The organism is Adhaeribacter terreus, assembly GCF_042657365.1.
Taxonomy (GTDB): domain Bacteria; phylum Bacteroidota; class Bacteroidia; order Cytophagales; family Hymenobacteraceae; genus Adhaeribacter_A; species Adhaeribacter_A terreus.
Genome location: NZ_JBHSKT010000007.1, coordinates 115,343 through 173,013 on the forward strand (window position 1 = coordinate 115,343; position 57,671 = coordinate 173,013).

At 45.8% G+C, this 57,671-nt stretch carries 41 protein-coding genes and 1 tRNA gene (2 of these 42 running past the window's edge); 14 read left to right on the plus strand and 28 right to left on the minus strand.

Annotated elements, in window-relative coordinates:
• The 5 genes from ACFPIB_RS12590 to ACFPIB_RS12610 all read right to left on the minus strand — a co-directional run.
• Nucleotides 1–93: the start of a ribose-phosphate pyrophosphokinase gene (locus ACFPIB_RS12590; RefSeq protein WP_378017815.1), read on the minus strand. Its footprint begins 837 nt before the window's first position; the window shows 93 of its 930 coding nt (coding positions 1–93); it begins with the start codon at nucleotides 91–93; its stop codon lies off the left edge, out of view.
• A gap of 166 nt (nucleotides 94–259) precedes the next feature.
• Nucleotides 260–332: transfer RNA gene (locus ACFPIB_RS12595), tRNA-Gln, on the minus strand.
• Nucleotides 333–870: 538 nt separating this feature from the next.
• Nucleotides 871–3,099 (minus strand): phosphoribosylformylglycinamidine synthase subunit PurL, encoded by a 2,229-nt coding sequence (purL, locus tag ACFPIB_RS12600; RefSeq protein ID WP_378017816.1) that lies wholly within the window; start codon nucleotides 3,097–3,099, stop codon nucleotides 871–873.
• A 421-nt stretch (nucleotides 3,100–3,520) separates the two neighbouring features.
• Complete coding sequence (locus tag ACFPIB_RS12605; RefSeq protein WP_378017817.1) at nucleotides 3,521–8,749, minus strand: T9SS type A sorting domain-containing protein; 5,229 nt, start codon at nucleotides 8,747–8,749, stop codon at nucleotides 3,521–3,523.
• A 687-nt stretch (nucleotides 8,750–9,436) separates the two neighbouring features.
• Nucleotides 9,437–13,924, minus strand: a complete 4,488-nt coding sequence (locus tag ACFPIB_RS12610) for a T9SS type A sorting domain-containing protein (protein ID WP_378017818.1) — start codon at nucleotides 13,922–13,924, stop codon at nucleotides 9,437–9,439.
• A gap of 278 nt (nucleotides 13,925–14,202) precedes the next feature.
• Here ACFPIB_RS12610 and ACFPIB_RS12615 point away from each other — a divergent pair, with 278 nt between their 5' ends.
• Nucleotides 14,203–15,138 (plus strand): helix-turn-helix domain-containing protein, encoded by a 936-nt coding sequence (locus ACFPIB_RS12615; RefSeq protein WP_378017819.1) that lies wholly within the window; start codon nucleotides 14,203–14,205, stop codon nucleotides 15,136–15,138.
• Between the two features lie 202 nt (nucleotides 15,139–15,340).
• Here ACFPIB_RS12615 and ACFPIB_RS12620 read toward each other — a convergent pair whose 3' ends face one another.
• From ACFPIB_RS12620 to ACFPIB_RS12635, 4 genes are all read right to left on the minus strand, one after another.
• Entirely contained in the window at nucleotides 15,341–18,052 is a 2,712-nt protein-coding gene (locus tag ACFPIB_RS12620) for a T9SS type A sorting domain-containing protein (RefSeq protein ID WP_378017820.1), read from the minus strand.
• Between the two features lie 650 nt (nucleotides 18,053–18,702).
• On the minus strand, nucleotides 18,703–21,423 hold the full coding sequence (locus tag ACFPIB_RS12625; RefSeq protein WP_378017821.1) for a T9SS type A sorting domain-containing protein: 2,721 nt from the start codon (nucleotides 21,421–21,423) through the stop codon (nucleotides 18,703–18,705).
• Between the two features lie 706 nt (nucleotides 21,424–22,129).
• Nucleotides 22,130–24,817 (minus strand): T9SS type A sorting domain-containing protein, encoded by a 2,688-nt coding sequence (locus ACFPIB_RS12630; RefSeq protein ID WP_378017822.1) that lies wholly within the window; start codon nucleotides 24,815–24,817, stop codon nucleotides 22,130–22,132.
• A 673-nt stretch (nucleotides 24,818–25,490) separates the two neighbouring features.
• Nucleotides 25,491–27,326, minus strand: a complete 1,836-nt coding sequence (locus ACFPIB_RS12635; protein WP_378017823.1) for a T9SS type A sorting domain-containing protein — start codon at nucleotides 27,324–27,326, stop codon at nucleotides 25,491–25,493.
• A gap of 637 nt (nucleotides 27,327–27,963) precedes the next feature.
• On the opposite strand from ACFPIB_RS12635, the gene atpD reads away from it, so the two are divergent.
• Together atpD and atpC are read left to right on the plus strand one after the other, a co-directional pair.
• A complete protein-coding gene (gene atpD, locus ACFPIB_RS12640; protein WP_378017824.1) occupies nucleotides 27,964–29,469 on the plus strand; it encodes a F0F1 ATP synthase subunit beta in 1,506 nt (501 codons plus the stop codon).
• 91 nt (nucleotides 29,470–29,560) lie between these two features.
• Entirely contained in the window at nucleotides 29,561–29,806 is a 246-nt protein-coding gene (atpC, locus tag ACFPIB_RS12645; RefSeq protein WP_378017825.1) for an ATP synthase F1 subunit epsilon, read from the plus strand.
• A 110-nt stretch (nucleotides 29,807–29,916) separates the two neighbouring features.
• Here the strand turns inward: atpC and ACFPIB_RS12650 are convergent, their stop codons facing one another.
• The 4 genes from ACFPIB_RS12650 to ACFPIB_RS12665 are packed head-to-tail and all read right to left on the minus strand — an operon-like array spanning nucleotide 29,917 to nucleotide 32,743.
• Nucleotides 29,917–30,297, minus strand: coding sequence for a hypothetical protein (locus ACFPIB_RS12650; protein ID WP_378017826.1), 381 nt, complete (start codon nucleotides 30,295–30,297; stop codon nucleotides 29,917–29,919).
• Nucleotides 30,298–30,318: 21 nt separating this feature from the next.
• Nucleotides 30,319–31,449: a DegT/DnrJ/EryC1/StrS family aminotransferase gene (locus ACFPIB_RS12655; RefSeq protein WP_378017827.1), complete on the minus strand. Its 1,131-nt coding sequence runs from the start codon at nucleotides 31,447–31,449 to the stop codon at nucleotides 30,319–30,321.
• Nucleotides 31,433–32,086 (minus strand): acetyltransferase, encoded by a 654-nt coding sequence (locus ACFPIB_RS12660; RefSeq protein ID WP_378017828.1) that lies wholly within the window; start codon nucleotides 32,084–32,086, stop codon nucleotides 31,433–31,435. The genes ACFPIB_RS12655 and ACFPIB_RS12660 overlap by 17 nt, the downstream gene beginning before the upstream one ends.
• 33 nt (nucleotides 32,087–32,119) lie before the next feature.
• Nucleotides 32,120–32,743, minus strand: coding sequence for a sugar transferase (locus ACFPIB_RS12665; protein WP_378017829.1), 624 nt, complete (start codon nucleotides 32,741–32,743; stop codon nucleotides 32,120–32,122).
• A 391-nt stretch (nucleotides 32,744–33,134) separates the two neighbouring features.
• On the opposite strand from ACFPIB_RS12665, the gene ispE reads away from it, so the two are divergent.
• The gene (ispE, locus tag ACFPIB_RS12670) at nucleotides 33,135–33,944 is read left to right on the plus strand and encodes a 4-(cytidine 5'-diphospho)-2-C-methyl-D-erythritol kinase (RefSeq protein WP_378017830.1); all 810 of its coding nucleotides are present in this window, start codon (nucleotides 33,135–33,137) and stop codon (nucleotides 33,942–33,944) included.
• Here ispE and ACFPIB_RS12675 read toward each other — a convergent pair.
• The 3 genes from ACFPIB_RS12675 to tgt form a co-directional block, all read right to left on the minus strand.
• On the minus strand, nucleotides 33,900–34,835 hold the full coding sequence (locus ACFPIB_RS12675) for a DMT family transporter (protein ID WP_378017831.1): 936 nt from the start codon (nucleotides 34,833–34,835) through the stop codon (nucleotides 33,900–33,902). The genes ispE and ACFPIB_RS12675 overlap by 45 nt on opposite strands.
• Before the next feature lie 90 nt (nucleotides 34,836–34,925).
• A complete protein-coding gene (locus tag ACFPIB_RS12680; protein WP_378017832.1) occupies nucleotides 34,926–36,002 on the minus strand; it encodes an LptF/LptG family permease in 1,077 nt (358 codons plus the stop codon).
• A 138-nt stretch (nucleotides 36,003–36,140) separates the two neighbouring features.
• Nucleotides 36,141–37,271 carry a tRNA guanosine(34) transglycosylase Tgt gene (gene tgt, locus ACFPIB_RS12685; protein WP_378017833.1) on the minus strand — a complete coding sequence of 377 codons (1,131 nt, stop codon included), beginning with the start codon at nucleotides 37,269–37,271 and terminating at the stop codon, nucleotides 36,141–36,143.
• Between the two features lie 537 nt (nucleotides 37,272–37,808).
• On the opposite strand from tgt, the gene ACFPIB_RS12690 reads away from it, so the two are divergent.
• The 3 genes from ACFPIB_RS12690 (at nucleotide 37,809) to rsmG (ending at nucleotide 40,380) form a co-directional block, all read left to right on the plus strand.
• Complete coding sequence (locus ACFPIB_RS12690) at nucleotides 37,809–38,945, plus strand: glycosyltransferase (protein ID WP_378017834.1); 1,137 nt, start codon at nucleotides 37,809–37,811, stop codon at nucleotides 38,943–38,945.
• Nucleotides 38,933–39,544: an RNA polymerase sigma factor gene (locus ACFPIB_RS12695; protein ID WP_200507806.1), complete on the plus strand. Its 612-nt coding sequence runs from the start codon at nucleotides 38,933–38,935 to the stop codon at nucleotides 39,542–39,544. The genes ACFPIB_RS12690 and ACFPIB_RS12695 overlap by 13 nt, the downstream gene beginning before the upstream one ends.
• Nucleotides 39,545–39,759: 215 nt before the next feature.
• Nucleotides 39,760–40,380, plus strand: a complete 621-nt coding sequence (gene rsmG, locus ACFPIB_RS12700) for a 16S rRNA (guanine(527)-N(7))-methyltransferase RsmG (protein ID WP_378017835.1) — start codon at nucleotides 39,760–39,762, stop codon at nucleotides 40,378–40,380.
• Between the two features lie 81 nt (nucleotides 40,381–40,461).
• Here the strand turns inward: rsmG and ACFPIB_RS12705 are convergent, their stop codons facing one another.
• The 6 genes from ACFPIB_RS12705 to ACFPIB_RS12730 are packed head-to-tail and all read right to left on the minus strand — an operon-like array spanning nucleotide 40,462 to nucleotide 45,849.
• Complete coding sequence (locus ACFPIB_RS12705) at nucleotides 40,462–40,941, minus strand: hypothetical protein (protein WP_378017836.1); 480 nt, start codon at nucleotides 40,939–40,941, stop codon at nucleotides 40,462–40,464.
• A 55-nt stretch (nucleotides 40,942–40,996) separates the two neighbouring features.
• Nucleotides 40,997–41,971, minus strand: coding sequence for a YheT family hydrolase (locus ACFPIB_RS12710; RefSeq protein ID WP_378017837.1), 975 nt, complete (start codon nucleotides 41,969–41,971; stop codon nucleotides 40,997–40,999).
• 39 nt (nucleotides 41,972–42,010) lie between these two features.
• Entirely contained in the window at nucleotides 42,011–43,075 is a 1,065-nt protein-coding gene (locus tag ACFPIB_RS12715) for a cytochrome-c peroxidase (RefSeq protein ID WP_378017838.1), read from the minus strand.
• Between the two features lie 14 nt (nucleotides 43,076–43,089).
• The gene (locus ACFPIB_RS12720; protein ID WP_378017839.1) at nucleotides 43,090–43,872 is read right to left on the minus strand and encodes an MbnP family protein; all 783 of its coding nucleotides are present in this window, start codon (nucleotides 43,870–43,872) and stop codon (nucleotides 43,090–43,092) included.
• A gap of 24 nt (nucleotides 43,873–43,896) precedes the next feature.
• Nucleotides 43,897–44,691 (minus strand): MbnP family protein, encoded by a 795-nt coding sequence (locus ACFPIB_RS12725; RefSeq protein ID WP_378017840.1) that lies wholly within the window; start codon nucleotides 44,689–44,691, stop codon nucleotides 43,897–43,899.
• A 42-nt stretch (nucleotides 44,692–44,733) separates the two neighbouring features.
• The gene (locus tag ACFPIB_RS12730; protein WP_378017841.1) at nucleotides 44,734–45,849 is read right to left on the minus strand and encodes a cytochrome-c peroxidase; all 1,116 of its coding nucleotides are present in this window, start codon (nucleotides 45,847–45,849) and stop codon (nucleotides 44,734–44,736) included.
• 195 nt (nucleotides 45,850–46,044) lie between these two features.
• Here ACFPIB_RS12730 and rpsT point away from each other — a divergent pair, with 195 nt between their 5' ends.
• Nucleotides 46,045–46,302 (plus strand): 30S ribosomal protein S20, encoded by a 258-nt coding sequence (gene rpsT / locus ACFPIB_RS12735; protein WP_378017842.1) that lies wholly within the window; start codon nucleotides 46,045–46,047, stop codon nucleotides 46,300–46,302.
• A gap of 278 nt (nucleotides 46,303–46,580) precedes the next feature.
• Here the strand turns inward: rpsT and pyk are convergent, their stop codons facing one another.
• Nucleotides 46,581–48,014, minus strand: a complete 1,434-nt coding sequence (pyk, locus tag ACFPIB_RS12740) for a pyruvate kinase (protein ID WP_378017843.1) — start codon at nucleotides 48,012–48,014, stop codon at nucleotides 46,581–46,583.
• Nucleotides 48,015–48,018: 4 nt separating this feature from the next.
• Nucleotides 48,019–48,447, minus strand: a complete 429-nt coding sequence (locus ACFPIB_RS12745) for an IPExxxVDY family protein (protein WP_378017844.1) — start codon at nucleotides 48,445–48,447, stop codon at nucleotides 48,019–48,021.
• 191 nt (nucleotides 48,448–48,638) lie between these two features.
• Between ACFPIB_RS12745 and ACFPIB_RS12750 the strand changes: the two genes are divergently transcribed.
• The 5 genes from ACFPIB_RS12750 (at nucleotide 48,639) to lgt (ending at nucleotide 54,053) form a co-directional block, all read left to right on the plus strand.
• Complete coding sequence (locus tag ACFPIB_RS12750; RefSeq protein WP_026462992.1) at nucleotides 48,639–48,875, plus strand: acyl carrier protein; 237 nt, start codon at nucleotides 48,639–48,641, stop codon at nucleotides 48,873–48,875.
• Nucleotides 48,876–48,946: 71 nt separating this feature from the next.
• Nucleotides 48,947–50,194, plus strand: a complete 1,248-nt coding sequence (fabF, locus tag ACFPIB_RS12755; protein WP_378017845.1) for a beta-ketoacyl-ACP synthase II — start codon at nucleotides 48,947–48,949, stop codon at nucleotides 50,192–50,194.
• A gap of 2 nt (nucleotides 50,195–50,196) precedes the next feature.
• Nucleotides 50,197–50,928, plus strand: coding sequence for a ribonuclease III (gene rnc, locus ACFPIB_RS12760; RefSeq protein WP_378017846.1), 732 nt, complete (start codon nucleotides 50,197–50,199; stop codon nucleotides 50,926–50,928).
• A 226-nt stretch (nucleotides 50,929–51,154) separates the two neighbouring features.
• A complete protein-coding gene (gene nadE, locus ACFPIB_RS12765) occupies nucleotides 51,155–53,020 on the plus strand; it encodes an NAD(+) synthase (RefSeq protein ID WP_378017847.1) in 1,866 nt (621 codons plus the stop codon).
• Between the two features lie 157 nt (nucleotides 53,021–53,177).
• Nucleotides 53,178–54,053 carry a prolipoprotein diacylglyceryl transferase gene (lgt, locus tag ACFPIB_RS12770; RefSeq protein ID WP_378017848.1) on the plus strand — a complete coding sequence of 292 codons (876 nt, stop codon included), beginning with the start codon at nucleotides 53,178–53,180 and terminating at the stop codon, nucleotides 54,051–54,053.
• Nucleotides 54,054–54,154: 101 nt separating this feature from the next.
• Here lgt and ACFPIB_RS12775 read toward each other — a convergent pair whose 3' ends face one another.
• The 4 genes from ACFPIB_RS12775 to yidD all read right to left on the minus strand — a co-directional run bounded on the left by ACFPIB_RS12775 (nucleotide 54,155) and on the right by yidD (nucleotide 56,013).
• Nucleotides 54,155–54,292 (minus strand): hypothetical protein, encoded by a 138-nt coding sequence (locus tag ACFPIB_RS12775; RefSeq protein WP_378017849.1) that lies wholly within the window; start codon nucleotides 54,290–54,292, stop codon nucleotides 54,155–54,157.
• Nucleotides 54,293–54,339: 47 nt separating this feature from the next.
• On the minus strand, nucleotides 54,340–54,705 hold the full coding sequence (locus ACFPIB_RS12780; RefSeq protein ID WP_378017850.1) for a histidine phosphatase family protein: 366 nt from the start codon (nucleotides 54,703–54,705) through the stop codon (nucleotides 54,340–54,342).
• Between the two features lie 131 nt (nucleotides 54,706–54,836).
• Nucleotides 54,837–55,703: a hypothetical protein gene (locus ACFPIB_RS12785; protein WP_378017851.1), complete on the minus strand. Its 867-nt coding sequence runs from the start codon at nucleotides 55,701–55,703 to the stop codon at nucleotides 54,837–54,839.
• 88 nt (nucleotides 55,704–55,791) lie between these two features.
• Nucleotides 55,792–56,013, minus strand: coding sequence for a membrane protein insertion efficiency factor YidD (gene yidD / locus ACFPIB_RS12790; protein WP_378017852.1), 222 nt, complete (start codon nucleotides 56,011–56,013; stop codon nucleotides 55,792–55,794).
• A 177-nt stretch (nucleotides 56,014–56,190) separates the two neighbouring features.
• On the opposite strand from yidD, the gene ACFPIB_RS12795 reads away from it, so the two are divergent.
• A protein-coding gene (locus tag ACFPIB_RS12795; RefSeq protein ID WP_378017853.1) for a S46 family peptidase crosses the window boundary here: on the plus strand, nucleotides 56,191–57,671 show its 5' portion. 799 nt of this gene lie beyond the right edge of the window; 1,481 of the gene's 2,280 nt are visible here — the first part of the coding sequence; it begins with the start codon at nucleotides 56,191–56,193; its stop codon lies beyond the right edge, outside the window.

A 57,671-nucleotide genomic window follows, 5' to 3' on the forward strand; every position in this document is an offset into this window, starting at 1 on the left:
CGTAGCGTCGCCGAGTTTCGTGCCATAAGCGGCAGCTACTTTTTCAGCGAAATATTTAGAAGCGGTACCGCTAAAAATTTTAACCTGTGACATAACGGGAGAGTGCGTTAAAGACTGGTTTCTAGTTGATTGAGTGAATGAAGCCGCAAAATTAGGGATAATAAGCCGGAATAAAAACCGAAACCGGATATTTATGCGAAATTAGTTTAACAGGGTAGGAAATAAAAAAAGCCTCCCGTTTTGCAGGAGGCTTTTTGTGTTGTCCGACCAGGTTTCGAACCTGGACTCTTCTGAACCAAAATCAGACGTGTTGCCAGTTACACCATCGGACAATCTTCGTTTCAGCGGTCGTTGCCGTGATTCGATGTGCAAATGTAGTAAGGATTTTTAAACCTGCAAAAATATTTTTTAAAAAAGTTGATTAAAAAGTCAGTTTAAGCGCTTTTGCTGCTGATTTTGAGGATTTTAAAACGGTGTATTTTTTTGAAAAAAAAGTCAGAATGGGGAATTTAATGGATTGCGACATCCCGGGCGAAGCCGAGGGAACTTATTAAGCCATATTTATCCCGCAAGTTTGGCGCAGCGCAACTTGTGGGTTTCATCAATAGCCAGTTTGTAACTGGCGGAAGCATTGCGATTTTTTTACTCAAATAACCGGCTCTTCCGGATTTGTAATCCGACTTTTTCCCCTTAAAAGCATAGCGTTTTTATAGCTGCTGAAAGTGCAGGCGGATCGCAGATCCACAGCTCCTTACTTTCGGATTACAAATCCGGAAGAGCAAATTTTACTCTCAGTAAAAAAAATAGCGCAGAACTTTTAAAGCCCTGCGCTATTCCAGATTTTCATTGCCGTCTGCTTTAGCTGATGGATTAATTCGCCATGATCTTGCCTAAAGCATTATCATAAACGTGCTTCAAATCCGAAGTCTGATGCCAGGTTTCGCCGTCAATTTCGCAAACGCCGGAAGTAACTTCGCCTAATTGCGTGAAAGCGGTATTTTTAGACTTCAGCATTTCTTCGAAAGCAGCTTTTTGTTCTGCCTTCACCGAAACTACTACACGGCTCTGGCTTTCGCCGAACAGGTAGGCATCTTTCCGGAAATTGCTGTCAGTTTTGATGGAGAAACCTAAGTGCTTCGGCATGGCCGCTTCCAGCAAGGCAATGTATAAACCTCCGTCAGAAACGTCGTGGGCAGAAGTAATGGCTTTGGTTTTGATCAGCTCTTTAACGGTTTGCTGCACTTTATATTCTTCTTCCAGGTCGAAATGCGGGGCCGGAGATAAAGCAACTTTCTGGTAAGAATATAAATACTCCGAGCTGTTGATGTCGTTTTGTGCTTCGCCAACCAGGTAAATAAGATCACCGGCAGTTTGGAAGGCCAAAGTCATAGCGTTTTTCTTGTCTTCCAGTAAACCCAGCATCCCAATGGTAGGCGTCGGGAAAACCGGACCTTCATCCGAAGACTGGTTGTAGAAGCTCACGTTGCCGCCGGTTACCGGGGTTTCGAATTTCTCGCAGGCTTTTTTCATGCCTTTAATGGCGCCTACAAAATGCCAGTAAACTTCCGGAACGTACGGGTTGCCAAAATTTAAGCAGTTTGTAATAGCCAGCGGTTCGCCACCGGAGCACACAATATTTCGCGCAGCTTCGGCCACCGCAATCGCACATCCTTCTTCCGGATCGGCGTTTACGTAGCGGCTGTTGCAATCTACTTTAATCGCAATAGCTTTGTTCGTGCCTTTGATCTTTACGATCGCCGCATCCGAAGGCATGTTCGTCGTCATCGTAGCCGTTCCAACCATCGAATCGTATTGCTCAGAAACCCAGCGACGGGAACAGATATTCGGGTGCGAAACCAAATGCTCGGCGATCTTTTTAAATTCTTCCAGCGTTTTTGGCTCCTGAATGCTTTCGATCTTGAATTTCTTGGTTTCCTGGAAATAAGCCGGTTCGCGGTATTCTCTATGGTAAACCGGCGCGCCGCCGCCTAAAACTAAGTCATCAGCCGGTACATCGGCAACCAGCTCGCCGTTCTGGAAATAGGTTAAGCGCTTTGTGTCGTTTACCACGCCAATTTGTTCGCAGTACAGGTCCCATTTATCGCAGATCTTTTTAATGGTTGCTTCTTCGCCTTTTTTCACCACGATCAGCATGCGTTCCTGAGACTCAGAAAGCAGGATTTCGAACGGCTTCATGTTTGGCTGACGGGTAGGAACTTTGTCTAACCAGATCTCCATGCCGTGTTCGCCTTTGGCGCTCATCTCGGAAGTGGAGCAGGTAATACCGGCCGCACCCATATCCTGCATACCAATTACGCAGCCGCTTTCAATTACGTCCAGCGTTGCTTCGAGCAATAATTTTTCCTGGAACGGGTCACCCACCTGAACGGAAGGCAGATCATTGGCAGAATCTTCGGTAATATCTTTGGAAGCGAAAGCTGCGCCGTGAATTCCGTCTTTACCGGTAGCAGAACCTACGATGAAAACCGGATTGCCTACGCCGTAAGAAGTTGCCGAAACCGTTTTGCCAGCTTCCACGATACCCGCCGAAAATGCGTTTACCAGCGGGTTGATGTTGTACGAAGGATCAAAGAAAAGCTCACCGCCTACGGTTGGAATACCAAAAGCATTGCCGTAATCGCCGATTCCTTTTACCACGCCTTTTAAAAGGCTGCGGGTTTTGTCTTTGGTAATATCGCCGAAACGCAGGGAATTTAATTGCGCAATTGGCCGCGCACCCATGGTGAAAATATCGCGGTTAATGCCGCCCACGCCGGTTGCGGCGCCCTGGTAAGGCTCAATGGCGGATGGGTGGTTGTGGCTTTCAATTTTAAAGGAACAAGCCAGGCCGTCGCCGATATCTACTAAACCAGCGTTCTCTTCACCGGCTTTGGCCAGCATGCGGGGCGAATCTTTCGGCAGTTTTTTCAGCCACACAATAGAGTTCTTATACGAACAGTGCTCGCTCCACATAACCGAGAAAATGCTCAGCTCAGTAAAATTCGGCGTGCGGCCCAGAATGGATTTGATTTTTTCGAACTCTTCTTCTAACAGGCCAAGTTGCTTGGCGGTTTCTACGGTAGTGAGGGTTTGTTCCACAGGAAATTGGTGAAATGATGATGCCGCAAAAGTACGCTTTTCTGCAGATATGTGCCTAATACAAAAGAGGTTTTCCGCAAAATGTGTGTGTAACTAAAGATGTGTCGTGCAAAAACGCTATGGTTTGGGGCTTAAAAAGTCAGAAAAACGGGTAGAAAGTATTGATGAAATTCAAAAAGTGCCAGCATCTTCTGGTCGAACTTCCTTGGCTAAGTGATAAAAACGCTATGGTTTTCCCCCTGAAATTATAAGGTTGCCAAATGCTATTAGGTCTTAGATTTAAAACTAAATAGTTCATCATTTCCATGAAGCCGTCATTTCTGACTTTTTAGGCCGGAAACCATAGCGTTTTTGTAAAAAAAAAAAGCCCCGGAAAAATTCCGGAGCTTTTCTGATGATGAAAAAACTTTACCTATTTCTATTATTCCACGATCAGTTTGCGGGTGGCTACATTGCCTTCGGAAGTGATCTTCAGAATATAGATGCCTTTGGCCGAGCCGTTCAGGTTCAGTAACGCTGCTCCTGAGTTATTTTTCACTACCTGCTGCTTCACTACTTTACCGGTCAGGTCCATCACTTCAACTTTGTAATTGCGGGTTGAAACAGGAACTTTCAGGTTGAATAAACCGGCAGACGGGTTCGGATAAACAACTACGTTGCTTTGCAGTGTGTTTTCTGATATTCCGGTATTTGGTGCAGCAACGCGCTTCAACTCGATATTATCGATCAGGTTAGCAGTGCCGTTGCCGTTGTCGTATTCCTCTTTTACATTGCTTTCCAGGCCAATTTCGATGGTGGATTGGTTGATGTAAGAAGTAAGGTCCACGCTAATTTTCTGCCAGTTGATTGGAGTGCCGGAGAATGGAGGACGATAGGTTGGGCCTTCCTGCACACCGTTTACCGTTACCCGAAAGTTGGTATTGGCATTTACGCTCTTGTATAATTGTTTCAGATCGAAAGTCAGGATCAGGGAATCTTTTGGAGTTCCGGTGCCTGGCGAAACGCAGAAGTAAGCGCCGGCAAAATTGTCCGGGTTAGCAGTCCAGGGATCGATAATACCGGTAGGGATTGTCCAGTTAAAGCTGTTCACTCCATCCATGATCAGGCCTTTGGTAGAACCCGTACCGTTGCTGGCGCCTGTTCCTTCGGTAATTTTTGCCTGCGTACTTACAATCGTTTTCAGCATTGGTAAACCGGTATTGGTTGTTTCAAAATCAAGGTTTACCGGTAGCGAAGCGAATAAGGCATTTGGGTGACTTAAGGTGTCAGCATCGTTGCTGGTATTGCCATCGTTTGCTAATATGGTTTTCGCAACAACAGCATAAGGGCCCGGAACACTCATATTGGCTTTTGCGGTGAAGGTGTACGTTGCGGTTGCATTACCCAGAATAGAACCGGTGAAAGTTTCGTTGGCAATTGTAGTACCGTTTACCGAGAAGGAAACCGGAATAGTAGTTTGCGTAGCAGAACCAAAGTTTTTAATGGTAATCGTAATAGTTTCGGCATTGCTCAGACCACAACCCGTAGTAGCCGGACCGCCAATGGCAATAACCCCTACGTCGTTCAGGTTCGCGCCAAATTCGTAAGCACCCGGATCAGGCGTTGCAGCATGGCGCGGGGCACCGGTAATATCGTCCGTTACAGCAGCAACAGGCTGGCCGATATTGTTTAGCAGGGCAGAAGTTGGTTGTAAATTTCCGGTTGTCACACTCGCGTAGCTCGGATCATCGGCAACGCTGTTCTGGTCGTAAACATTGTTGTTAACAGTTTTCCAGTCGGCAAGGGTAGCTACTGCAGCAGAGAAGAAGCCAACATTTCCGGCAGGAACATATAATACGTTATTATTGCTGGTAATGCTGGATGTAGTTGTTTGAAAGTACAGGGCAGTTTTTGCGCCGGTACCACCTGTAATCGAAATAATATTGTTAATAAATCTGATGTTGGTAGCTGCAGTTGTCTGATAGAAACCTCGTAACTCACCTGCATTTGTTCCGTGATCCAGATCTACGGAATTGTGATAGTAATAAACCCCATCGCTGCCTGATGTATAAAAAGCGTAAACCGCACCAGTGTTATTAATGTTGTAGATCAGGTTGTTTTTAACAATGTTTTCGGAACCGGTTGCACCATCTGAATTGAAAATAGTTATACCGTAAAAGGCTCCGGTCTTTGTAGCTGCTCCAATATGGGTATTATGGATCTGGTTTTTGCTGATGGTAGTACCTGTGGCATTGTTGTCAAGAAAAATTCCGTAGGAAGGATTATTTACAATGGTGCGATTAGGCCGGGAAATATCGTTTCCTTCAATTAGGGTGCCTTTAGCCGTAACCACTGAAATACCATAGGCATGGAAATCTTTGATGGTATTAGTTAAAATGCGGTTCTGGCTGTTTACAGTTGCAATATTATTAAGCTGAATGCCTTTATAGCCGCCGTTAATGGTGTTGCCGAATATCGCATTGTTGTTGCCGCTATTGCCTGGTAATGTTACCTGGGTATTCGAGTTCGTGAAAACAATGCCAATAGTATTATTTTCGGAAGCGCTGGTAGAAACAATGGTAATGGTGTTGTTGCTGATGGTATTATTATCAGCTCCGTTCAATAAATGAATGCCCCAGCCATAAGTAGGATCAGCAGCTTCTATCTGGAAATTGTTAATGGTAACGAAGTCGGTGCCATCTAAACGAACAACCGAACGGATTGTAGTAGCAGTAGCTGCTGCAAAACTGATCGTATTGCCATTACCTTCAAACTTAACGGTATTCACAGCAGTCGCTCCCGGAATTGTTCCTAAAATTACCTGCTCGTTGTAAGGGCCGGTTCCGGCTACTACGTTGAAAATTACCGGAGCTGAAACGCCGCAGGAAGTAAGATTCTGAACAGCTGCTGCAATTGTCTGGTAATTGGTAGTAGAAGCAGGGCTGTTTTTATCAATTGTATAAGTACCAGCCAGTGGCGTGCAGGAAGTTCCGTTCAGCGTGAAGCAATCGTTTGAAGTATTGCCATCTGTTTGTCCGTTTGGTGTAGCTGTACATACTTCCAAAGCAAATAGTCCGGTAACGAAGGTGTAGTTACCAATGGTTACCGCCGCCGATGCTCCGGGAGCCAGGTTACCGGTCCAGTTATAAGGCGTTTGTGCAACGGAATTTACCGTCCAGTTAATAGAAGCGTTGGTTAAAGCTGCTGTTCCGTAATTTTTAATGACTACTTCCACCGCGCTTGCGCCCGGCGCAACAGCAGCAGCAGGCGTAATTACTGCCACTACACCGGCATCGTTGGTAGTAGGAGAGATGAATTCATAAGCGCCGGCATCCGGCGTTGTAGTACTACGGGTTGCACCGGTAATATCGTCGGTAACTGCCGCAACCGGTTGACCGGTATTGTTAATGGTAGAATTGCCCGGCTGGAAATTACCAGTAGCAATGTTCACAAAATTCGGATTGGCAGATAAACTGTTCTGATCGAAAGCGCCGCCGCTTACAGCTTTCCAGTCGGCCAGAGTTGGTCTGTCTGTGCCCGCGAAGCTGCCAATGTTTCCGGCTGGTGCATATAAAACGTTGTTGTTGCTGGTAATTGCTGAAGCAGGTGCATCGAAATAAAGCGCATGTTTGTTACCGGTTCCGGCTGTAATGCTGATAATATTGTTGATGAACCGTACGTTTACCGCTGTAGTCTGCTGGTGAAAACCACGTAAATTACCGGTGTTGGCGGCGTTATCTAAATTTACGGTATTGTGATAGTAATAGGCTCCGTCGCTGCCGCTGTTATGCAGGGCATAAATTCCGCCCTGGTTATTAATATTATAGAGCAGGTTGTTCTTTACAATATTTTCGGAACCGGCGGGGGCATCTGAACTTGATATGCTAATGCCATAAACATCCGTATTAATAGAAGGTGCGGTGGCTATATCGTGGGTATTGTGGATCCGGTTTTTGCTGATAATGCTTAACTGAGAATTACCGGATAATTGAATGCCATAAAACTCGTTTCCTCCCGAATTGCGGGTTGGGCGGCTCAGGTCGTTTCCTTGTACCAAAGTGCCTTTTGCAACGGCCACTTTTATACCAAAAACATAAAAATCTCTGATCGTATTGTTTTTGATCTGGTTATTTCCGGTGGCAGTAAGTGCGCTGTTCAGGTAAATGCTGGTATAGCCGCCTGAAATGGTGTTGCCTGAAATGATATTATTGCTGCCGGTGTTGCCAGAAGTTATATCATCTATTTTGTTGGAGAAAACAATTCCAAGGTTGGTTGCTTCTGTAATGCCGGCAGCTGCAATAGTAATGGTGTTGTTGCTGATCGTATTGTTGTCGGCGCTGTTCATGAAGTGAACGCCCCAGCCAAAACTGTTATTGCTGGCTTCGATCTCGAAATTATCCAGCTTAATAAAGTCGGCTCCGTTCAGGCTGATCACCGGACGATTGGAAGCCGCGGAATTGAAGCTGATCTTATTACTATTGCCGTTGAATGTAATGGTGTTGGTTGCGCTGGCGCCCGGAATCGGGTTAAAAATTACCTGCTCATTGTAAGGGCCTGTTCCAGCAACCACATTAACCGTTACCGGCCCGGAAACACCTTTACAGGTAATATCAGAAACGAAAGCGGCAAAAGACTGATAGTTGGTAGCTGAAGCCGGGCTGTTTTTATCGATTGTATAAATGCCGGTAAACGGAGCTACCGTAGTTGTAACCTGCACGCTTCCGGAAGCAGCTGTATTGGTGCCGCAGCTTATTTCTGCACGGTAAAAAGTAGTTGCCGTTTGCGATGTTGTTAAACGGTCACTGGTTGCGCCGGTAATATTGGTCCAGCCGGTTGTGCCGTTCGGAGAAGATTGCCACTGATAGGTTAAGCCGCTCGCGAGGGTATTGCCGCTAAGGCTTAGCTCAAAAGGTGCATTAACGCATGCTGTTGGGCTGGAACTAACAGCTGTGCCTGCATTTGGAGTGCCGGAACAGGCCGGATACGGCGTAATATCAATACCGAAGTTTGGCCAGCCATTGGTATCCTGGGTGCCGGAAGTAGCCGCGGCGTTTGCCGTAATTAACTTTTTATGGCCCGGAACAGGACCAGAGCTGGTAGTATATACTTCAATACCGGTATTGAATGACAAGAACTGAACCTCTACGATCAGGGTGCGGGTATTGTCGTAGTTGAAAGGCGTATCCAGATCGATGTAGAACCAACCGCCGACAGTTGCATTGCCGGTAATGGTTTTAGACGGGCTGTTCACTACCTGGGTAAGGCCCGTATAGAAATCGAGGCTTCCGGTACCCGGAAATACAGTTGCTGCCGTTTGCCCCATAAGTACCTTTAAATTGGTAAATGTTCCGGATGCATTTGCTACCGAGTTCCGGAAATAAATACGGGTTATAGTGCCTGGAATAGGCGCTGTTCCGAAATCGGTGGGTAAGTAAAGGAACTGGGTTTTATATGCATTGGCAGAATTGAATAAATTATTGGTTTTAGTGGTTCCGCCCCCTTTGCTGTAGCCTGGCGTTTGTGCCTTGGCTTCGGGTAAACTGGTAGTGAGCAACGCTGCCATAAAAAGGAATAGCAGCGAAAGGTTGCCCAGCTTCTTGGTTAAAGCTGCATGCAAAGCCGGTTTTATCCAGTAAAAGGACGCCGGCTGTAACTGTAATGGGATAATCATTTTGTTGTTGGAAAAAATTGAAGGAATGGAACGGAATTACGGCAACTGTAAAAATTATAGCGTACGTGGGTGTATGTTAGTGATTTACAAGGATTAATGTTAGGAAATTTACTTCCTTTAATCGCAAAAGTGAAACAGGTGTGTATGAACAGGCCTTTTGTATCCATGAACACGGGTTATTTAAAAACACACGTGCGTAATTCTTTGTTTTTGAATATTGTCAGCATTTATTCCGGAAAAATTAAAGCCTGAAAATGACTAAGGATAAGATGTTTATGAGGATGTTACTAAGTTCTTCATGGCTACTTTTCTGAATCGTAATGGTGATTCTTTAGAGAAGTAAGCTGAATCCGAAAGTTCCATTAGAATGAAAACAAGCAGTAGTATAAAAAACGCTATGGTTTTCTGCCTGAAAACTGGTGATACTTAAAAACGCTAGCACTTTTATTTGAAAAACTGCTTACCGCCAACGAGGTCCTTCAGCGCTAAGCGCGCAAGCTTCGCGCTCCCGCGCTCACTTGTGCTCAGGATGACAGAACGTGAAAACGCTATGCTTTCAGGTCTCAAAAGTCAAAAACGGTATGCTTTCAGGCTTCAAAAGTCGGGTGCTGTTAAACAAAAAAAAAGCAGGCCAAAGACCTGCTTTTTAGTAAGCTTCCAGCAATTGCTGGCTCAGACTCTCACCTTTTAATGAATGATCAGTTTGCGGGTAGCGCTGTTGGCAGAACCGGTAATTTTCAGTACATAAATACCTTTGGCCAGATCTGTTAATTGCAGTTGCGCATTGCCTGCTGCTGAAGTTTGTTTCCGGATGGTTTTACCGGTCAGGTCCGTAATTTCAAGCGTGTACTTTTGAGCCGAAGCCGGTAAGTGCAGGTTGAATATTCCGGAAGAAGGGTTTGGATAAACGACCACCAGATCTTGCAGCGAATTTTCTTTCGTGCCGTTGGTAGGGTTGCCCGATACGCGTACGTTGTCTATTAAATTGGCAGTGCCGTTTCCATTATCGTAAGCTTCTTTCACGCTGCTTTCCAGGCCAATTTGCATAATGCCCTGGCTGATGAAAGCGGTAAGCGGAATTTTAACGTGCTGCCATACGGCTGTGCCCCCTCCAAACGGCGGCCGATACGTAGTGCCAGCCTGGTTTCCGTTTACCGTTACCCGGAAGTTGGTATTGGCGTTCGAATCTTTAAACAGTTGTTTCAGGTCAAATTCCAGCCACATAGAATCGGTAGGCAGGTAACCCGTTGGGGTAACGCAGAAGTAAACGGCGGCAAAATTTTCCGGATTCTCGGCCCATGGGTCAAGTGTGCCAGTTGGTACTATCCAGGTAGAATCGGCCAAACCATCCATGATCATGCCTTTGCTGCCCGTGCCAAAACTGGCGCCAGCTCCATCGGTTATAGCCGAAAGGGTTTTGGTGCGCAATTGCATACCGTTTAAACTGCTTGCGGCACTTTCAAAATCTAAATCTAAAGGCAGGTTAGTATAAAGGGCATTGTTCAGGTAATAAACCAGCGTGTCGTTGGAGTGGTCAGGATCGTTGGTTGCTCCGGAAATTACTTTTATCTCGTGGTTTCCAAAGGCTGTTAAATTGGCTCCCACCGGGAAGGTAAAATTGGTTCTGGCACCTGCGGCAATTGGTCCGGCAAACGTAGCTGAAACCGGTGTGCCGCCATTTACCTGAAACTGCATATTCACGTTCGAGACCGGAGTGCTGCCAAGGTTTTCGAGTTCTACTTCTACTTTTTCGTTCGCGCTATAATTGCAGTATGTAGTAAGCGGAATAAATCTGGTTACTGCCAGGTTGTTGGTATTATTTACGATCTGCACATCATCGAAAGCAAAACCCTCGTCCTGGCCCCAGCTGTTAGCTCCAAAGGCGATCCGGATCTTTACAGAAGGTTTGCCAGCCATGCCGTCGAGTTTGTGTTTTACCGTAACCCAGCCGTTGCTGCCTTTATCGGCGATTGTTCCGGTCCAGCCGCGTGCCATATAATTGGTCTGGCCACCCGGTTGCGCATAGATCGAAGAATCGTTGTACCAGTTCAGCGCATCGCCCATTTCGCCTACATTCTGCCAGGTCAGGCCACCGTCTATGGAAGTTTGCAGCACCGCGCCATCTATATTGGTTTGGGCATTCCACCAAACTTTCATTTCTATATCCGGGTCGCCGGTTAAGGCCGAAAAATTGAAGCAAGGACTCATTACATAAGAATCTTCGTTGGCATTATACTCTCCGGTCAGGTTGGTTACCCAGGAACTGGTGCCGGAAGCTGCGGAATTGATAATGGTTTTTGACGGTGTTCCCAAAGCCCAGGAGCTGTTGTTGCCACCCGCTATCCAGCCGCCGCTTCCTATATCGAAATTCTGGTAATATGGCAGCGAAGCAATAATTGGCTGGTTAAAAGTGGTGCTTTGTGCATAATTATTGGTCGTGTCCGGGTCGCCCATCGGCATTGCAGAAACTACCACGTTGTGTGCTCCCGGAATACTGAAATCAGCTTTGGTACTGAAACAGAATTGCGCCGTACCACCGGAAGGAATAAAGCCCATGAACATTTCGGTAACGGCAGGCGCATTATTTACCTGGTAAGTTACCGGGAAGAAGCTTTGCGTTGAGGTACCTACGTTCATCAGGGTTACGCAAACGTCTGAAGTTGGTGATAAGCCGCAGCCCGGGTTCGGTAATTGTACGGCAAGCACTTCCATGTCGGTAGGAGAAAGGTCATAGATCCGCAAGTCATCTAGCGCAATATCGCCGGCCGGGCCGTTTCCGGTTTTCGCCTTGAACTTAAGTTTAATATTGCCGGTATAGCCCTGCAGCCTGATCAGTTTTTTGCGCCAGGCGTCTTTTTCCAGGGTTTGCTGCGGACCGGTTAAAGTAAACAGGTTGGTCCAGGTTGTTCCGTTATTGGTAGAAACCTCTATTTGGAGTTGGTTGATATCAGCGCCCGCCATGTGGTACCAGAAACTGAAGCCCGGGTTTGTTAAACCGGTAAGATCTATACAAGGCGTTATCAGTTCGGTGCTGTCACCTGCCGGACCTTGGATGGGCGCATAAATGTATTTACCGGTTGCATTACCAAGAGTATGGTCTATTTCCGGTCCGCTTCCCTGCCATGGCGTAGGTCCACTGGCAACTTCCCAGCTATACGGGTAGAATAAGGCATTGCTGATGGTTAAAGTCCAGCCGGCTGGTATGGTGCCCGAAGTGCCAACAATGCAGTTTTCAAAATCCTCTACGTGCGGAAATACGGAGATCGGGTTGAATATTGAAATGGTATCGGAGCGGCCGTTATTCGTCAGGAAAGTATCGCCGGGCAAAGCTGTAGTAACGGTGAAAATATAATTGCCGGTTGTGCTCAGGTTTGCAGGCGTTGGGAAAGTGTAGTTTATAGAAGCGCCTGATGCCAGAGAACCAGTAAAATTGCCAGTAACAGGGCTGTTGCTACCGATCTGGTAAGAAACCGGGATATTCGTCTGGGTTGCGCTGCCATAATTTTTGATCGTAACCGTTACGTTTTCCTGAGCGCTGGCTCCGCAGTTACCGGCTACCGGTGCAATAAGCGCGGTAATGCCTACATCGTTGGCCGGATTTTCATAGATCTGCACATCGTCGAAAGCAAAGCCGTTGTCGGTTAAAAAGTTATTGTCGGTTGTAAATGCGATCCGCAGTTTTACGTTAGACTGGCCGCCTAAACCGTCGAGCAGGTGTTTTACAGTTACCCAGCCATTGCTACCGGTGTTTATAAAGTTCATATCAGAACCAGACCAACCCTGCGGCTGACCACCGGGAAAAGAACTTATAGTATCTGCGTTGTACCAGTTATCGGGGTCGCGGAAATTGCCTACCCGTTGCCAGGTTTGCCCGTTATCAAGCGAAGATTGCAAAACCGCTCCGGCTGTGCCATCTACGGCATTCCACCACACTTTCATGGTAAGTAATGGGGAAGTAAGGCTGCTCATGTTGAAACACGGACCTAATACCTGCGAATGTTCTCCGGAATTATAGTTGCCGTTAAGGCTGGTAACCCAGGAATTGGTGCCGGACGCAGCAGAATTGATCGTAGATTTTGCAGGTGTTCCCAGCTCCCACGAACTTTTTACGCCGCTTGCAATCCAGCCGCCGTTGCCGCTCTCAAAATTCTGAAAATATGGGTAGGTGGTAATGGTTGGAATGGCGTTTATAATGGTTTCAACAGTATCGTTCGCGCGGTCGCCATCTGTTGGCAGGTTGGTATAAACCACTAGCTTATAGGTGCCCGGAGTAGCTAAATTCACTTTTGTATTAAAAGTGTAAAGCAAAACATCTTCGGAAGCCATGCTGGAAGTGAGCACTTCGGTTACGGGCGGGTTATTGCCTAAACGGTACGTTATCGGAATTGAATTCTGCGACAACAGGCCAAAGTTCTTTATCATGACCGATACGCTTTCCTGGTTTGTTAATTCGCATTTGGAGCCAGGGCTTGTAACCGATAAAATGCCGGCATCGTGATTCGGGGTTTCGTAGATCTGCACATCGTCGAAGCCAAAGCCATCGTCTTCATAATATAGATCTGAAGCGAATGCAATTCTTAAACGAACGGAAGCCTGCCCGCCTAAACCGTTAAGTTTGTGCTTGGCCGTAACCCAGCCGCCGCTGCCAGTGCCCGGAGTAGAACCAATGCGGCCGGACCAGCCCTGGTTGTTAAAAACAGGTGGCTGACTGCCCGGAACGGAAGCAATGCTGTTGAAATTGTACCAGTTATACGGATCACCATAATCGCCTACGCGTTGCCAGGTTACACCACCGTCTATAGATGATTGCAATACTGTTCCATCGCCGTTGGCCTCACTGTTCCACCAGATCTTCATTTCAATTACGGGTGCAATCATATTCGAGAAGTTGAAGCAGGGGCTGACCACGTACGAATTTTCGCTGGAATTATTCGATCCGGTCAGGCTCGTCATCCAGGAATTGGAATCGGAGGCGGTATAATTCATGTAAAGTTTGCCGGTGGGGTAACCGAGCGCCCAGGAAGAATTTGTGCCCCCGCTGGTCCAGCCGCCGGGGCCGGTTGCAAAATGCTCTACATAGGGGTACGAAGTAATAGAAGTGCTACAAGCCGGAGCCTGGCTCTGCGCGAACCGGGCTCCAAAGAGGAGCAGCAGGAGTAAACAGTACTTTCTCATAAAAACTTATTAGTGAATTGGTTGTTAAGTGGCTGAAATCACCAGAAGAGAACCGGAAAATTAACCCGACTTTTTGATGCGCAAACCATACCGTTTCCGAATCTTTTAACTGGTTAATTTTATATTTATCCTTCTAATAATTTAATCTCAAAACAACAGCTTCTTTTATGGATTGTGCTTGTAGAATCCTGCCTTTTTAGATAATAAAAGTGACCGGATTCACCGGTAGTATATTGATTATTATATATTTTTGCATTGTTATTATTGCGCCTGTATTAATGGAAAATGCCACTTTTTCGAAAATAGGAAAACTCGCTTACGACCGTAGTTGCGACGTATTTCATATGGATACTCAGAACAATAAGAGCGACTTTTCGGATCTTGCGCCCAATAGTCTTATCAGTTCTTGTTTTTCGGCATTTGAAGCCGAGATCCGCCCGATGGTGGGGCTAGGAGTAAAGTATGTTTCGGAAGGAAAGGAAACCTATTGGCTGAAAGGGAAAAAGCATGAAGTTACCCGGGGAAAATATCTACTGGTGAACGAATCGGAACCCCGGTTAGATGTAAATATTAAAGGTGCAGAAACCTGGGGCATGTGTGCCAATATAGAGCCGGAAATACTGAACGATCTGATCTGGCAAGTGCTGCACCCGAATAAGCTGGATGAAATAAAAAATGTACAGCAGTATTTATTATCGCCGGAACTGCTGGTGCGCCAGGCAAACGCAAGCAATGCCCTTCAGCAACTTCTGAACCGGATGATCAGGTTGGTAACTTTGCACCCAAACGAAAACCCGACTATTGAACTGATCTATGAACTGGCGTCTTTGCTGGTGCTTGAAAATCTGGAAATGATAAGCTCTTATTACAAGCTGGAAGTGACTAAACGCAGTACCCGCCAGGAATTATTTCAGCGCTTGCTGCAGGGCAAAGAAATTCTGGACGATAGTGTTTTTAGTGAAGTTAATATCGGGCAGGTGGCAGGTGAGTGTTGCTTGTCCGAGTTCCGGTTTTTCCGCTTATTCAAGCAATGCTTTGGCGTGAGCCCGTATAATTATCTTTACCGGCGGCGCATAGAAAAGGGAATAGCGCTGAAAAACCAAAACCTGAGCTGGAGCGAAATTGCCTACCAGTTGAATTTTACCGATCTGGCTGCTTTCAGCAAAGGTTTTAAAAAAATTACCGGCGTTTCTCCTACCCAATACGTGCTTTGATTTTCGAGTGAGCTGGAAGGTTTTTGCGAGTATAATACTTCGTGACTTTTTATGGGGAAAAGCATAGCGTTTTTGAATTCTTCCTCCCTAAACGGTACGGTTTTGACTTTTTCCTCTCCAAACCATACCGTTTTTTGAACCAGCAAATAATAAAGCCCCGAATTATTTCGGGGCTTTTTTCGGGTTTATGAAAAAACTATGGTTATTCAATTATCAATTTGCGGGTAGCCACATTTCCTTCAGAAGCGATCTTGAGGATGTAGATACCTTTAGCCGTACCATTCAGGTTCAGTTGGGTTGAACCGGAGTTGTTGGTTACGGTTTGCTGTTTTACCAGTTTACCGGTCAAATCCATTACTTCTACAGAGAAGTTACGAGTAGTAGTTGGTACTTTCAGGTTGAACAGGCCGTTAGACGGGTTCGGGAATACCACTACGTTGCTTTGCAGGATGTTCTCTTTTATACCGGTATAATGCGTTCTGATGATTTGAACGTTATCGATCAGGTTTGCGGTGCCGTTTCCATTGTCATAAGCTTCTTTCACGCTGCTTTCCAGGCCAACCTGAATGCCGCCTTTCTGCGCGAAAGGAGTCAGATCTACGGTAATAGTATCCCAGGCAGGTGTGGTGCCCGCTGCGTAACCGCCAAATGGTGGTCTGTAAGTAGGGCCAACCTGTTTCCCGTTTACCGTGATGCGGAAATTGGTGTTTAAGTGGGTTGCCTTGTAAAGTTGTTTCAGGTTCAGGGTCATTTTAATGGAATCGTAACCAATGTTGGTTGGGCCTAAGCAAACATAAACTCCCCCGAAGTTATCTGAATTGTTATTCCATGGGTCAATAATACCTGCCGGAATTACCCATTTCGGATCGTCGATACCGTCCATGATCAGGCCTTTGCCGGTTCCGTTACCTGCGCCGGAAATTTCGGATATGGTAGCTTTAGCATTGGTAATGGTGCGGGCCGCAGTCATGCTGGTTGGTGGCGTTTCAAAATCGAGGGTAACCGGCGTGCCGCTGAATAATGCGTTTGTTACATTATAAACAATGTTGTTGTTCACCATTTCCGGATCTGTTCCTGCGTTATTTACAATGCGCACTTCAATAGAATGCGGGCCGGCAGCTGATAAGTCGGCGCTTTGCGTGAAGGTGAATTTTCTTGGTGAATCTGGCATTAAAGTTGGGCCGGTAGCAGGAGTAGACCAGCCGCCGCCATCTACCCGGAATTGCAGGTGATAATTGCTTACGGCAATGCTGCCCAGGTTCTCGATCATCACTTCCACTTTTTCGTTGGTGCCAAAACCGCAAACCTGGGTTAGAGGAATGAAGGAGTTAATGGAGAGGTTGTTGGTGTTGTCGCCGATTCTTACATCATCGAAAGCAAAGCCGTCGTAAGTGGTATATGGGTCTGAGCCAAACGCCACGCGCAGCATTACGGCCGACTGGCCGGCTAAACCGGTAAGTTTGTGTTTTACTTTTACCCAGCCGTTACTGCCCGGAGGTGTTGTGTTCCAGCCTGCGCCGCCTGACCAGCCTTGTTGCTGACCACCCGGATTTCCGTAAATAGTGCTGGAGTTATACCAGTTATTTGGCTGCCCCATTGCTCCAATAGTTTGCCAGGTAGCGCCGCCGTTTATTGAAGACTGAAGCACCGCTCCATCATAACCCGCTTCAGAAGCCCACCAAACTTTCATTTCGAAATCAGGGTCGCCGCCGGTTAAGCCCGAGAAGTTAAAGCAAGGGCCCATTACATACGAGTTTTCGCTGGTATTATAGGTACCGGTAAGGCTGGTTACCCAGGCATTTACGCCGGAAGAAGCGCCCTGAATAATTTGCTTAGCCGGAGTTCCCAATGCCCAGGAAGAACTTGCACCGCCCGAGCGCCAGCCGCCATTGCCATTTTCGAAATTCTGGCTGTAAGGGAAAGAAGAAATTACCGGTACCGAAGTAACAATAATGGTCTGTGTGTTATTGCTTGGGTCGCCATCGCCGGTTAGCATGGTGCTGGCAGAAAAGTTATAAGAACCAGGTGTTGACAAGTTCGCTTTTTGGGTGAAGCAATACGTGTATGAAGCAAGCGGCGCAATAGTAGCCGTTACAGTTTCTACTACCGGTGCATTAGTTCCAATCTGGTAGCTAACCTGGAAGTTAGATTGCGCGGCAATACCTTTATTGGTAATGGTTACGCAAACATTTTCGGCCGCCGATAAAGCACATCCGGAAGTCGGAGAAGTAACAGTAGTTAACTGCAGGTCAAGCGAAGGCGTTTCTAAAATGGTAACATCATCGAAGGCAAAACCATCGTAATTATTCACGCTGCCATCGGAGCCAAAAGCAATACGCAAACGCACATTTGCCTGGCCTCCTAAACCGGTAAGAGCATGTTTCGCTAACACCCAGCCGCCACTGCCGCCAGGAGGAAACGATGTAGGGCCACCGGCCCAACCTACAGACTGACCGCCAACGCGGTTATCCAGAGAGTTGTCGGTGTACCAGTTATTCGGGTCGCCAAAGGCACCAACTACTTGCCAGGTAGCGCCGTTGTCTATAGAAGACTGCAGTACAGTTCCGTCCCAACTGAATTCAGAGTTCCAGAAAATTTTGGCCTGGAAAATTGGCTGTACCAATGAGGTAAAGTTAAAGCACGGGCTCATTACATACGAATCTTCGCTGTTGTTGTAATTTCCGCTCAGGTTTGTTACCCAGGCATTGGGAATGGAAGCAGCCGCGCTTATGCCCGATTTAGAAGGAACGCCCAAAGCCCAGCTTGAATTTGAGCCGCCAGCGGTCCAGCTACCGGCACCGGAATCGAAGTTCTGAAAGTAGGGGAAAGTGGAAATAGTAGTTGTACAGGTCTGTGCCCAGGCCTGGCCTACCAATATCCACATAAACAGGGAAATTGGTATCAGTTTTTTCATGCGTAATTGGTTTATAAGGTGGGATAAAGTGATGTTAGGTCGCTAAATTTATATATAAATATAGTATTTTCAAATATTAATAAACCCCAGTAATTCAGGAAATTATGTAGCTCAATTTTGAGTGTATTTTAAATTGTATTTTACGAATGGGGTGATTTGTGCAAATTGTTGAAAAACAGTAAAATAATGCTTTGTTGCGCTTTAAATGCATGCATGTTATAAGTCTTTTGAAAGCTGTTTTTGTACTCTAAACTATTAGCTCTTGTTTAAATATTTTTCGGACCTGAAAAAGTGTTGCGGAAAAAATGTTGGGTTTACAGGTAACAGCGTTTTGCTGCGGTTTTCAGGAGAGGTTTTATGGAAAATGTGGCTTTGTAAATTTTGTTAATAGACTGGGTTTGGGCGTGATTTATAAACTTTTTTGCTTGAGCTTCACAGATTGTATCAAGACTTTTAAAGCCTGATTTCCTACCGTTTTCAGTAAGTTATTTCCCTGATATTTTGTTGAAAATGGAGAATTACTTTTTACACCAGAAAGCATAGCGTTTTGACTTTTGAGACCTAAAAACATAGCGTTTTTCAATAGGCTATAAAAAAAAAGTCCCGCCAGATAGCCAGCGGGACTTTTTTAAGCAAAAACGATAGCGTTTTTATTCTACGATCAGTTTACGGGTAGCCACATTTCCTTCAGAAGCAATTTTAAGGATGTAGATACCTTTAGCCGTACCGTTCAGATTTAATTGGGTAGTTCCGGAGTTGTTGGTAACGGTTTGCTGTTTTACCAGTTTACCGGTCAGGTCCGTTACTTCTACTGAGTAGTTACGGGTTGTAGTTGGTACTTTCAGGTTGAACAGGCCGTTAGACGGGTTCGGGAATACTACTACGTTGTTTTGCAGATAGTTTTCGGAGATACCTACGCAAGTGGAGCATGCAACGCGTACGATCTGGATATTGTCGATCACGTTGGCAGTACCGTTGCCGTTAGCATATTCTTCTTTCACGTTGCTTTCCAGGCCAATCTGAATGCTGCCTTTGTTTTTGTAAGGAGTCAGATTAACTTTAATGGTTTTCCAGGGAGCCGTTGTGCCGGTTGGGTAGCCACCAAAAGGAGGCCAGTAATTCTGGCCAACCTGATTACCGTTTACTGTAACGCGGAAGTTTGTGTTGAACATGGAAGCTTTATAAAGCTGTTTCAGGTCGAAAGTAAGGATCAGGGAATCTGAGCCAATATTAGTAGGCGTAAGGCAAATATAAACAGCCGAGAAGTTATCTGCGTTCTTTATCCATGGATCAAGATTGCTCGCCGGAGCTATCCATTTAGAATTGTCTATCCCGTCCATGACCAAGCCTTTGCCGGTTCCGTTACCAGCGCCGGTAATTTCGTTTATGGAAGATTTAGCATTGGTGATAATGCGCGCGGCATTCATACTGGTCGGCGGGGTTTCGAAATCGAGTGTAATCGGTATGGTGTTGAACAAGGTGTTGGTTACATTATATATAACGGTGTTGTTAGCCATTTCCGGATCTATTCCAACATTGGTTACAATGCGAACTTCAATACTATGCGGGCCGGCAGCCGAGAGGTTTGCAGTTTGAGTAAAGGTGAAATTTGTTGGAGTATTCGGCATTAAATTATTGCCGGTAGCAGGAGCTGACCAGGCGCCGCCATCAACTCTGAATTGCAGGTGGAAATTGCTTATGGGAATGGCGCCCAGGTTCTCGATTATTACTTCAACTTTTTCGGTGGCGCCGAAACCGCAAGACTGCATAAGCGGCACAAAAGAATTAATAGCCAGATTATTAGTATTGTCAACAATGCGTACATCGTCGAAGGCAAAACCATCATAAGCTAACCAGTTATTGGAGCCAAAGGCAACGCGCAACAATACGTCCGGCTGTCCGGCTAAACCGGTAAGTCTGTGTTTTACATTCACCCAGCCACCGCTGCCCGGAGGGGTGGCAGTACCGCCTGCTCCGCCAGTCCAGCCTTGCTGCTGACCACCCGGATTACCGGAGATGGTGCTGGAGTTATACCAGTTATTAGGTTGCCCCATGGTACCAATGGTTTGCCAGGTGGCGCCTCCATCTATAGAAGATTGTAGCACCGCACCCGCTAAACCAGCTTCCGAAGCCCACCAAACTTTCATTTCAAAGTCAGGATCGCCGATGGATAAGCCCGCGAAGTTAAAGCAAGGGCCTATTACATAGGAATTTTCGCTGGTATTATAAGTGCCGGTAAGGTTGGTTACCCAGGCATTTACGCCCGATGAAGCGCCCTGAATAATTTGCTTCGCCGGGGTGCCCAATGCCCAGGAAGAGTTTGTGCCGCCAGAGCGCCAGCCGCCATTGCCATTTTCGAAATTCTGGCTGTAAGGGAAAGTAGAAATAATCGGAACGGAAGTAACAGTTCTGGTTGCCGAATTATTGGTTGGGTCGCCATCGCCGGGTAGCAAGGTGGTTGCCGTAATGGTATAAGTGGTAGGCGTAGCTAAGTTCGCTTTTTGCGTGAAGCAATAGGTGTAAGTGCTAAGTGGTGGAATGGTAGCCGTTACAGTTTCGGTAATTACCGGTCCATTGCCGATCTGGTAACTAACCGGGAAGTTGGTTTGCGCGGCTATGCCTTTGTTGGTAATGGTTACGCAAACGTTTTCGGCCGCCGATAAAGCACAGCTGGAAACTGGCGAGGTGAAGGCCGTTAATTCTAAATCTAAAGAAGGAGTTTCCATCACAGAAACGTCGTCAAAAGCAAAGCCTTCGTAGGTAGAACTGACATCGGAACCAAATGCAATGCGCAGTCTAACGTTGGCCTGACCGCCTAAACCCGTAAGGGCATGTTTTGCTAATACCCAGCCACCGCTGCCGGTGGTGCCGCTTCCGCTCCAGCCAATAGACTGGCCACCCGGAGATCCACCGATGTTGCTGGAGTTATACCAGTTATTTGGGGCACCAAAAGTACCAACCACTTGCCAGGTAGCGCCATTGTCGATAGAAGATTGCAGTACGGTGCCATCCCAGCCTGATTCGCTGTTCCACCAGATTTTGGCCAGGAAAATAGGCTGAATCAGGTTGGTAAAGTTGAAACACGGACTTTGCACGTATGAAGCTTCATTGTTATTATAATTTCCGCTCAGGTTGGTAACCCAGGCATTCGGCGGCGATGCAGCCGAATTGATAACAGCACCAATAGGAATACCCATAGCCCAGGAATTTGCTCCTGAAGCTCCCGGAAGTGAGCCACTGACCCAGCCACCTGCATTGGAATCGAAGTTCTGGAAGTAGGGGAAAGTGGAAATAGTAGTTGTACAGGTCTGTGCCCAGGCTTGCCCGATCAGTATACACAAAAGCAGTGAAAGCGGTAATATTTTTTTCATGTGCAATAGGTTTATAAGGTAGGATAAAGTGATGTTAGGCTGTTGAATTTATTTATAAATATAGAATTTTAAAATATTAATAAATCTCAGTTATTCAGGAAATTATGCGATTCAGCATTGGGTGTGTTTTAAATTGTATTTTACGAATGGGGTGATTTGTGTAAATTGTTGAAAAACAGTAAAATAATGCTTTGTTGGACTTTAAATGCACTCATGTTATAAGGCTCTTGAAAGCGGATTTTGTATTGTAAGCTATTGGTTGTTTTTAAAATATTTTTCGACCCTGAAGAAGTGTTGCGAGAAAATTGTTGGGTTTACAGGTAACAGCGTTTTGCTGCGGTTTTCAGGAGAGGTTTTATGGAAAATATTGCTCCGGTAAGTTTTGTTTATAGTTGGGGCTTGGATGCGTTTTGTAAACCTTTTTGCTTGAGCTTCACAGATTGTATCAGGACTTTTAAAGCCTGATTTTCTACCGTTTTTCGTAGGTTATTCCCCTGATATTATATTGGAAAGAGAGATTTACTTTTTACACCAGAAAGCATAGCGTTTTTCACGTCCTGTCATCCAGAGCGCTAGCGAAGGACCTTGATGGCGAACAGCAGTTTTTCAGGCTAAAAGCATACCATTTTTCTTTCGGTTATAAACAAAAAAAAAGTCCCGCCGGATACCCAGCGGGACTTTTTTAAGCAAAAACGATAGCGTTTTGTTATTCTACGATCAGTTTACGGGTAGCCACATTTCCTTCAGAAGCAATTTTAAGGATGTAGATACCTTTAGCCGTACCGTTCAGATTTAATTGCGTTGTGCCGGAGTTGTTGGTTACGGTTTGCTGTTTTACCAGTTTACCGGTCAAATCCGTTACTTCTACAGAGTAGTTACGGGTTGTAGTTGGTACTTTCAGGTTGAACAAGCTATTAGACGGGTTCGGGAATACCACTACGTTGTTTTGCAGGATGTTCTCTTTTATACCTTCTATAAAAGCAATGCGCTGTACTTCAATGTTGTCGATCACGTTGGCAGTACCATTGGTATTATCGAAACCTTCTTTCACGCTGCTTTCCAAACCGATCTGAATACCACCTTTGTTTTTATATGGCGTTAGGTCGATTACGATGGTTTGCCATGAAGCAGGAGTAGTGGCCGAATAACCGCCGAAAGGAGGTCTGAAGGTCTGGCCGATCTGGTTGCCGTTCACCGTTACGCGGAAGTTGGTATTGTAGTGCGTAGTTTTATAGAACTGTTTCAGATCGAAGGTTAAACGCAGGGAATCCTGACCGATATTGGTTGGACCCAAGCAAATGTAAACCGCCGAGAAGTTATCGTTGTTGTTCGCCCAAGGGTCTAAAATACCAACCGGAATTACCCAGCTCGGATCAGCTACACCGTCCATGATCAGGCCTTTACCGGTTCCGTTACCAGTTCCGGCCATTTCCGTAATTGCAGATTTGGTTTTTGTAATGGTGCGGGCTGCAGAAACACTGGTTGACGGGGTTTCGAAATCGAGGGTAACAGGCAGGCCGGTGTAAAGTGCGTTGGTTACATTGTAAACAATGGAATTGTTGGCCGGTTCCGGATCTACACCCTGCGTATTGGCGATCTCCACTTCAATGCTGTGCGGACCTGGCGTAGATAAATCAGCGCCCTGGGTAAACGTATATTTCAGCGGTGAATCTGGTGCTAATTGCGGTGTAGCAGTGCCATTCACCCAAGAGCCGCCATCTACCCGGAATCTCATCTGGTAAGAAGTAATATTTACGCCGCCCAGGTTTTCGATCTCTACCTGTACTTTTTCGTTGGTTCCGAAACCGCAAACCTGAATAAGTGGCGTGAAGGTGTTTATAGATAAGTTATGTGAATTATCCCCTATGCGAATGTCATCGAAAGCAAAACCGTCGTAATCGCCGTAAGAATCGGAGGCAAAAGCTACGCGCAGCAATACTGCAGACTGGCCGGCTAAACCGTTAAGTTTATGTTTCACTTTTACCCAGCCGTTGCTGCTGGTACCTCCGGTGCCGCTCCAGCCAACAGCCTGCCCGCCCGGATTTCCCCAGATATTGCTGTTATTGAACCAGTTATTTGGCTGGCCAACCGCACCTACGTTTTGCCATGTTGTGCCGCCGTTTGTGGAGTATTGCAATACGGCACCATCCCAGCCCTGTTCAGAGCTCCACCAGGCTTTCATTTCAAAATCAGGGTCGCCGGTTAAGCCAGAGAAGTTAAAGCACGGGCTCATTACGTACGAATTTTCGCTGGTATTATAAGTGCCGGTAAGGTTGGTTACCCAGGCATTTACGCCCGATGAAGCTCCCTGAATAACTTGTTTTGCGGGCGTGCCAAAAGCCCAGGAAGAACTTGTACCGCCAGAGCGCCAGCCGCCATTGCCATTTTCGAAATTCTGGCTGTAAGGGAAAGTAGAAATTACCGGAACGGAAGTAACAGTTCTGGTTGCGGAATTATTGGTTGGGTCGCCATCGCCGGGTAGCATAGTGGTTGCCGTAATGGTATAAGTGGCAGGAATAGACAAGTTCGCTTTTTGCGTGAAGCAATAGGTGTAAGTGCCAAGTGGTGGAATGGTAGCGGTTACAGTTTCGGTAACTACCGGTCCACTGCCGATCTGGTAACTAACCGGGAAGTTGGTTTGCGCAGCTATGCCTTTATTGGTAATGGTTACGCAAACGTTTTCAGCAGCGCTTAAAGAGCAACCTGAATTTGGGGCTGTAAAAGTAGTTAATTCCAGATCCAGGGTAGGCGTTTCAATTATAGAAACGTCGTCGAAAGCAAAACCGTCGTAGTTAATAATGCCATCGGCGGCAAAAGCGATCCGGAGTCTAACGTTCGGCTGGCCGCCTAAGCCTGTAAGTACATGTTTGGCTAATACATAGCCGCCGCTGGATGAGGTTGAAGTTCCGGCCCAGCCTTGTTGCTGGCCACCCGGCCCCGGGCTATTGAAAAAGGAGCTGGTATTGTACCAGTTATTCGGATCGCCGAATGCGCCTACAGTTTGCCAAGATGTGCCGTTATTAATGGAAGATTGCAAAACAGCCCCGTCCCAGCCGGTTTCGCTGTTCCACCAGATTTTGGCCTGAAAAATAGGCTGCACCAAAGTAGAAAAGTTAAAACAAGGGCTCGTAACCTGCGAAACTTCATCGCCGTTGTAGGTGCCGGTAAGGCTGGTAACCCAGGCCTTGGTGCCGGAAGCAGCGCCGGTGATCACTGGTTTGGCCGGCGTTCCCCAGGCCCAGGTGGAAAATGAGCCGCCAGCGGTCCAGTTCCCATTGTTGGCTTCAAAGTTTTCGAAATAAGGAAAGGTAGTAATGGGAGTGGTACAGGCTTGCCCCCAGGCCTGCCCTGCAAGCATCCACATAAACAGTGAAAATGGTATTAACTTTTTCATGCGTAGTAGGTTTAAAGTGATGTTATCTGGCTAAATTTATAAATTTAATTGGTGTTGTCAAATTTAAATAACATACTGTTGCAGTGCCTGAGGTTTCCTCCTGGAAACTGTGGGTTTAAAGTTGGGTTTTTGAAATACTGTTACATATTTAAATACCTGAAAAATAAGATAATAATGCTTTGTTTGGCTGGAAATGCCTTTATGTTACACAGTGCCTGGAACTCGTATTTGTACTGTGGTAAAACTGTTGTTAATAAAATTCACACTTCCGGAATAAAAGTGTTGTACTGAACTTGTAAAGTCTGGAGATAACAGTAGTTCGGTAATGTTGTATTAGCGAATTATAAACCTGTTCAGAAATAAGAATGAACCTGAAAATCTCCGAAAATGAAATGCTTGAATAAAGAAGTACGATAAGTTGGTTGAATAGTTACCTTATTATTTCAGGACTTTTGAACCATAATTTCCTGCCGTTTTCGGTAAGCTTTTCCTTTGATATTATATTGGAAACAGAGATTTACTTTTTACGCCTGAAAGCATAGCGTTTTTACTTTTTTAGCCCGAAAGCATAGCGTTTTTCTTTCGGCTTTAATCAAAAAAAAAAGCCCCCGGAATTTTCCGAGGGCATTTGAGTTTTAGTATCTGAAACGATAGCGTTTTAAGCCAAGGTGTTTTATTCTACGATCAGTTTGCGGGTTGCTACATTTCCTTCAGAAGCGATCTTCAGGATATAGATACCTTTAGCCGTACCGTTCAGGTTTAATTGAGTAGTACCTGCGTTGTTGGTTACGGTTTGCAGTTTTACCAGTTTGCCGGTCAAGTCCATCACTTCTACAGAGTAGTTGCGGGTTGTAGTTGGTACTTTCAAGTTAAACAGGCCGTTAGACGGGTTCGGGAATACTACTACGTTGCTTTGCAGGATGTTCTCTTTTACGCCACTTACAAAAGCAACGCGTTCCACTAAAATATTATCCATTACGTTGGCAGTACCGTTTCCATTGGCATAAGCCTCTTTCACGCTGCTTTCCAGACCGATTTGAATGCCGCCTCTGTTTTTGTATGGAGTAAGGTCAACCACAACTTTTTTCCAAGGAACGCCAGCAGCGCCGTAACCAGCGAAAGGAGGGTTTAAGGTATTATCTTTTACGCCATCTACCAGCACATCTACCTGTTTGCCGTTTACCGTAACGCGGAAGTTGGTGTTGTAAGCGGAGGCTTTATAGAATTGTTTCAGATCGAGGGTTAAACGCAGGGAATCCGGGCCGATATTGGTTGGGCCAAGGCAGATGTAAACCGCCGAGAAAAAGTCAGGGTTGTTTTCCCAGGCATTGGTTAAACCAACCGGAACAACCCATTTCGGATTGTCAACACCATCCATGATCAAGCCTTTGGTAGCCGTTGTACCAAAGCCAGTGCCCGAAACTTCAGCAATAGCAGAATTTGGTCTTGTAATGGTGCGGGCAGAAGCAATGCTGGTTGGTGGCGTTTCGAAATCGAGGTTAACCGGGAAGTTAGAGTAAAGGGCGTTGGTAACGTTGTAAACAATGTTGTTGTTCAGCGGTTCCGGATCGGTGCCCTGGTTGTTGGTAACTCTTACTTCAATAGCATATGCACCGGCAGCAGTAAGGTCGGCAGGTTGGTTGGTGAAAATATACGGTACCTGGGTGTCTGGCTGCAGGGTAGGGCCGGCCGGACCAGTGATCCAATTGCCTACGCTTCCGCTAGGGTTGGTAATACGGTATTCTACGGTGTAGTTAGAAACGGCTACGCTGCCTAAGTTTTCCAGAATTACTTCCACTTTTTCGGCTGGGCCAAAACCGCAGATCTGCGTAAGCGGCACAAAAGAAGAAATAGCCAGGTTGTTGGTGTTATCGCCAATGCGGATGTCATCGAAAGCAACGCCGTCATAACTATTTACGCTACCATCGGAACCGAAAGCAATACGTAATCTTACGTTTGCCTGACCGCCTAAATTATTGAGTTTGTGTTTCGCTTTCACCCAGCCGCCGCTGCCATTGGCGCCAGCGCCAGACCAGCCAATTTGCTGTCCGCCAGGGTTTCCGCTAATTGTATTGTCGTTGTACCAGAAATTCGGGTCGCTTAAAGCACCAACATTCTGCCACGATGTACCATTGTTTATAGAAGATTGCAGTACCGCGCCATCCCAGCTGAATTCGGAATTCCACCAGATTTTCATTTCGAAATCCGGGTCGCCGGTTAAAGCAGAAAAGTTAAAGCACGGGCTTAATACAAACGAGTTTTCGCTGTTGTTGTAGTTTCCGGTAGGGTTTGTGATCCAGGCTTGAGTACCGGAAGATGCGCCCTGAATTACCGTTCCGGCCGGAGTACCTAAGGCCCAGGAAGAATTGGTTCCTCCGCTGGTCCAGCCGCCGGCGCCATTTTCAAAATTCTGACTGTAAGGAAATGTGTTGATGGTGGTGGTGCAGGTTTGTGCTTGCGCCAGGCTGCCCATTGCCATCATGCCTAAAAGAAAGTAAAGTTTTTTCATAAAAGTAAAGGTGATAGTGCAATAAATAGATTTCGTAAAATTAAAAAAAATATTCAAATAACCTAAAAAATAGTTATGAATTTACCTGGTTTCAAAACATGAAATCAATCAGATTTTTGCGGGTATAATCTAATTCTAATATCCTTTCTGTAAATTGGGATTCAACACTATTTAGCTTGTAAGTTTTTGTAAGTTAATTGTTTATAGTTTTATGGCTGAAATTATTAAAAAGTTTCGGATATTGAAAAACTAAAATATTAAACTTAGTAAATGTTCCAGAACAGAAGTTTGTTTTCAGGGTGTGAGCAAGCGAATTAAAATTCGGATAGCTTTAAAACCTTTCAGCTTCCACTTTTTTGGTTTAAAACCCTACCGTTTTTTCTGCCTGCGAAGCGGTTTTATGTTGTTCATTTGTAATGCTTTAAACTAATTTATTGCGGAAATGTTCAGGGCCTTTTTTTATTGTTGCAGCTTTTAAGAACGGTCAATTACGCAGAAATTTCTGGTTCGAAGGGCATTTGGTAGAAATGTTCAGAAACTTTTAAAAACTATCGGTTTGAAATTCGGGAAATAAGCATTAGTTTTGCGGCCTGAAAGAATACTGTTCTTACATACTTTATATTATATAGTAAAACACATGGCAAATATTGGCAGGATTACCCAGGTTATCGGTCCGGTAGTGGACGTTAGCTTCTCTGGTGAATCATCAAAGTTACCAAACATCCTCGATGCGCTTGAGGTAATCAAAGAAAACGGCCAGCGGATCATTCTGGAAGTGCAGCAGCACTTGGGCGAAGACCGCGTTCGGACCATTTCCATGGACTCTACCGAAGGTCTGACCCGCGGCACACAGGTGAACGACCTGGAAGGCCCGATCACGATGCCAACCGGCGATGCTATTAAAGGCCGTCTGTTCAACGTAATTGGTGAAGCGATCGATGGTATTGCCCAGCCGGTAGCAACCAAACGTTTGCCAATTCACCGCGCTGCGCCGCGTTTCGAAGACCTGGCAACTTCTTCCGAGATCCTTTATACTGGTATTAAAGTTATCGACTTACTTGCTCCTTATGTAAAAGGTGGTAAAATTGGTCTTTTCGGTGGTGCCGGTGTAGGTAAAACTGTATTGATCATGGAGCTGGTAAACAACATTGCAAAGGCTTACTCAGGTCTTTCAGTGTTTGCCGGTGTAGGTGAGCGTACCCGCGAAGGAAACGACTTACTGCGCGAATTCTTAGAATCTGATATCATCCGTTACGGCGAAGAGTTTAAGCACTCTATGGAAGCCGGTGGCTGGGATCTGACAAAAGTAGATCAGAAAGAACTGGAAAAATCACAAGCAACCCTAGTGTTCGGTCAGATGAACGAGCCTCCTGGGGCACGTGCTCGTGTGGCTTTATCTGGTCTTACCATTGCTGAAAACTTCCGTGATGGCGATGGCGAAGGTGCTGGTCGTGATATCCTTTTCTTCATCGACAACATTTTCCGCTTTACGCAGGCAGGTGCTGAAGTATCGGCTCTTTTAGGTCGTATGCCATCGGCGGTAGGTTACCAGCCAACACTGGCAACAGAAATGGGTGCTATGCAGGAGCGTATTACTTCTACCAAGCGTGGTTCCATTACTTCCGTACAGGCCGTTTACGTACCTGCGGATGACTTGACTGACCCGGCTCCGGCTACAACGTTTGCTCACTTAGATGCAACAACCGTACTTTCCCGTAAAATTGCCGAGTTAGGTATCTATCCTGCAGTAGACCCTCTGGATTCTACTTCCCGCATTCTTTCTGTTGATGTTCTGGGTGCTGATCACTACAACACTGCTCAGCGTGTAAAAGAGATTCTACAACGTTACAAAGAACTTCAGGATATCATCGCCATTCTTGGTATGGACGAACTTTCTGAAGAAGATAAGCTGGTTGTATCGCGTGCCCGTCGTGTGCAGCGTTTCTTATCGCAGCCATTCCACGTTGCGGAGCAGTTCACCGGTTTAGCTGGGGTTCTGGTAGATATCAAAGATACTATCAAAGGCTTCAACGAGATCATGGACGGTAAATACGATCACCTGCCAGAAGTTGCTTTCAACTTAGTAGGTTCTATTGAAGATGCCGTTGCCAAAGGTGAAAAACTGATGGCAGAAGCGAAATAAATTGTTTAGTTGTTGGTTGTTCGTTATTAGTTGTTGGGTTTCCTGATAAATAAAACGAACAACCACCAACCAGCAACTAACAACCATAATTATGCATTTAGAAATAATCACTCCGGATAAAAAGGTTTTCGAAGGCGAAGTTATCGGAGCTAAATTTCCGGGAACCAAAGGCTCTTTCGAAGTTCTGAATAACCACGCGCCACTGATCAGTACGCTGGAAAATGGTGAACTTCGGGTAACGACTACTTCAGGCTACCAATACTTCAACATAGATGGCGGAGTGGTAGAAGTGCTGAACAACAAAATTGTAGTTTTAGCCGAAGCCGTTCTGAGCTAAGCCTGAATATTACTTATATAAAAAAGCCTTTCTCTTAATCGGGAAAGGCTTTTTTGTGTTTAAAACAGTAGGGTTTTGGAGGGGAAAAGTAATAAAGGTGAATTATGTATCTAGTCTTCTTGCCAACAAGAAATGCAAAGTTTAATACAGCTATCAGCTAATTTCTTTAAACGTACGGGTTCAAACTCTAAATTACATTGATCTTTATAAGCATATAGAAACCAAATAGAGATTGCGTCTCTATTAATTTCTAATTTAAAGAGCTCTTCAGATTTTGAAATAATAATATCAGTGTAATAGGTTATAAAATCGAAGTAGGGATCGGTAATTTTTTCTTCCACTTCGTGTTGCCACAAATTAGGCCCATTTTTAAGCTCAACTTCAGAAAAGGGTATTCTTTCAGAAGGAGAAAGTGCTAAGATCTCAGAAATAGATTGATAAGTTTCAAAACTAGGTTCAAATATAATCTGAAGATTATAAAAATTCGCCATTACCTAACTTTTAGAAACACCTTAAATAAAAACCTTCTTCACTTCCTTTACAATTCTGGCCAGATCTTCTTCCTGTAAATCGCTACCCGAAGGCAGGCATAAACCATTCTGGAATAAATTCTCACTCACTTTTTCGCCATAAAAGGGTAGCGTTTTAAAGACCGGCTGCAAATGCAAAGGCTTCCAGAGTGGCCGACTTTCTATATTGCAGGTCTCTAAATGCAGGCGAATTTTTTCCGGCGAAACGCTACTGTTTTTAAGCGTAAAAGTGCTGAGCCAACGGTTACTGAAATGTCCGGTTGGTTCTTTTAGAAACTGTATTTCCTCTATCTGCTGAAACGCTTCCTGGTAAAAACTGAAATTCTCGCGGCGCTGTTTCACCCGTTTTTCCAACACCTCCAATTGTCCGCGGCCAATTCCAGCCGAAATGTTGCTGAGCCGGTAATTGTAGCCGATCTGCGAATGCTCGTAATGCGGCGCCGGATCTTTGGCCTGCATGGCTAAAAAACGCGCTTTCTCTACGTATTCTTTATTTTCCGAAACCAAGGCGCCGCCGCCTGAAGTAGTGATGATCTTGTTGCCGTTGAAAGAGAAAATGCCGATGTCGCCGAATTTACCCGCATTGCGTTTTTTGTAAGTTGATCCTAATGCTTCGGCTGCATCTTCAATTACCGGAATTTCAAAGTGACGGGCAATTTCCAGCAATTCATCCATTTTAGCTGGCATACCATACAAATGAACCAGAATAAGCGCTTTCGGCTTTTTACCTTTTTTGATCCGGTCCTGAATGGCTAGTTCCAGAAATTCCGGGCTCATATTCCAGGTTTCCGGTTCCGAATCTATAAAAACTGGTGTGGCTCTAAGGTAAACGATGGGATTAGCGGAAGCCGAAAAAGTGAACGAAGAACACAAAACTTCATCTTCGGGGCCAACGCCTAAGAGAATTAAAGCCAGGTGAATAGCTGCCGTTCCGGAAGAAAGTGCCACGGAATAAGCTGCACCCGTTTTATCGCAGAGTTCACGCTCGAAACCTTCAATGTTCGGGCCGGCCGGCGCTACAAAATTGTCTTCAAAAGCTTTATGAACGTAATTCAGCTCGTGGCCACCCATGTGTGGCGGCGATAAATATATGCGGTTAGGCAGGTGTTTCATGCGATTTTATGATGCGCGCCGGAAGTCCGGCGGCGGTGCAGTTGGCAGGCAGCGACCGGGTTACCACCGCGCCTGCACCAACAATAGAATTTTCCCCGACCTCAAGTAGCTGAATAACGGTGGCGTTGGTACCAATATAAACTCCCCGGTTCAGTTTAACGTTTCCGGCCAGGTTTATTGCATACATCAGCGAACAAAAATCGTCAACTTCTACATCGTGTGCCAGCGTGGATGCCGGGCTCACCTGTACGTGTTTTCCGATCTTTACGTTGGTGGTAATGACTACATTTTGCGCAATTACACTGCCTTCGCCAATTTCGCAGCGCTGGTAATCGCGCAGTTGCACAGAAGGGTGAATAAGGACAGGAAATTTGATGTTCGGATTTTCGATCTGCTCAAAGACCTTGCGCTTCCATTTGCTGTTGCCAATGCCAATTACCAGATGCAATTCCGAAGCAACGGCGTTCAATTCTTTGATCGAACCGAGGTACGGAAATCCGTCTATGGCCTTCGTGAAACGCTGTTCGTCGTAAAAACCGGTAATGTTCCACGTGGGCGCAGCTTCGTTTATCTGCTGAATAAGCAAGGCGATCTCTCTGCCCAAACCGCCGGCACCAAAAATAGCAATGTCTTTCATAGGCCAATCCGTGTGCTTACGAAGTTAAGGCTTTTAATCGGTTTTCGCAGGTTTTCCGCTTCCCCGGAATTTTTCCATGGTCGCCTGGCCTTCGGCGCTGGTTTCGTGGCTGCGGAATATTTTCAGAAATGTAAGCGCCAGAATTTTCAGATCGAGCCAAAGCGAAATGTTCTGCACGTAAAACAGATCGAGCCGGAAACGTTCTTCCCAGGTTTGCCGGTTGCGGCCATTTACCTGCGCCCAACCCGTAATGCCCGGTTTCACGTTGTGCCGCTGCATTTCTTCCACAGAATAAAGCTCCAGGTATTCAACCAGCAAAGGCCGCGGACCAACCAGACTCAGTTCGCCTTTCAACACATTAAAAAGTTGCGGCAATTCGTCTAAAGAAGTTTTCCGGATAAATTTCCCAAGCGTAGTAAGGCGTTCTGCATCGGGCAGTAAATTTCCGTTCGCGTCCTGTTTTTCGTTCATGGTCCGGAATTTATAAATGGTGAATATTTTCCCGTGCAAACCCGGCCGCTGCTGTTTGAAAAACACCTTGCCCTTGTTCCCGAAAAACGCTATCAGAATCACGATAAAAAGTACTGGCCACAACAAAATCAGCAGCAGTAAAGCCACGAAAAAGTCAAAAGTCGGTTTTATGAATTTCGGATACAAGTAAGGCAGATTTTAATTGTCGAAGGTAATCTTTCTGCATCAATTAAACCGAAAACGGTAGGGGAAATAGCCGAAAAAGTAGTGACAAGGCTTGACCTGTCCGCACATTATTGCGAAAAGTATTGCTTCATCCTGATTCAATCATAAAAGACTGCTCTTTCGGATCTATTGATCCGGAAGCGACCTGTTGCGGGTCTATTGACCCGCGTGTTTCTCACGTACGCCGATTGATAAATCCGTTGCAGGTAATATTCGGATAAAAATATCCAAAAAAGCAGTATAGCTTAAACCAATGAAAAACGGTAGGGAAAATGGTCTGAAAAGTCGAATTTAACTGTAGCTTTTTACTGGCAGATAAATTTCGCAACTTTGCTTTTCAAACGCTTTCCGCATGATCTTATTTCCGAATGCTAAAATAAACATTGGCCTGAACGTGACCGAACGCCGCGCCGATGGATTTCATAACCTCGAATCGGTATTTTACCCGGTAAACTGGTGCGATGCGTTGGAAATTCTGCCTTCGGAAGAAACGGAATTCACATCTTCGGGCATCGAAATTCCCGGCAACCCGGAAAGCAATTTGTGCCTGAAAGCATACGAATTATTGAAAATCGATTTTGAGATTCCGCCGGTAAAAATGCATTTGCATAAGAATATCCCGATCGGTGCAGGTTTGGGTGGCGGTTCTGCCGATGCGGCTTTTGCCCTGAAAGGTTTAAACGAACTTTTTGAACTCAATCTAACTTCCGAACAACTCGAAAATTACGCCCGGAAACTAGGCGCCGATTGTGCTTTTTTTATTCAGAATAAACCGGTTTATGCGTTCAACAAAGGCGATGAATTTGAGGCGGTAAAACTGCATTTAAGCGGTTTTCAGATCATAATAGTTTACCCGGAAATTCATATTACCACCGCCGAAGCTTACGGAAAAATTAAACCAAAGCCTGCCGAAATTCCGGTGAAGAAAGCTGTACAAAACGCTATGGAAAACTGGCAAAAAACTGTTTTCAACGATTTCGAAACGGCCCTTTTTCCAACCTATCCAATTCTTCCGGAACTGAAAAAACAGCTTTACAATGCCGGTGCAGTTTACGCTTCCATGACCGGTTCCGGTTCGGCGGTTTTCGGCATTTTTAAGAAAGAGATTCCGGCCAGTCTAAACTTTCCGGACAGTTTCAGAAGCTGGCAGGGAAGTCTTTAATTTCAGCCGGCGCTCGTACCAGGAATCCAGGATCGGGTAAATGAAAACGGCTCCCAGAATTATGAGTGCGCCGTAGTAAAATCCCGCCGACATTTTCTCCTTTTCCCCGAAGATTAGCCACGCCAATACAATACCATATACCGGTTCCAGATTCACAGTCAGGTTCATGGCAAACGCCGAAATTTTCTGCATGAGTCGCACTGCCGCCGTATAAGCATAAACCGTACAAACCAGCGTCAGGAGAAGCAAATAAACCCAATCCATGCCGGTCAGGCTAAAATCCAGCGCGTTGTTTTCGGCGAAGAACGAAGTGTAGATCGGTAAGAATAAAATCGTACCTATGCAGGCGCCCAGCATTTCGTAGCAACTGATAGTAGCCGATGGATATATTTTGGTTAGCCGGCTGTTGATGATTGTAAAGATTGCGGCCATTAAAGCAGAGCCCACTGCCATGGTAATTCCCACAGCATGGTCGAATTCGAACTGGAAGATCACGTACAGGCCGATCATGATGATAATTGCCAGCAGGATTTCGTGTGGTTTAATTTTTTTGCTCGTAAAGATCGGTTCCAGCAAAGCAGTCCAGAGGCTGGAAGTTGCCAAACCCGCCAGGCAAATAGAAACCGAAGAAACCCGCGCCGAAGCAAAAAACAGGATCCAGTGCGCGGCCAGCAAAAAACCAACGCCCAAAATTTTCAAAAACGGTAGGGTTCCGATCTTAAAAAGTCCTTTCCGGAATTTAATGATCAGCGCCAGCGAAAGAAATGCAATTAACGTGCGTATCGCCACCAGCTCCACCGAAGGAATCGTAATGAGTTTGCCTAAAATGGCGGTAAATCCCCACAGGAAAATAATGAAATGTAACTCGATAAAATCTTTTAAGCGGGGCATTGCTATTAATTAGGAATTAAAAATTAGGGATCAGAAATTATCTCGCGAAACAATTTCTAATAAAGAAAAGCCAACAACGAAAACAAATTCCTATCGCGGTACCGTTTTGTAAAGCACTGCGCCAATTACGGAAAAGATCATTAGCGGAATCCAGGACGCCAGCATGGGTGGTACGTCGCCAACCTGGGCTAAGCTGCGGCTCATGATCACGAAAATGATGAAAACGAAGGCCAGCGCAAACCCCAAAGCAATTTGCAAACCTACACCTCCGCGTGATTTCCGGGAGCTGAGAATCACCCCGATAATGGTAAGGACGATGATGGCAAACGGATAACTGAAACGTTCGTATTTTTCGATCAGGTAAATTTCCGTATCGTCGGCGCCGCGGGCTTCTTTTTCGGCAATGTAGCGGTTCAGTTCGGGCAGGGTAAAGGTTTCTGAAAGGCGATAGGTGCTGGCAAAATCTTTCGGCAACAAATTCAGCGTAGTATCCATGGCCTGGCCGTAGCTGAGCGTTTCTTTTTCGCCATTAAATGTGCGCAGGGTATAATTATCGATACGCCATTTTTTCTTTTCCGGGTTCCACGAAATTACTTCCGAAGTCAGTTTGCTTTTCAGGTCGGTGCCTACAATATGCTCCAGCGCGAATTTATAACCCACGTTGGCCGTGTTGTTGTAGCTTTCCATATACACGTAACTTTCCGGGCCAACCCTTATGTGAATGTTGCGCGCATCGTAATTGAACGGGTTTTTGATGTACTTGATCTCGAAAGCCACCCGCGTTTTATTCGCATTCGGAATTACCCAGCCTATCAGTCCGAAGATTGCTGCCCCAATAATTACCGCCCCAATAATGTAAGGCACCAGCAAGCGCCTGAAACTCACGCCACTACTCAGAATTGCAATAATTTCGGTATGCGAAGCCAGCTTAGCCGTAACGAAAACCACCGCAATAAACACCGTGATCGGGCTCAGCATGTTGGCATAGAACGGAATGAGATTGAAATAATAATCGAAGAGAATAGACCCGATGCCCACGTTATTCTTAATGAAATCGTCGTTCTTTTCAGTGAAGTCGATCACGCAGATAATGAGCACGCAAAGCAACACCACAAACACAAACGTGGTCAGGAATTTCTTCAGAATATATTTATCTAAAAGCTTCACTTTTTAATTATGAATTAGAAATTAAAAATTAGAAATTATTTTTTCTGAAAACTCAGTTCCTGAATTTGAAATATAAACGGTATGCTTTAAGCAATAAAACCATATCTAATTTCTAATTCATAATTTCTAATTGAAATCTTAAAGCCGCGTCATCAGTTTTTCTACCATTACGTTTTTCCAGGCGGCAAAGGTGCCGGCCAGAATTTGCTCGCGCGCTTGTTTAACCAGCCAGAGGTAGAACGTTAAATTGTGTACGCTGGCTATCATGCCGCCCAGATATTCCTGCGCGTGCATTAAATGGCGTAAATAGGCTTTGGTGTAGAACGTGCTGGTATAGCCGCCCAACTCCGCATCAATCGGCGTAAAATCGTCTTTCCAGCGCTGGTTCCGGATGTTGATGATGCCTTGCGTGGTGAAAAGCATCCCGTTCCGAGCATTCCGCGTTGGTAATACGCAGTCGAACATATCTACGCCCAACGCAATGTTTTCTAAAATATTTGCCGGGGTGCCTACGCCCATTAAATAGCGTGGCTTGTCTTTGGGCAAAATCCCGCAAACCAAGTCCGTCATTTCGTACATCATTTCTGCCGGTTCGCCCACGCTCAGGCCGCCAATGGCGTTTCCTTCGCGGTTCATGCTGGCAATGAATTCGGCCGATTGCGTACGTAGATCTTTAAACGTACTGCCCTGCACGATCGGGAATAACGTCTGGTCATAGCCGTATTTGTCTTCCGTAGCTTCGAATTGCTTGCAGCAGCGTTCCAGCCAGCGGTGCGTGCGGTGCATGGAATTTTTGGCATAATCGTATTCACACGGGTAAGGCGTACATTCATCGAAAGCCATGATAATGTCGGCGCCGATGGTGCGTTGCGTGTCCATCACGTTTTCGGGCGTAAACAAATGCGTAGAGCCGTCCAGGTGCGATTTGAATTTTACACCTTCCTCAATAATTTTCCGGGTACCCGAAAGCGAGAAAACCTGGTAGCCGCCGCTGTCGGTTAAGATCGGTTTATCCCAGCCGTTAAATTTATGCAAACCGCCCGCATCTTCCAGCACCTTCAGGCCAGGGCGCAGGTATAAATGGTACGTATTTCCCAGAATGATCTGCGCCTGAATATCTTCTTTCAGTTCGCGCTGGTGCACAGCTTTTACGCTGCCGGCAGTGCCCACGGGCATAAAAATAGGCGTCTGAATTTCGCCGTGCGCGGTGGTTACTTTACCGGCGCGGGCGTTGGAGCCAGGATCCTGGGCTTGAAGTTCAAAAGTCATTTATTCTATTAATATATAAAACGCCTTTAAGCGCTGATTTTTCAGTCCCCCTTTGGAGGGGGTTGGGGGAGGACTACATTATTTGATTTTCACGTTAGCCGATACTCTCCCCTTGAGGGGAGCCGGAGGGGTGTTTTCATGTATCACAATTTACACCCCTCTAACTCCCCTCAAGGGGAGAATCCTCGCAATACGAATCTTCATTATTGTGGTCCTCCCCCTACCCCCGCCAAAGGGGGACTTACCTTCAGTATATGTAAACTAAATGCTGCATAAAGAATTAAGAATTTTCGGTAGTCGTGCATTCAAAATTATTAATGCATTTTAGCAAGCCGGCAAAGATACGAACAATGCCCGGTTTTCAGGAATTTATTGATTTTTAAGGTTGGCGGTTGGCGTTTTTAGCGGTAGCTTTGAAGCTTGAATTTCCCGGAAAGAATTAACAATTAAGTTGCTTGAAAAGGCTGAAAAACGATATGCTTTTTGCCTCAAAAACTCCTGATTATTAATTCTTAATTATTAATTCTTAATTAAAAAATGTTTCCGCTTCCGCTTCCGCTTACGTTAGAGAACGTACTTTTTTTGCTGCTGGCTTTTACCGTACTGGTGCAGTTCTTTTATGCTTTTTATTACTTTCTGGCTCTGGCACTTTTTAAAAAACATTTGCCTTTCCAAACGCCCGGTTTTCCGGTTACCGTAATTGTTTGCGCGCATAACGAATACGAAAACCTGCTGCGGCTTATACCCAAACTCTTAAAACAAAACTACCCGGAATTTGAGCTCATGCTAATCGATGATCGCTCCAAGGATGAAACCGGTGGTTACATGCAACAGATCACGCAGTATTACCCCAACGCGCGGTTAATTTCCATAAAAAATACGCCGGCTGGTTTCAACCCGAAAAAATATGCGCTCAGCCTGGGTATAAAATCTGCAAAACATGAACATTTGCTTTTCACGGATGCTGATTGCGTGCCCCTGAGCGAGAACTGGATTGGCGAAATGGTGAAAGGCTATAAAAACGGGGCGGAAATTGTACTTGGTTACGGAAAATATGAACAATTACCGGGGTTTCTTGGTTATCTCATAAAATACGAAACCTTACTTTCCGCTATTCAGTATTTGTCGTTTGCCGTAAAGGGGAAACCATATATGGGAGTAGGCCGGAATTTATCTTATACCAAATCGTGTTTTTACCGGAATAAAGGCTTTGCCTCGCACATTCGGGCAACGGGCGGCGACGACGATCTTTTTGTGCGCGATGCCGCTGCCAATAGCAAAATAAATGTTGTGATCGGGCAGGAAGCTCAAACCGAAAGCAAAGCCAAAGAAACCTGGAGCGAATGGTGGCAGCAGAAACGGCGCCACTTAAGTGCAGGCAAGAAATACAAATTGGCAGACCGTTTCCGGATTGGCAGTTTTATTTTGGCAAACATCTTATTTTACGGGCTTTCAGTCGTACTTTTGGTAATGCAGGCCAATTTGGTATGGTTGGGAGCGATATTTGCAGGACGCTGCCTGGTAGTTTATTCTATTTATTATCAGGCGGCAGGTAACCTAAAAGAGCGGCTTTCAGTAGTACTCATGCCGGTATTAGATTTAATATATTATATCTTATATATTATGTTGTCCGTATCGGTATTAATGTTCAAAAAAATAGCATGGAAGAAGTAAACAAACAATTTTCGGCAAAGGCCAAGCACGACTTCAAACTGATCCAATCGGCGGTGGAAGAGGGCAACGAAAAAGCTTATGCCGAACTGATGCAAATCTACAAGAAGCCGGTGTACCACGTTGTGCTGAAAATGGTGCGAAACCCTGACGATGCCGAAGATTTAACCATCGAAGCGTTTGCCAAGGCATTTCGTAACCTGCACAAATTCAACCCCGAATACGCTTTCAGTACCTGGCTGTTCCGTATTGCCACCAACAACTGCATCGACTTCATTCGCAAGAACAAGATCAAAACGATGAGCATCGATTCGGCCATTAAAATTGATAACGGCGACGAGATCACCATAGATTTTAAAGACAACAACCTTACGCCGCAGGAAAGCGCCATCAAGAACCAAAAGATCGAGATCATGCAATCCATCGTGGCCAAGCTTCCGGATAAATACCAGCGCCTGGTTACGCTCCGCTACTTCGACGAACTTTCGTACGAAGAGATCGCCACCGAACTGAACGCGCCTCTGGGAACCGTAAAAGCCCAGCTGCACCGCGCCCGTGAGTTGCTCTATGACATGGTGAAGAATAAAAAACACCTTATTTAGTGATTAGTGGATAGTGAATAATGATTAGTAAGGAAATATAAAAGAACCCTGGCTTCGGCCGGGGTTTTTTCGTTTAAAAGCCTACCGTTTTTCGATTTATTGGAAAGCGCAAGCTGATATACAGGAACAAAAGCAAAAATCACTTACTTTCGCTTTGGAATAGTAATTAGTTCAAATACTAATCATTATTCACTAATCACTAATCACTAGAAAAGGTGGATATCATCAAAAAATACTTCCCCGAAATAACCGGGCAGCAGCAGGAAAAATTTGCCCGCCTGAACGAGCTTTATAAAGAATGGAACGCCAAAATAAACGTGGTTTCCAGAAAAGATATCGATGAGTTGCCAACGCGCCACATTTTGCATTCGCTGGGCATTGCCAAGGTTATTCAATTTCAGGCAAATACGCATGTTTTGGATGTAGGTACCGGCGGGGGTTTACCGGGCTTGCCTTTGGCCATCATGTTTCCGGAAGTGAAATTTCACCTGGTAGATTCTATCGGCAAAAAAATTCACGTAGTGCAAAGCATTGCCGACGAACTGAAACTGCACAACGTAACCGCCCAGCAAACCCGCGCCGAACAACTCCACGACCGCTACGATTACATTGTAAGCCGCGCCGTAGCCCGTTTAGCCGAATTCTACCAATGGATTCAGTTCCGCTTCAAAGAAACCGATGCGCCCAATCACGGTCTTTATTACTTAAAAGGTGGCGACCTGACCGAAGAAATTACCGAATCTGGTTTAGTAACCGAGCTTTTCGATTTGAAGAATTATTTTGAAGAAGAATTTTTCGACACCAAGAAAGTAGTTTTTGTGCCTTCGGTAGGTTAAAAACGGTAGGGTTTCTGACCCAAAAAGTAAAAGCCGGAGCTAACAGTTCCGGCTTTTACTTTTTTAGAAAATTCAGAAGTATTATTTCTTTTTCCGGCGCTGAATAAACCAAACCACGGCTCCCAGAGCCGCGAGGGCTAAAACCAAACCAATTATTTTGCTCCAGTTAAAAGGATGCGAGATCGTGCCCGTGCGGGTAATATCGGAGTCTACGGCGTGCATGGTTATTTTTTCGGTGCCTTTAATTTCTGCTTTTGCACTTCCCAGGCCATCTCTAAAATCTACGGGCAGCGTCTGGCCATTAATTTCAAAAAGTAGCTTGCCTTGCACCCTTTTATCGGCTTGTTTGGCGTCATCCAGCGCCCGGATGTTAATAATATAAACGTTCGGCTGATCGGTGGTGATGGCGGAAATGAATTCGAAATCCTGCACGGTAATGTAATCAGGCATTTTGAATGTGTATTCGTTACGTTCTTTTTTCTCCACCGGAATTTCCTGCTGGGCAAAAACGGCAGTAAGCGCAAAAAACGGTATCAGAAAGGCAGTAAAAAGTCGTTTCATAATCGGGAGATCAATGCTTTTATTAAAGCGGGGTACGCAGAACAAACTTACAAATTTATGCGGGAACTTCGGCAGTCAGGAATTGCAGGGCGCGTTGCTCGGAATAATAAAGGCCTTTCCGGAAATCCAGTGCAAAACCCACGTGTCCGCCGTTTTCTGGCATTTCCAGAAACAGGTTTGGGTTTGCTTCCGCTTCCCTAACCGGGAAACATTGTGGAGATAAAAACGGGTCGTTCTTCGCATTTATCAGCAACGTCGGGATTTGAATGTTGGGCAAATAAGGCAAAGAGCTGCATTGGGCGTAATAATCATCGGCGCTGGCAAAACCGTGTAGTGGTGCGGTAAACCGGTCGTCAAAAGCCTGAAAATCTTTCACCAAATGGTAATCCGAAAGATCGAGTGCGCCGTTGGCAATGGGAATTTTCTGTTCCAGTTTCCGGCGAAGCGAATTAAGGAAACGGCGCAAATAAATGCGGTTTTCAGGTTTCGAAATTTGCAGAGCGGCACTTTTTAAATGGCACGGCACCGAAAAAACGGCGGCTCTTTTCACTTCTGAAGGTACTTTTTCCGGCGCTTCGCCTAAGTATTTCAACGTAATATTCCCGCCCGCACTAAAGCCCGTTAAATAAACCGTTTCGTACTTTTTCTGGGCCAAAGCATACCGAATTACAAGGTCCAGATCGTGCGTAGCGCCCAGATGGTAAGAACTTAAAAGCTGGTTTGGTTCGCCGCTGCAACTCCGGTAATTCCAGGCCAGCGCATCCATTCCGGCTTTATTGGCCGCTTTTACCATACCCTTCACATACGGCCGATTAGCGTCGCCTTCCAGACCATGCGAAACGATCAGTAATTTATTCGAGCCTACCACCGACCAATCCAGATCCAGAAAATCAGCATCAGGCGTAGAAATGCGTTCGCGGCTATAAGTTACACCGGTTACGGTGCGCAGAATGCTGGGCAAAATGGTTTGCAGATGCTTGTTGAACTGGTAAAAAGGCGGTGAAAAAACGGGGGTGGGAAGAACCGGCATAAAAATTAAATTCCCGCAAAAATAAGGCAAAAAATGGTATCAGCGGGCAGGTAAAAAGTCGGGGTTGTTCACGAATTCCGGATCGGTGAGGGTATTCAGAAAGGCGATCAGTTTGGTTTTTTCAGCTTCGGTTAAAGAAATTCCCGGTTTGGCATTTTTTTGTAAGGCTGCATCTAATGTAGCCGAATTTTTCACGCCCGCATTGTAATGTTCCAGCACTTCTTCCAGCGTTTTGAAACGGCCGTCGTGCATATAAGGCGCGGTTAAAGCAATGTTGCGGAGCGTAGGCGTTTTGTATTTGCCAATGTCTTCAGGCTTTTCTGAAATGCGGCCACGGCCCCAGGCTACGGCTTCAAAATCATCCGGAAAAGTATTGTCCAGGCCGTTATTATGGTAGCCAAAATCGGTAAAAAAGTCGGTGGTGTGGCAGTTGCTGCATTTTTGCTGAAAAATGGTTAAGCCATCCAGTTCCTTTTTATCTAGCTTTCCGCCTTCGTTGCGCACATATTTATCGTAACGCGAATTGGCCGAAATTAAGGTGCGCTGAAACTGCGCCAATGCCCGTGTAATGGTAATGGTAGAAATAGAATCCTGCGGAAAAGCAGCTTTGAAAAGCGGTGGATATTCGGGTTTGTTTTTCAGTTCGGTTACCAGTTCGGTCAGGTTCTGGCCCATTTCATCGGGGTGTTTCAGCGGACCGAAGTTCAGCGATTCCAGGTCTTTGGCGCCGCCATCCCAGAACCAGCCTTTGTGCCAGGCCAGGTTTTGCAAAGTAGGGGCGTTGCGGTGCAGCGGTTTGCCCGAAATGCCTGTTGTGCCCAAAGCCGCGCCATCGGTAAACGCTTTTTGCGGCATGTGGCAGGTGGCGCAGGAAATTTTATTGTTGGCAGAAAGAGTAGGGTCGTAGAATAATTTTCTGCCAAGTAAAACGCCCTCGCGGGTAAACGGATTTTTGGCCGGAAACGGTACCGTTTTTCCCAGGTTTTCCGGAGCGGTAACGGTAAAAGGTTCCGGAGCAGGTTCAGGCAAACGGTTTTCAGGTTTGGTGCACGCCGAAGCCGCTACCAAGCCTGAAAACCATACTATTTGCCAAAACCGTATCATTTTAATGCAAAAAACTAATTCCCGTGAACGTGATCTATTTTGAACATGGTCGCATAATTATCGGCCACTTTTATGCTGGTTGCAGCATGCTGCGGCGTGCCATCAATACGCGGCTGTGCTTTTACATCTATCACATTCGGGCCGCCGAAAATAGTTTTTAGGTTGGCGTGTATGTGAATTTTAGGATTGTGATCTTCGCCGACAATCATTTTAGCAGTTCCGGCCGGAAGATCTAACGTAACGGTGCGGCTGCTGTAATCTTTGCCAATTTCATAAAACAACCCGTCAAACGTTTTCGAAGCCGGGTTGTAATACACCCCATTTACGTTCAGAAAAATATAGCCGGTATTCCAGTCCCAGGTCATGTGGGTGTTTTCCAGGGTCAGGTCGCCTACGGCATTGGCTACGGTTTTATTATGGGTAGAATCTACGCCCACCATAAAACGCAGTCTGGTATACTCGCCAGCCGGAATATTTGGTAACGTAACTTTTTCGCGTATTTTCTGGTCTGCGTTTTCAATTAAATAATAGCTGTCGGGTACCTTGTAAGCGCTGCCATCGGCTTTCAGTAATTCCACGTTCGAAACAAAATACAGGACGCTTCCCACAGCCACCGAATCGCCGTTCTGGGTAACGTAAGTTGCGTTCCTTGCAAAGTCTTCAGTACCAAAACGGCTGTCGAATTCCAGTTCTACCGAAGCAGCTTGCGCCGGCTCAATTTTCTTGTCATCGTCGTCGTTGTCGCAGGCGCTGAGAAACAAGCCGGCCGCCAGAAGCAGAAATGAATATTTTTTCATCACGTTTTACTGATTTTTCAGGTGCTATTGCTGCTTTACTTCGTGCAAACTGAACATGCCATCGCTGTAGTTTTCGGCAATTTTAGCAGCGTTCGGGCCACCCATTACGTTCGTGAGCGTATTGAAATCGATAACGTTGGGGCCTTCCAGCAGGGCATTTGCATCTACCCGAAGGTTGGCATTAAAAATTCTGTCAGCAGCAAACGTTACACCGCCGTTTATAGGGAAAGTTACGGTTTTGTAATTTGCGTTGTGGCCCACGTGCAGCAGCACGGCGCGGTTATCAGCAGCGTTTGGTTTAATGTTGTTGCCTTCGAATTTCACGAAAACGTAACCGGTATTCCAGTTCCAGGCCATGTCGTTATTCGGGTTCAGGTCGCCAGGCTGGTCGGTGCTCAGGTTGGCCGCCGAATCGATGCCGATGGCAAATGAAAGGTGGTCGAACTTTTTAGACGGAAGATCTTTCAGCGTAAAGCTGCTCTTGCTTTCGGTAGGGTTAATTAAATGGTAGCTATCTTTTTCCTTGAAAACCTCGCCGGTCTCAGAATTGGTTAAGGTTACGTTGCTGATGTAGTATTTCAGGAGCGTAACGTTGTATGTGTTGCCGGCGGCGTTCGTATATTCTCTGGTATTGAATTCGAGCGGCTGACCGTTTACCTGATGATCGAAATTAACATGTAGCTGGGCTGGCACTGGTTCGGCAGGCTTCGGCGTTGCTTTTTTGTCGTCGTCGTCGTTATCGCAGCTGGTAGCCGCAATAGCAAAAGAAAGCGGCAGAACAAAAGCCAGGAAACGGGAAATGCGGTTTGTAAATTTCATGGTAATAGCGTTGGTTTTGTGTAGTAGTTTTATGTTTTTCTGTTATTCACCTTTTTCGAACGGGTCGGAGAATTCCGGATTCGTTACGAACTTTTCGTCGGTAAGCGTTTTCAGGAAAGCAATGATCTGCGCTTTTTCTTTTGCCGTTAAACCCAAGCCATTTACCGGGTCGTTATTATTGCTGGCCGAAGAAATTTCCGGATCCAGGTTCGGGCTGTTTCTTACTACGTGCTCGTTGTAATGGTCCAGCACTTCTTCCAGGGTTTGGAAGCGGCCATCGTGCATGTATGGTGCCGTTAAAGCAATATTCCGCAACGTAGTAGCTTTAAATTTTCCTTCGTCGAAACGGTTGCCGGTCAGGCCGCCTTTGCCCAGGTCTTTAAACGTGTGGTCTAAGCCGTTATTGGTAATTACCTGGGTCGTAAATAAATCGCCGCCGTGGCAGTGCATACAATCGGCGCCGCGCATGCTGTTCGGGTCCGGATGGTTGTTAAAAAGCACGAAGCCTTTGTATTCATCTTCGGTGAAAATAGCCGCCGCGTTATTTTTCGTTTTGTCGTATTCCTTCTTGAATTTATCGTAGCGCGAATCGGCCGAGATCAACGTTCTTTCGAATTGCGCGAGCGCTTTCAGAATATTTTCCTCGGTAATTTTTTCGGAACCAAATGCCCGCATGAACAGGGGAGGGTAATGCGCTGAATTCTGCAATTTGCGAACCGCCTGTTGCATATTCTGGTGCATTTCTATCTTGCTTTCTATGGGCACGCGGGCTTGTTGCTCCAGAGTTTTGGCGCCGCCATCCCAGGTATAGCTGGTGCTCCAGGCCATATTAGCCAGGCTCATGGTGTTGCGGGTGCCCGGCAGGCCATCAATTCCCAGGCTAAGGGCATTGCTGCCATCGGTAAAAGCGTGTTTCTGCTGGTGGCAGGTGCCGCACGACATGGAGTTGTCGCCGGATAGTTTCTTTTCATAAAATAGCATACGGCCCAGTTGCGCGCCTTCCACGGTAGTCGGGTTATCGGTCGGAATTTCCGGCTTGCCGAAACTCCGGGGAGCGTTCAGTTCAAGCGGCGTAGTGCCGGGAATAGTTTCCGTTTCCGGTTTGCAGCCAAAAGCCAGCACTGCCAGGAGCGAAAAAAAAGTTAAACCTTGTTTCATAAGAAGTTAGTGGGAGGTTGCCAGTTTAAAAAGCAACCTAAATTTAAAGCTTTAAGTTTAGATTTGCTATCTATTCTGCTTTAATATAGAGGTCGGAAAATTTTGTAGAAGGGTTGCTTTGCTATTTAAAAATTAACTTGCTATATTTGCAGACTCATTTGAAAAACGAAATTTAATTTTTGAAAATAAGTAACCATGGCTAATCATAAGTCGGCATTAAAAAGAATCAGAGCAAACGAAAAGAAACGTCTTCTGAACCGTTATCAGGCAAAATCTACCCGTACTGTAGTTAAAAAACTGCGTGCTACGAACGATAAAAATGAAGCTGTTGAGCTTTTCAAAACTGCTTCTTCTATGCTTGATCGTTTAGCTAAGAAAAACATCATTCACAAAAATAAAGCTGGTAACACCAAGTCTAAACTGGCTAAATTTGTGAACAAACTGGCTGCTTAATTTTAAGCCTCCTTTAGTTTTGCAAAACGCTATCATTTTTCGGGTAAAAAATAATGTTTTCTAATTACTGAAAATAATTACTGGTTTCCGGAAATGAAAGATATAAAGCCTGATCGTGCAAACGGTCAGGCTTCTTTGCGTTTTTAGTTTTTCAGGTCAAAAGCATAGCGTTTTTAAGGAAGAGGAATTTCATAAACCAAAAACGGTATCCAAAACGCATAAAAAAGTCGGGCCAATTTCTCAACCCGACTTTTTCATCTCAAAAGCATAGCGTTTTACTACACAATGCTCAGTTTTATCATGTTGGTTTTCTTGTGCGCATTTACCGGCATACCCGAAGTGCTGATGAAAACGTCGCCGGGTTTTACGTGTTTGGTAGCCAGTAAAATGCGTTTAATATCTACCACAGTTTCGTCGGTAGTAGATACGCTGAATTTGTTGTAGTAGAAACCGCGCACGCCCCAGAGTAAATTCAGTACGTTCAGCAAACGGCGGTTGTCGGTAAAGATAAACAGGTTGGCTTTAGGTCGGTGCTTGGCTAATTGAAATGCCGTATAACCCGATTTGGATAAACCTACAATAGCAACCGCATCGGTATCGCGGGCCAAATTTACGGCGTTAGCTACAATGCTATCGTTATAAAAAGTTTCGGATTGCGGGTTGAAAACAAAGTTCCGATGAAAAATATCGGCGTGGGTTTCTACGCTTTCAATGGTTTTATTCATACTCCGGATGGTTTCTACCGGGTATTGTCCCGAAGCTGTTTCGGCGCTTAGCATTAAAGCATCCGCACCGTCCATCACCGCGTTGGCAATGTCGTTGGTTTCGGCGCGGGTAGGCCGCGGCGCCAGGATCATGCTTTCCATCATCTGGGTAGCAATAATTACGGGTTTACCAGCGCAGTTGGCTCTTTCTACCAGGTCTTTTTGGATCATCGGCACTTCTTCCATGCCCACTTCCACGCCCAGGTCGCCGCGCGCCACCATAATGGCGTCGCAAACCTGCACAATACCATCTATGTTTTTAATGGCTTCCGGTTTTTCGATCTTCGCAATTATTTTGGCTTCCTTACCGCGGGCTTCAATTATTTCGCGCAGGTGCACAATGTCTTCTACTTTGCGCACAAACGAAAGCGCCACCCATTCCACGTCGTGCTCAAGGCCAAATTCCAGGTCGCGCAGGTCTTTTTCGGTAAGCGAAGGCGCGGAAACTTTGCTGTGCGGCAGGTTTATGCCTTTGCGGGGTTTTACGGTGCCGCCATAAATTACATCGGCCGTTACTTCGGTTTCGTGGTCGGTGTCTACTACGCGCAGCTCTATTTTACCATCGTCTATCAGCACCGAATCGCCTACGCGCACATCTTTGGCCAGATCTTTATAAATGGTTGAAAGCCGGCCCGGCACGCTGGGTACATTATCGCACACAATTTTGAGCCGCTGACCGGGAACAATTTCCAGGCTACCCCCTTCAATTTCCCCTAAACGGATCTTCGGCCCTTGCAGATCCTGCATCAGGCAGATGTTTATTTTGTGCTCCTTGTTTATTTCGCGCACGTTCTGTATCACTTTCAGGTGGTCTTCGTGCGTGCCGTGCGAAAAGTTAAGCCGGAAAACATCTACCCCTTCTTCAATTAAGGCGAGTAGCATTTCTTTGGTATTGCTGGCCGGGCCAACAGTGGCAATAATCTTGGTCTTATTAAAACTTATCTGCATTCGGTTAAAAAATGAGGTTGTCTTTAAACTGCAGGGCGTTCGGGTCGAATTGTTTTACGTACTGCACCAGCGGCACCATATTGAATTTGCGCAAAAGTTCCTGCGGGCAAAATCTGTCGAAAGCACCCGAGATCTGTACCACGTAATCGTATTCTTTTATATCCGGCACCAGAAAAGGTTTTTTTAGTGTGCTCAGGTCTACGGATTTATTGCGGAAAAGGCGAATGGAATAATGCTCGGTGCGGTGCAGGTAATTGGAAATAACTAGCCGGCCTTTGCTTATAAAGTCGAAGCAAAGATCTTTTTGTTTGATAAGCCGCAGGTTAAAATACTGATTCATAGCCCAGGCCAACGTATATTCCTTGCTCGACGAAACAATGCCATACAACTCAAAGTCGTATTCGTAATCAAGGTCCAGGCGAAGGGTTTTCATGGGCAGCAGTCAGATTGTAAAACGGTAGCGTTCGGGGCGTTAAAAGTAATAACCTTCTGGACCATTCGGGAGTAAACGCCCGAAAAGATTTATCCACAAACAATATCCACAAACTAATAAAGTAAATTTGTTTGCGAATATTTTATTTAATCCATTTATTTGCATTTAGTTTTAAACCCAATAGTAAGAAAATGTCAGAAATCGCAGAAAAAGTAAAAGCAATTATCATCGATAAGTTAGGTGTTGAGGAGTCTGAAGTTACTCCTGAGGCAAGCTTCACCAACGATCTGGGTGCCGATTCCCTGGATACAGTAGAGCTTATCATGGAATTTGAAAAGGAATTCAACGTTTCTATTCCAGATGATCAGGCTGAGAACATTGGTACTGTTGGTCAGGCGATCAGCTACCTGGAAGAGCACGCCAAATAGTTCTCTTTTTTTATTGCAATACTGCTACTAATTCAAATTACCTAATTAACCAACCCCTCTAACAAAAGCTTATGGAGCTTAAGAGAGTAGTTGTAACAGGCCTTGGCGCACTTACTCCACTTGGAAACAACGTTCAGGAATACTGGACCGGCTTATCTAACGGGGTAAGTGGCGCGGCGCCTATTACCCGTTTTGATGCTTCTAAATTCAAAACGAAATTTGCCTGCGAAGTAAAAGGATACAATCCCGAAGATTATTTCGATCGGAAAGAAGCCCGTAAAATGGACTTGTTTACGCAATTTGCCATGGTTGCCAGCGACGAAGCAATTCGCGATGCGAACCTGGAAAGCGTAAGCAAAGACCGCGTAGGCGTAATTTGGGGTTCCGGAATTGGTGGCCTCCGTACCTTTCAGGAAGAGTGTATTGCATTTGGCCGGGGCGATGGAACGCCGCGTTTCAATCCTTTCTTTATTCCCAAAATGATCGCTGATAGCGCTTCCGGCAATATCTCGATCAAAAATGGTTTCCGCGGCCCGAACTTTATTACAACTTCGGCCTGCGCCTCTTCTTCCGATTCTATTGTGGCGGCTTACAACTATATCCGGTTAGGAATGGCCGATGTAATTGTAACCGGTGGTTCTGAAGCTGCTATTACCGAAGCCGGTATTGGTGGATTCAACGCCATTAAAGCCATGAGCGAGCGCAACGACGATCCGCAAACGGCTTCCCGCCCTTACGACAAAGACCGCGACGGTTTTGTACTGGGTGAAGGTGCCGGTGCACTTGTTCTGGAAGATTACGAACATGCCAAAGCCCGCGGTGCTAAAATTTACGCCGAAATTATTGGCGGCGGCCTTTCTTCCGATGCTTACCACATAACAGCTCCGGACCCAACCGGCGAAGGTGTGGTTTTGGTAATGCAAAACGCACTGCGCGATGCCGGTATTAAACCGGAAGAAGTAGATTATATCAATACGCATGGCACCAGTACACCGCTCGGCGATGGCGCTGAAGTTACTGCCATTCAGAAAGTATTTGGCGAACACGCTTATAACCTGAACATTAGCTCTACCAAAAGTATGACTGGTCACCTGTTAGGTGGTGCTGGTGGTATTGAGGCGGTTGCAAGTGTACTGGCTATTACGCACGGCGTAGTTCCTCCAACCATCAATCATTTTACCGACGATCCGGACCTGGACCCGAAACTCAACTTTACCTTCAATAAGGCGCAGACCCGCGACGTGAAGATCGCGATGAGCAATACCTTTGGTTTTGGCGGGCACAATACTTCGGTTATTTTCCGTAAAATTAACGACTAACTTTGCCATTTAAACCAGTTACCGGTTTTATAAACAGGCTTTTTTCGCAGGATAAAGCATTATCTGCCGCTATAAAGCAAATAACCGGCCTGGAGCCTCAGAACGTGCGGCTTTACCGTACGGCGCTCACGCATACCTCTGTATTAAAGCAAACTTCTGCCGGTCGTCATGAAACGAACGAGCGGCTGGAGTTTCTGGGCGATGCTATTCTGGGTGCCGTGGTAGCAGAATTCCTCTACAAAAAATTTCCTTACAAACAGGAAGGTTTCCTCACCGAGATCCGTTCGCGCATTGTAAACCGCGAAATGCTGAACTCAGTTGCGATCCGGATCGGGCTCAATACGCTCGTTAAAACCGATCAGGGTAGCAATAATTTTCGCTACAAATCTATAAACGGCAATGCGCTGGAAGCTTTGGTCGGGGCTATTTACCTCGATAAAGGGTACAAAACCACGCGCCGGTTTATTCTGGATGTGCTCGTAAAACCGCACATCGATGTGCATACACTGGTAACCACCACCACCAATTTCAAGAGCAAGCTTATTGAATGGGCGCAAAGCCAGAATAAAAACATCCGGTTCGAAGTGGTGAATGTGAAACCGCAGGGCAACGTTACCGAATTTACTTCCGAAGTTTTTCTGAACGACGAACCGGTTGCTTTAGGTCACGGTCATTCCAAGAAACGCGCCGAACAAGCTGCTGCCGAAAAAGCCCTGCAAGCGCTGGACGTATAGTTTTTCGGCTTAAATCCCACCCGTTTTTTTTTTTCATCGCTTTCCTGATTTTCTTTCCTTCAATACCTGCCAGATTCCGGTTTCTAACCATTATTCAGTTTTTCAGCTTAAAATCATAGCGTTTTTGCTAATTGCTATTCATTAATTACGAATCGCTAAAAAAATCGTCGGCAACCGCTAACTTGCGTTCGCGTAATTCTGAACTTCAAGAAAACCCGAAACGCTTATGCTTTTAGCTGCCGCTGCCCTCAATCAAACCCCGCTCGACTGGCAAAATAACCTCGCCAACATTAAAAACGCTATCGAAAAAGCCCGAAAAAGTAAGGCCGATCTGTTGCTGTTGCCCGAGCTTTGCATTACCGGCTACGGCTGCGAAGACCTTTTCCTGACGGAATGGCTGCCCGAGGAAGCGTTTGAGAAACTGCTGGAAATTAAAGATTGGTGCGAAAACATTACCGTAGCCGTTGGTTTACCGATCCGCTTCCGCGACCACGTAATTTATAATACGGTCTGCGTTATTCAGAATAAAGAAATTACCGGATTTACGGCGAAGCAATTTCTAGCCAATGATGGTGTGCATTACGAGCCGCGCTGGTTTACAAGCTGGCCGGCCGGGCAGGAAACTACGTTTGAGAAATTCGGGAAAACCTATAAAATTGGCGACCTGGTTTATGACTTGAAAGGCGTCAAGTTTGCGTTCGAGATCTGTGAAGATGCCTGGCGCGGCGATGATCGTCCGGCGGGAAAGCATCAGCAGCGCGGCGTACAGTTAATTCTGAACCCGAGCGCCAGCCATTTTGCCATGAGCAAAACCGATGTGCGTTATCATTTGGTTGTGGATGCTTCGAAGAAATATAATTGCGCTTATGTCTATGCCAATTTACTCGGAAACGAAGCCGGCAGAATGATCTACGACGGGGAAATTCTCATCGCACAGAACGGCAACCTGATCATGCGGAACCAACTCCTGAGTTTCAAAAGTGTGGATCTGGAATGCGGGAAAGTAGATTTTGAAAATCCGTTGCCGCTAGTTGCAGAAGTTGCGCCGCTGGAAACGGTAGATGAAAACAAGGAATTTATTGCGGCTATAACGCTGGCACTTTTCGATTATTTAAGAAAAAGCCGGAGCCGTGGTTTTGTGCTTTCGTTGAGCGGCGGCGCCGATTCTTCGGCTTGTGCGGTGGCTGTGGCGGAAATGGTAAAACGCGCTTTGAACGAATTGGGTCTGGAAGAATTTGCACGTAAACTGAACGTGTTTTCAGCCGAAGATCTGCAAAAGCTGGAATTCCTGAACGACTTCGAAAAACAGCAATTCCTGACCGGAAAATTATTGACAACCGCTTACCAGGGAACTGTAAATTCTTCCGACGATACTTTCCGGAGTGCCGAAGAACTGGCAAAATCTATTGGCGCCGTTTTCTTTAACTGGGGAATTGACGAGGAAGTGAAAGGCTACATTGGGAAAATTGAACACGCCATTGGCCGCGGACTTACCTGGCAAACCGACGATGTAACGCTGCAAAATATTCAGGCACGGGTACGGGCTCCGGCTATCTGGATGCTGGCCAACATCAACAATGCGCTTTTAATGGCTACTTCCAATAGGAGTGAAGCTGCCGTTGGTTACGCTACCATGGATGGTGATACATCTGGAAGTATTTCGCCGTTGGCAGGCGTAGATAAAGCATTTCTGCGCCAATGGCTTATCTGGGCACAGCAAAATCTGGGTTACGAAGGTTTGCAATATGTAAATAACCTGCAGCCAAGCGCCGAACTCCGGCCGGCCGAGCAAACGCAAACCGACGAGAAAGATCTGATGCCCTACCCGGTTTTAAACCAGATCGAGCGTTTGGCATTTTACGAAAGACTAGCGCCGGAGCAGGTTTTTGAACGCATGAAAGCAGACGTAGAACCGGAAGCGCTGAAAATGTACATCAAGCGATTTTATGCTTTATGGAGCCGCAATCAATGGAAGCGGGAACGCTATGCACCATCTTTTCACCTCGACGATTATAATTTAGACCCAAGAAGCTGGCTGCGTTTCCCGATCTTAAGCGGTGGTTTTCTGGAAGAACTGAAGAAGCTGAATTGAGTTTTTGCGGTAAAAATGGAAGCGTTTTTAGATTAGGACCTGGTCTGAAAACGCTATCCTTTTCACCGCAAAAACTCATTAGTAACCAAACCAAAACCTTTCAAACTTTCCCTCCCGAATAATAAATCGTAATTTAGCCCCGCATTTAAAATAGCACATGGGAATTTTAGCTTATATAACCTGGGACGTGAGCCCGGAAATTTTTACGCTCGGGCCGCTTACGGTACGTTGGTACGGTCTGCTTTTTGCGCTGGGTTTTGTGATTGGGCAGCGCATTCTGAGTAAAATCTATCAGGCGGAAGGCCGCACAGAAAAAGATGTGGATATTATTACCATCTACATGATCGTGGGAACAGTTTTAGGCGCGCGTTTGGGCCATTGCTTGTTTTACGAGCCCGAATATTACCTCAGCAACCCGATAGAAATTCTGAAGATCTGGGAAGGCGGTTTGGCAAGTCACGGCGCTACGGTTGGTATTCTGCTGTCGCTTTATTTGTTTGCCCGCAAATTTAAACTGAACTACCTCTGGGTGCTGGATCGCATTGTAATTGTGGTGGCTTTGGGAGGGGCTTTAATCCGGTTGGGTAACCTGATGAATTCCGAAATTATTGGAAAAGTAAGCTACGTGCCGTGGGCGTTTAAATTTGTGCAAAACAACGAAATTATAAACGGCGTGGCCGCTAACCTGCAACCGCGCCACCCAGCCCAGCTTTACGAATCCATTTCTACGTTCCTGTTGTTTTTATTTACTTACTGGCTCTGGAGCAAACGCAAAGCCCTTACTCCAAACGGCACAATTTTCGGGCTTTTCGTGGTAATTCTGTTCACGCTCCGCTTCCTTTACGAATTCCTGAAAGAGAACCAGGTAGATACAGAAGATTATTTGCTGCAAACCATTGGTATGAATATCGGGCAGTTGTTGAGCATTCCGCTGGTAATTATCGGCATCATCATCTGGATCTGGGCTACCAAAAATCCGCGTTACGGTTATAATGCCAAAACGGAAGCAGAACTGAATAATGCGGTGAAGTGATCTTCCAGAAAAATATTTTTTACAAAAAGAAAACCCCGGCTGGTTAGAAGGCCGGGGTTTTTGCGTTCAAAGTGGTAGCGTTTTCTGCCTGAAAAGTCTGGTCAATTTCCGTAGCGCTTAAATGTTGCCGAGGCTTCGCCTTTTTCCGGAATGGTAACTTTAAACAAATAATTATAATCCGATTCGGTTAATTCCGGAACGGGTCGCTTTGCTTTAAATGCTTCTATCAGTTCCAGCACGGAGTTCGAATGCCCGATTATCAGTACGGCCTCGTTGCGGTTTTCTTTCAGAATTTTTTGGTTATGCCTCCGTAATCATGGGCTTCGTATTGTTGAACAGCTAGGTTCCGGGCTTTGGCCAAAGGTTCGGCGGTTTGTTTGGTGCGTTTGTAATTGGTGCTGTAAATGGCCGAAATGTCTTTGTTGAGCAGAATCTCTTTCAGGGCTTCCGCACGGGCTTTTCCGGCAGCATTCAGGTCCGGATCGTCCGGATGGTTGGTGCTTTTTTCGGCGTGGCGGACAAGGTAAACTATGGTTGCCTTTTCGTTTTGAATTTTCTGGTTTTCAGGATTGGCATTCGTTTCCTTACTTACGCAGCTTATCAGCCAGGTTAGGTTAAGCAGCAACAGGAAAATTTTCAGCAGATGTCTCATGCTTTAAAATACAAAAACCGGCGCAACTTGTTTAAAGTCACAGCCGGTTTTTATTCAAAAAATGATACTGTTTTTATCAGTAGGGAAATTGATTTTGCAATTATTGCCAATTACAAAAATAGCGGAGTAGCTTAAAAATTATACTGGAAGATCTGGCCGCCTTCGTTAGTAAATATCAGCGTATTGCTGTCTTTAAAAACCAGGCCTTCGGTTTGCCCTACGTTGCCTAAACTTATGGTTTGCGGGTTGCCATTAAAATAATTGGAACCGGAAACCTGGAAAATATGCAGTTTGCCTACGCTCATAAGTACCAGCTGTTTACCATCCGGACTTAAGCCGGCCCCGGTAATTTTTTCGTTCATAGGTTTGGTAGCAACTAACTGAGCCGTGTGGTCTCCGGGAGAATCGGGGAGTTTATAAAGCCGGGCTTCGTTGCTGTTGTTGCGGTCTTTGGTAACCAGATACAGGTTGCCGTTATTCCAGAAAATGGCTTCACTGTCGAAACTGGTAACTGGTTTTTTAGCCTTTTTGCCTTTTTTACTTTTACCGGCTTCCGGTTTATCATCGTAACTGAAACTGATCACTTCGGCGCGGCCGGGGTTCGCGGCGCTTACTTTGTAAACTTTCAGGTCGGTGCGTTTACCGTTGTTATTTCCGGTGTCGGCAATATACACGTGGCCATTATTGTCGCCGGTCAGGTCTTCCCAGTCTTCGTTGGTGGCGCCGGAAATGGTATAACTTTTAATCAGTTTGCCGCTTTCGTTTACCTTAAAAAGTACTGCCGGAGCACCGCCGGCGCCGTGGTCGTTATGCGTAAAATACATGCCAGGTTCCGCTGCTTTTGCCAAGCCCGAACTTTCGTTTACCTGCGAAGGCAATTGGCCCAGCGGCGTAACCTGCTTGGCCAGTTCCCAGCTGCCGCGGGTATAAACATTGTAGCCATAAATAAACGGTAGGGAAATTACCATTAAAACTACCAGTGCTTTTAAAAACTTCATATTCATAATTCTGATTTTAACTTTATCGGAATTATTTTATACGTGTTTTTTTGCACCGAAGATTAACGGAATCGTGTGGTTTGCAGGTTTACGGAACCGGATCGTAACCGCTTTCGCCCCAAGGGTGGCATTTGGAAAGCCGCTTTAACGCCAGTTTCCCGCCTTTAAAAGGGCCGTGTTTGGTAACCGCTTCGGCTGCATAACCAGAGCAGGTAGGCGTAAACCGGCAGCTTGGCGGCTTTAGCGGCGAGATCATACGCTGGTAGATCCAGATAACAGCAAGCAGAAATTTCTTAAATAAATAGTTCATAATCGAACAGTAAAAAGCCCGCAATCGGACAGCAAAAAGGCCTGTAAAAATGAGAAATTTGGCCTACATTTGCAGCTAATACCTAAAAAGGATTTTGAAAGGGCTTTAGTTCGTTTTTATTTCGGGCTTCGGCATTTTCAAATTCTACTTCATCAATTTTCACATTTTTTAAAAATTATGACCAAAAAATTCTTTTCCCTTTTGCTGGTTGCGGCTTTGGGCCTCACCAACCTAGCAAAAGCCGACGAAGGTATGTGGTTGCCATTGCTGGTTAAGCGCCTTAACCACGTGGATATGCAGAAGCAAGGCCTGCAGCTTACCGCCGAAGAAATTTACGACATCAACAATGCCAGCTTAAAAGATGCCATTGTGCAGTTTGGTGGTTTCTGTACGGCTGAATTCATTTCTAAAGAAGGTTTGTTATTAACCAACCACCACTGCGGTTACGATGCTATTGCGGCTCGTTCTACCCCGCAGGCCGATTATTTAACCAACGGTTTCTGGGCGGCCAGCCGCGACAAAGAGCTTGCTAACCCGGGCCTTTTCGTAGATATTCTGGTGCGCATGGAAGACGTAACGCCAAAGGTACTGGAAGGCATTACTGCCCAGACTTCGGAAGCAGATCGTGCTAAAATGGTTTCTGAGCGCATGAAAGCCCTGGCAACTGAAGCAAAAGGTTCTGAGAATTACGTGACTTACGTTCGCGATTTCTTCGCCGGCAACGAGTTCTATTTATTCGTTTACGAGCGTTATTCCGATGTGCGTTTAGTAGGTACGCCGCCGTCCGCAATCGGTAAATTTGGTGGCGACACTGATAACTGGATGTGGCCACGCCAAACCGGCGACTTCTCCATGTTCCGCGTTTACGCTGATGCCAACAACAAGCCAGCTGCTTATGCCGCAACCAACAAACCGTACCAGCCTAAAAAACACTTACCGGTTAACATTGGTGGTGTAGAGAAAAACGATTTCTCGATGGTATTTGGTTTCCCGGGCCGTACACAGCGTTTCATGACTTCCGAAGGCCTGAAAATTGCGGTTGAAACTTCTAACCCGGCCCGTATCAAACTGCGCGGCAAACGACTGGAAATCCTGAAAGCAGATATGGACAAGAGCGATGCTGTTCGTCTGAAATATGCTTCTGAATACGCTTCTATCAGCAATTACTGGAAATATTTCCAGGGCCAGAATGCCGGCGTAAAACGCATGAAAACAGTAGAAGGCAAAGTAGAGAACGAAGCGAAATACAATACCTGGGCTTCGGCCGATGCAAACCGGAAAGCTTCTTACGGCAACGTTTTAGCTGATATTAACAAAGCTTATGGTGAGCAGAAAGAATATACGCTGAGCCAGGTTTACCTGAGCGAAGCTGCTTTAGCGCCGGCTGCTGCTAAATTTGCGCTGAACCTGGTACCATTACAAAAAGCACTGAAAGAAGGCAAAGCTGAAGATATTAAGAAAACTGCCGATGCGATTAAAGCAGCCAGCAAAGAATACTTCGAAGGCTTTAACGTGCCAACCGACGAGAAACTGTTCGCGGCTATGTACCAGATGTACTACAACGACGTTCCGAAGAACCAGCACCCGGATATTTTCAAAACCGTGGAAAGCAAATACAAAGGCAACTGGAATAAATTTGCTGCTGAAGCTTACAAAAA

Coding starts and splice junctions, on each gene's coding strand:
- atpC (WP_378017825.1), top strand. CDS start 29,561: ATGCATTTAGAAATAATCACTCCGGATAAAAAGGTTTTCGAAGGCGAA.
- ACFPIB_RS12750 (WP_026462992.1), top strand. CDS start 48,639: ATGTCAGAAATCGCAGAAAAAGTAAAAGCAATTATCATCGATAAGTTA.
- ACFPIB_RS12620 (WP_378017820.1), bottom strand. CDS start 18,052: ATGAAAAAACTGATACCAATTTCCCTGTTTATGTGGATATTGGTAGGC.
- ACFPIB_RS12720 (WP_378017839.1), bottom strand. CDS start 43,872: ATGAAAAAATATTCATTTCTGCTTCTGGCGGCCGGCTTGTTTCTCAGC.
- ACFPIB_RS12780 (WP_378017850.1), bottom strand. CDS start 54,705: ATGAGACATCTGCTGAAAATTTTCCTGTTGCTGCTTAACCTAACCTGG.
- rpsT (WP_378017842.1), top strand. CDS start 46,045: ATGGCTAATCATAAGTCGGCATTAAAAAGAATCAGAGCAAACGAAAAG.
- ACFPIB_RS12650 (WP_378017826.1), bottom strand. CDS start 30,297: ATGGCGAATTTTTATAATCTTCAGATTATATTTGAACCTAGTTTTGAA.
- ACFPIB_RS12695 (WP_200507806.1), top strand. CDS start 38,933: ATGGAAGAAGTAAACAAACAATTTTCGGCAAAGGCCAAGCACGACTTC.
- ACFPIB_RS12630 (WP_378017822.1), bottom strand. CDS start 24,817: ATGAAAAAGTTAATACCATTTTCACTGTTTATGTGGATGCTTGCAGGG.
- atpD (WP_378017824.1), top strand. CDS start 27,964: ATGGCAAATATTGGCAGGATTACCCAGGTTATCGGTCCGGTAGTGGAC.
- ACFPIB_RS12725 (WP_378017840.1), bottom strand. CDS start 44,691: ATGAAATTTACAAACCGCATTTCCCGTTTCCTGGCTTTTGTTCTGCCG.
- ACFPIB_RS12610 (WP_378017818.1), bottom strand. CDS start 13,924: ATGAGAAAGTACTGTTTACTCCTGCTGCTCCTCTTTGGAGCCCGGTTC.
- fabF (WP_378017845.1), top strand. CDS start 48,947: ATGGAGCTTAAGAGAGTAGTTGTAACAGGCCTTGGCGCACTTACTCCA.
- ACFPIB_RS12710 (WP_378017837.1), bottom strand. CDS start 41,971: ATGCCGGTTCTTCCCACCCCCGTTTTTTCACCGCCTTTTTACCAGTTC.
- ACFPIB_RS12705 (WP_378017836.1), bottom strand. CDS start 40,941: ATGAAACGACTTTTTACTGCCTTTCTGATACCGTTTTTTGCGCTTACT.
- ACFPIB_RS12785 (WP_378017851.1), bottom strand. CDS start 55,703: ATGAAGTTTTTAAAAGCACTGGTAGTTTTAATGGTAATTTCCCTACCG.
- ACFPIB_RS12635 (WP_378017823.1), bottom strand. CDS start 27,326: ATGAAAAAACTTTACTTTCTTTTAGGCATGATGGCAATGGGCAGCCTG.
- lgt (WP_378017848.1), top strand. CDS start 53,178: ATGGGAATTTTAGCTTATATAACCTGGGACGTGAGCCCGGAAATTTTT.
- tgt (WP_378017833.1), bottom strand. CDS start 37,271: ATGACTTTTGAACTTCAAGCCCAGGATCCTGGCTCCAACGCCCGCGCC.
- ACFPIB_RS12745 (WP_378017844.1), bottom strand. CDS start 48,447: ATGAAAACCCTTCGCCTGGACCTTGATTACGAATACGACTTTGAGTTG.
- nadE (WP_378017847.1), top strand. CDS start 51,155: ATGCTTTTAGCTGCCGCTGCCCTCAATCAAACCCCGCTCGACTGGCAA.
- ACFPIB_RS12690 (WP_378017834.1), top strand. CDS start 37,809: ATGTTTCCGCTTCCGCTTCCGCTTACGTTAGAGAACGTACTTTTTTTG.
- ACFPIB_RS12615 (WP_378017819.1), top strand. CDS start 14,203: ATGGAAAATGCCACTTTTTCGAAAATAGGAAAACTCGCTTACGACCGT.
- ispE (WP_378017830.1), top strand. CDS start 33,135: ATGATCTTATTTCCGAATGCTAAAATAAACATTGGCCTGAACGTGACC.
- ACFPIB_RS12715 (WP_378017838.1), bottom strand. CDS start 43,075: ATGATACGGTTTTGGCAAATAGTATGGTTTTCAGGCTTGGTAGCGGCT.
- ACFPIB_RS12655 (WP_378017827.1), bottom strand. CDS start 31,449: ATGAAACACCTGCCTAACCGCATATATTTATCGCCGCCACACATGGGT.
- ACFPIB_RS12675 (WP_378017831.1), bottom strand. CDS start 34,835: ATGCCCCGCTTAAAAGATTTTATCGAGTTACATTTCATTATTTTCCTG.
- ACFPIB_RS12605 (WP_378017817.1), bottom strand. CDS start 8,749: ATGATTATCCCATTACAGTTACAGCCGGCGTCCTTTTACTGGATAAAA.
- pyk (WP_378017843.1), bottom strand. CDS start 48,014: ATGCAGATAAGTTTTAATAAGACCAAGATTATTGCCACTGTTGGCCCG.
- ACFPIB_RS12730 (WP_378017841.1), bottom strand. CDS start 45,849: ATGAAACAAGGTTTAACTTTTTTTTCGCTCCTGGCAGTGCTGGCTTTT.
- ACFPIB_RS12625 (WP_378017821.1), bottom strand. CDS start 21,423: ATGAAAAAAATATTACCGCTTTCACTGCTTTTGTGTATACTGATCGGG.
- yidD (WP_378017852.1), bottom strand. CDS start 56,013: ATGAACTATTTATTTAAGAAATTTCTGCTTGCTGTTATCTGGATCTAC.
- ACFPIB_RS12660 (WP_378017828.1), bottom strand. CDS start 32,086: ATGAAAGACATTGCTATTTTTGGTGCCGGCGGTTTGGGCAGAGAGATC.